The 57,671-nt window shown below is 48.9% G+C and carries 47 protein-coding genes, 1 tRNA gene and 1 pseudogene (1 of these 49 running past the window's edge); 21 read left to right on the forward strand and 28 right to left on the reverse strand.

What is annotated here, in order from left to right:
• Positions 1 to 106: 106 nt before the first annotated feature.
• Positions 107 to 688, forward strand: a complete 582-nt coding sequence (locus D515_RS19710; RefSeq protein WP_002541048.1) for a sugar O-acetyltransferase — start codon at positions 107 to 109, stop codon at positions 686 to 688.
• Here D515_RS19710 and D515_RS19715 read toward each other — a convergent pair.
• A complete protein-coding gene (locus D515_RS19715; protein WP_002541050.1) occupies positions 685 to 948 on the reverse strand; it encodes a YkgJ family cysteine cluster protein in 264 nt (87 codons plus the stop codon). The two genes, D515_RS19710 and D515_RS19715, sit on opposite strands and share 4 nt — an antisense overlap.
• Positions 949 to 1,165: 217 nt before the next feature.
• Here D515_RS19715 and D515_RS19720 point away from each other — a divergent pair, with 217 nt between their 5' ends.
• Positions 1,166 to 1,609, forward strand: coding sequence for a YcgN family cysteine cluster protein (locus tag D515_RS19720; protein ID WP_002541051.1), 444 nt, complete (start codon positions 1,166 to 1,168; stop codon positions 1,607 to 1,609).
• Between the two features lie 5 nt (positions 1,610 to 1,614).
• Complete coding sequence (dusC, locus tag D515_RS19725) at positions 1,615 to 2,589, forward strand: tRNA dihydrouridine(16) synthase DusC (protein ID WP_039850381.1); 975 nt, start codon at positions 1,615 to 1,617, stop codon at positions 2,587 to 2,589.
• A 78-nt stretch (positions 2,590 to 2,667) separates the two neighbouring features.
• Here dusC and D515_RS19730 read toward each other — a convergent pair whose 3' ends face one another.
• Positions 2,668 to 3,342, reverse strand: a complete 675-nt coding sequence (locus D515_RS19730) for a Rossmann-fold NAD(P)-binding domain-containing protein (protein ID WP_002541053.1) — start codon at positions 3,340 to 3,342, stop codon at positions 2,668 to 2,670.
• A gap of 202 nt (positions 3,343 to 3,544) precedes the next feature.
• Between D515_RS19730 and D515_RS19735 the strand changes: the two genes are divergently transcribed.
• Positions 3,545 to 4,189, forward strand: a complete 645-nt coding sequence (locus D515_RS19735; RefSeq protein ID WP_002541054.1) for a YecA family protein — start codon at positions 3,545 to 3,547, stop codon at positions 4,187 to 4,189.
• Entirely contained in the window at positions 4,189 to 4,575 is a 387-nt protein-coding gene (locus D515_RS19740) for a (deoxy)nucleoside triphosphate pyrophosphohydrolase (protein WP_002541055.1), read from the forward strand. The genes D515_RS19735 and D515_RS19740 overlap by 1 nt, the downstream gene beginning before the upstream one ends.
• A 57-nt stretch (positions 4,576 to 4,632) precedes the next feature.
• Here D515_RS19740 and dsbB read toward each other — a convergent pair whose 3' ends face one another.
• Both dsbB and nhaB read right to left on the reverse strand, forming a co-directional pair.
• Positions 4,633 to 5,169: a disulfide bond formation protein DsbB gene (gene dsbB, locus D515_RS19745; RefSeq protein ID WP_002541057.1), complete on the reverse strand. Its 537-nt coding sequence runs from the start codon at positions 5,167 to 5,169 to the stop codon at positions 4,633 to 4,635.
• 85 nt (positions 5,170 to 5,254) lie between these two features.
• Positions 5,255 to 6,841, reverse strand: a complete 1,587-nt coding sequence (nhaB, locus tag D515_RS19750) for a Na(+)/H(+) antiporter NhaB (RefSeq protein ID WP_002541059.1) — start codon at positions 6,839 to 6,841, stop codon at positions 5,255 to 5,257.
• Between the two features lie 371 nt (positions 6,842 to 7,212).
• Here nhaB and D515_RS25900 point away from each other — a divergent pair, with 371 nt between their 5' ends.
• Both D515_RS25900 and fadR read left to right on the forward strand, forming a co-directional pair.
• Complete coding sequence (locus tag D515_RS25900; protein WP_160167795.1) at positions 7,213 to 7,365, forward strand: hypothetical protein; 153 nt, start codon at positions 7,213 to 7,215, stop codon at positions 7,363 to 7,365.
• A gap of 143 nt (positions 7,366 to 7,508) precedes the next feature.
• Positions 7,509 to 8,360, forward strand: coding sequence for a fatty acid metabolism transcriptional regulator FadR (gene fadR, locus D515_RS19755; protein WP_002541060.1), 852 nt, complete (start codon positions 7,509 to 7,511; stop codon positions 8,358 to 8,360).
• A gap of 62 nt (positions 8,361 to 8,422) precedes the next feature.
• On the opposite strand, the gene D515_RS19760 is transcribed toward fadR, so the two are convergent.
• The 5 genes from D515_RS19760 to gap form a co-directional block, all read right to left on the reverse strand.
• A complete protein-coding gene (locus tag D515_RS19760; RefSeq protein WP_002541061.1) occupies positions 8,423 to 9,967 on the reverse strand; it encodes a SpoVR family protein in 1,545 nt (514 codons plus the stop codon).
• A gap of 43 nt (positions 9,968 to 10,010) precedes the next feature.
• On the reverse strand, positions 10,011 to 11,282 hold the full coding sequence (locus D515_RS19765) for a YeaH/YhbH family protein (protein ID WP_002541063.1): 1,272 nt from the start codon (positions 11,280 to 11,282) through the stop codon (positions 10,011 to 10,013).
• A 36-nt stretch (positions 11,283 to 11,318) separates the two neighbouring features.
• On the reverse strand, positions 11,319 to 13,253 hold the full coding sequence (locus D515_RS19770) for a PrkA family serine protein kinase (RefSeq protein WP_002541065.1): 1,935 nt from the start codon (positions 13,251 to 13,253) through the stop codon (positions 11,319 to 11,321).
• 439 nt (positions 13,254 to 13,692) lie between these two features.
• Positions 13,693 to 14,556, reverse strand: a complete 864-nt coding sequence (locus D515_RS19775; RefSeq protein ID WP_002541067.1) for a D-hexose-6-phosphate mutarotase — start codon at positions 14,554 to 14,556, stop codon at positions 13,693 to 13,695.
• A gap of 114 nt (positions 14,557 to 14,670) precedes the next feature.
• Positions 14,671 to 15,666, reverse strand: a complete 996-nt coding sequence (gene gap, locus D515_RS19780; protein WP_002541068.1) for a type I glyceraldehyde-3-phosphate dehydrogenase — start codon at positions 15,664 to 15,666, stop codon at positions 14,671 to 14,673.
• Positions 15,667 to 16,156: 490 nt separating this feature from the next.
• Between gap and msrB the strand changes: the two genes are divergently transcribed.
• Positions 16,157 to 16,552: a peptide-methionine (R)-S-oxide reductase MsrB gene (gene msrB / locus D515_RS19785; protein ID WP_002541069.1), complete on the forward strand. Its 396-nt coding sequence runs from the start codon at positions 16,157 to 16,159 to the stop codon at positions 16,550 to 16,552.
• 70 nt (positions 16,553 to 16,622) lie between these two features.
• On the opposite strand, the gene D515_RS19790 is transcribed toward msrB, so the two are convergent.
• Both D515_RS19790 and D515_RS26380 read right to left on the reverse strand, forming a co-directional pair.
• Positions 16,623 to 17,489, reverse strand: a complete 867-nt coding sequence (locus D515_RS19790; protein WP_002541070.1) for a DUF2989 domain-containing protein — start codon at positions 17,487 to 17,489, stop codon at positions 16,623 to 16,625.
• A gap of 155 nt (positions 17,490 to 17,644) precedes the next feature.
• Positions 17,645 to 19,411, reverse strand: coding sequence for a calcium-binding protein (locus D515_RS26380; RefSeq protein ID WP_002541071.1), 1,767 nt, complete (start codon positions 19,409 to 19,411; stop codon positions 17,645 to 17,647).
• 438 nt (positions 19,412 to 19,849) lie between these two features.
• On the opposite strand from D515_RS26380, the gene D515_RS19800 reads away from it, so the two are divergent.
• Entirely contained in the window at positions 19,850 to 20,134 is a 285-nt protein-coding gene (locus D515_RS19800) for a YeaC family protein (protein ID WP_002541075.1), read from the forward strand.
• A 62-nt stretch (positions 20,135 to 20,196) separates the two neighbouring features.
• Here the strand turns inward: D515_RS19800 and D515_RS19805 are convergent, their stop codons facing one another.
• The 3 genes from D515_RS19805 to sppA form a co-directional block, all read right to left on the reverse strand.
• A complete protein-coding gene (locus tag D515_RS19805; RefSeq protein ID WP_002541076.1) occupies positions 20,197 to 22,359 on the reverse strand; it encodes a DUF4114 domain-containing protein in 2,163 nt (720 codons plus the stop codon).
• Positions 22,360 to 22,621: 262 nt separating this feature from the next.
• Entirely contained in the window at positions 22,622 to 23,632 is a 1,011-nt protein-coding gene (ansA, locus tag D515_RS19810; protein ID WP_002541077.1) for an asparaginase, read from the reverse strand.
• 96 nt (positions 23,633 to 23,728) lie between these two features.
• Positions 23,729 to 25,585, reverse strand: a complete 1,857-nt coding sequence (sppA, locus tag D515_RS19815; RefSeq protein ID WP_002541079.1) for a signal peptide peptidase SppA — start codon at positions 25,583 to 25,585, stop codon at positions 23,729 to 23,731.
• Between the two features lie 161 nt (positions 25,586 to 25,746).
• On the opposite strand from sppA, the gene D515_RS19820 reads away from it, so the two are divergent.
• The 3 genes from D515_RS19820 to D515_RS19830 all read left to right on the forward strand — a co-directional run bounded on the left by D515_RS19820 (position 25,747) and on the right by D515_RS19830 (position 30,457).
• Entirely contained in the window at positions 25,747 to 27,756 is a 2,010-nt protein-coding gene (locus tag D515_RS19820; protein WP_002541080.1) for an NADPH-dependent 2,4-dienoyl-CoA reductase, read from the forward strand.
• Positions 27,757 to 27,853: 97 nt separating this feature from the next.
• Entirely contained in the window at positions 27,854 to 28,402 is a 549-nt protein-coding gene (locus D515_RS19825) for an NAD(P)H nitroreductase (protein ID WP_002541081.1), read from the forward strand.
• Positions 28,403 to 28,513: 111 nt separating this feature from the next.
• Entirely contained in the window at positions 28,514 to 30,457 is a 1,944-nt protein-coding gene (locus D515_RS19830) for a DNA topoisomerase III (protein ID WP_002541082.1), read from the forward strand.
• Here the strand turns inward: D515_RS19830 and D515_RS19835 are convergent.
• The 5 genes from D515_RS19835 to D515_RS19855 all read right to left on the reverse strand — a co-directional run bounded on the left by D515_RS19835 (position 30,439) and on the right by D515_RS19855 (position 35,450).
• Positions 30,439 to 32,034: a GGDEF domain-containing protein gene (locus D515_RS19835; protein WP_002541083.1), complete on the reverse strand. Its 1,596-nt coding sequence runs from the start codon at positions 32,032 to 32,034 to the stop codon at positions 30,439 to 30,441. The genes D515_RS19830 and D515_RS19835 overlap by 19 nt on opposite strands.
• 218 nt (positions 32,035 to 32,252) lie before the next feature.
• Positions 32,253 to 33,011, reverse strand: coding sequence for a sulfite exporter TauE/SafE family protein (locus D515_RS19840; protein WP_002541084.1), 759 nt, complete (start codon positions 33,009 to 33,011; stop codon positions 32,253 to 32,255).
• Between the two features lie 99 nt (positions 33,012 to 33,110).
• Positions 33,111 to 33,187, reverse strand: a tRNA-Pro gene (locus D515_RS19845).
• Between the two features lie 116 nt (positions 33,188 to 33,303).
• Entirely contained in the window at positions 33,304 to 35,178 is a 1,875-nt protein-coding gene (locus D515_RS19850; protein WP_002541086.1) for a DUF3413 domain-containing protein, read from the reverse strand.
• Positions 35,179 to 35,231: 53 nt separating this feature from the next.
• The gene (locus tag D515_RS19855; RefSeq protein WP_002541087.1) at positions 35,232 to 35,450 is read right to left on the reverse strand and encodes a YejL family protein; all 219 of its coding nucleotides are present in this window, start codon (positions 35,448 to 35,450) and stop codon (positions 35,232 to 35,234) included.
• Between the two features lie 76 nt (positions 35,451 to 35,526).
• Between D515_RS19855 and yejK the strand changes: the two genes are divergently transcribed.
• The 7 genes from yejK to D515_RS19890 all read left to right on the forward strand — a co-directional run bounded on the left by yejK (position 35,527) and on the right by D515_RS19890 (position 44,274).
• Positions 35,527 to 36,540 (forward strand): nucleoid-associated protein YejK, encoded by a 1,014-nt coding sequence (gene yejK / locus D515_RS19860; protein ID WP_002541089.1) that lies wholly within the window; start codon positions 35,527 to 35,529, stop codon positions 36,538 to 36,540.
• A 184-nt stretch (positions 36,541 to 36,724) separates the two neighbouring features.
• Positions 36,725 to 38,023, forward strand: coding sequence for an Hpt domain-containing protein (locus D515_RS19865; RefSeq protein WP_239644000.1), 1,299 nt, complete (start codon positions 36,725 to 36,727; stop codon positions 38,021 to 38,023).
• Between the two features lie 42 nt (positions 38,024 to 38,065).
• A complete protein-coding gene (locus D515_RS19870; RefSeq protein ID WP_002541092.1) occupies positions 38,066 to 40,528 on the forward strand; it encodes a hybrid sensor histidine kinase/response regulator in 2,463 nt (820 codons plus the stop codon).
• Positions 40,529 to 40,571: 43 nt separating this feature from the next.
• The gene (locus tag D515_RS19875; protein ID WP_239644001.1) at positions 40,572 to 40,985 is read left to right on the forward strand and encodes a nitrous oxide-stimulated promoter family protein; all 414 of its coding nucleotides are present in this window, start codon (positions 40,572 to 40,574) and stop codon (positions 40,983 to 40,985) included.
• A gap of 289 nt (positions 40,986 to 41,274) precedes the next feature.
• A complete protein-coding gene (locus tag D515_RS19880) occupies positions 41,275 to 42,261 on the forward strand; it encodes a TRAP transporter substrate-binding protein (RefSeq protein ID WP_002541093.1) in 987 nt (328 codons plus the stop codon).
• A gap of 55 nt (positions 42,262 to 42,316) precedes the next feature.
• On the forward strand, positions 42,317 to 42,874 hold the full coding sequence (locus D515_RS19885) for a TRAP transporter small permease (protein WP_002541094.1): 558 nt from the start codon (positions 42,317 to 42,319) through the stop codon (positions 42,872 to 42,874).
• Positions 42,871 to 44,274: a TRAP transporter large permease gene (locus tag D515_RS19890; protein WP_002541095.1), complete on the forward strand. Its 1,404-nt coding sequence runs from the start codon at positions 42,871 to 42,873 to the stop codon at positions 44,272 to 44,274. The genes D515_RS19885 and D515_RS19890 overlap by 4 nt, the downstream gene beginning before the upstream one ends.
• 74 nt (positions 44,275 to 44,348) lie before the next feature.
• On the opposite strand, the pseudogene D515_RS19895 reads toward D515_RS19890, so the two are convergent.
• From D515_RS19895 to nhaC, 5 genes and pseudogenes are all read right to left on the reverse strand, one after another.
• Positions 44,349 to 45,458, reverse strand: a pseudogene (locus tag D515_RS19895) (M4 family metallopeptidase); the annotation flags it as partial.
• 702 nt (positions 45,459 to 46,160) lie between these two features.
• Positions 46,161 to 47,285 carry a M20 family metallopeptidase gene (locus tag D515_RS19900; RefSeq protein ID WP_002541097.1) on the reverse strand — a complete coding sequence of 375 codons (1,125 nt, stop codon included), beginning with the start codon at positions 47,283 to 47,285 and terminating at the stop codon, positions 46,161 to 46,163.
• Positions 47,286 to 47,360: 75 nt separating this feature from the next.
• The gene (locus tag D515_RS19905) at positions 47,361 to 47,822 is read right to left on the reverse strand and encodes a YjiG family protein (protein ID WP_002541098.1); all 462 of its coding nucleotides are present in this window, start codon (positions 47,820 to 47,822) and stop codon (positions 47,361 to 47,363) included.
• Entirely contained in the window at positions 47,822 to 48,547 is a 726-nt protein-coding gene (locus D515_RS19910) for a nucleoside recognition domain-containing protein (protein WP_002541099.1), read from the reverse strand. The genes D515_RS19905 and D515_RS19910 overlap by 1 nt, the downstream gene beginning before the upstream one ends.
• 299 nt (positions 48,548 to 48,846) lie before the next feature.
• Complete coding sequence (gene nhaC, locus D515_RS19915) at positions 48,847 to 50,289, reverse strand: Na+/H+ antiporter NhaC (protein ID WP_002541100.1); 1,443 nt, start codon at positions 50,287 to 50,289, stop codon at positions 48,847 to 48,849.
• 577 nt (positions 50,290 to 50,866) lie between these two features.
• Here nhaC and asd point away from each other — a divergent pair.
• A complete protein-coding gene (asd, locus tag D515_RS19920) occupies positions 50,867 to 51,985 on the forward strand; it encodes an aspartate-semialdehyde dehydrogenase (RefSeq protein WP_039850385.1) in 1,119 nt (372 codons plus the stop codon).
• A 124-nt stretch (positions 51,986 to 52,109) separates the two neighbouring features.
• Here asd and sodB read toward each other — a convergent pair whose 3' ends face one another.
• Positions 52,110 to 52,694, reverse strand: coding sequence for a superoxide dismutase [Fe] (gene sodB / locus D515_RS19925; RefSeq protein ID WP_002541102.1), 585 nt, complete (start codon positions 52,692 to 52,694; stop codon positions 52,110 to 52,112).
• Between the two features lie 261 nt (positions 52,695 to 52,955).
• On the opposite strand from sodB, the gene D515_RS19930 reads away from it, so the two are divergent.
• Positions 52,956 to 53,294 (forward strand): Grx4 family monothiol glutaredoxin, encoded by a 339-nt coding sequence (locus D515_RS19930; RefSeq protein ID WP_002541103.1) that lies wholly within the window; start codon positions 52,956 to 52,958, stop codon positions 53,292 to 53,294.
• Between the two features lie 64 nt (positions 53,295 to 53,358).
• Here the strand turns inward: D515_RS19930 and D515_RS19935 are convergent, their stop codons facing one another.
• The 3 genes from D515_RS19935 to D515_RS19945 form a co-directional block, all read right to left on the reverse strand.
• Positions 53,359 to 54,681 (reverse strand): Na+/H+ antiporter family protein, encoded by a 1,323-nt coding sequence (locus tag D515_RS19935; RefSeq protein ID WP_002541104.1) that lies wholly within the window; start codon positions 54,679 to 54,681, stop codon positions 53,359 to 53,361.
• Between the two features lie 167 nt (positions 54,682 to 54,848).
• A complete protein-coding gene (locus D515_RS19940; protein ID WP_002541105.1) occupies positions 54,849 to 57,152 on the reverse strand; it encodes a VolA/Pla-1 family phospholipase in 2,304 nt (767 codons plus the stop codon).
• A 35-nt stretch (positions 57,153 to 57,187) separates the two neighbouring features.
• A protein-coding gene (locus D515_RS19945; RefSeq protein WP_039850386.1) for an outer membrane protein transport protein crosses the window boundary here: on the reverse strand, positions 57,188 to 57,671 show its 3' end. 767 nt of this gene lie beyond the right edge of the window; only the last 484 of its 1,251 coding nucleotides appear in the window; its start codon lies beyond the right edge, outside the window — the gene reads right to left on this strand; it ends in the stop codon at positions 57,188 to 57,190.

A 57,671-nucleotide genomic window follows, 5' to 3' on the forward strand; every position in this document is an offset into this window, starting at 1 on the left:
TGACTACACCTGCAAAGGAACGCCGCGATCACAACGCCAGTCAAACTCGCTGAATCCGGCATCTTCAGGTCGTTTGGGTATATAGTGTCGGTACAAAGGACAAAAAATGAAAACCGAGAAGCAAAAAATGCTAAGTGGTGAGCTTTATCGCGCGAGTGATGAAGAGCTGGTGGCAGATAAAATGCGATGCCGTGAAGCCATGCGTCGCTTTAACCAAGGTGTACCTGAGAGTGACGACTGGAAAAGGGCTAAGCGTGATTTGCTGCCAAACGCGCCCGACTCAGTGTATATCGAGCCGCCATTTTTCTGTGATTACGGTATTCATGTGACCTTTGGTGAGAATGTTTTTATCAACTTTAACTGCACCATTTTGGATGTTGCGCCTGTGACTATTGGTCATCGTGTGATGATGGCGAACAATGTGCAGCTTTTGACAGCAACACACCCATTGGATGTTCAACGCCGTGTCTATGATTTGGTTGAATACGGTTTGCCCATCAGCATCGGCGACAATGCGTGGTTAGGTGGCGGTGTGATTGTTCTGCCGGGTGTGACGATTGGTAAGAACTGTGTCATTGGCGCGGGCAGTGTGGTGACAAAAGATATTCCAGACAACACGATTGCTGTCGGTAACCCTGCCAAAGTGGTGCGTGAGCTGACTGCTGAGGAAATCGCTGAGCGCAGTTAAGTTAACGATTCCAACTCTGTGAGCACGTCAATCGCATATTGATTGGTGCTGCCACAAATATCCCGGTCAGCTTTGAATTGCCCACACACGGCAGGGCGCTCAGGCTGGCCGAAAATTTTACAAAGATTCTCTTCATTCAATTGGATACAACGGACGCCGGCCGGTTTGCCATTGGGCATACCCGGAATAGGCGAAGAAATGCTTGGCGCGATGCAGCAAGCACCACAGCCTAAACGACAGCTTACAGCGGTATCAGTCATCTCTCAGCCTCAATGAGCGGGGTATTTGGTTATAATCCAATCGTGGGCGCGCACAGTATCACTCACGCTGAGCAAACGCAAAGTGTTGATGGCTATCGCCCATAAGCCCTTGATTGACAGTCGCTGAGCGCAGGGATTTCGCCTTGCGCTTGCAGTTTCTGCTCTGGGTGGTATAACGAGCGCCTTTATCAAGATTGACTGGCAGGAACGGGTAAGCATGACAACGCCTTTCTGGGAACAAAAAACACTGACTGAAATGACTGACGCAGAGTGGGAATCGCTGTGCGACGGTTGCGGTAAGTGCTGTCTTCATAAACTGATCGATGAAGACACCGAGGAGTTGTACTACACCAACATTGCTTGCAGTCTGCTGGATGATAAAACTTGCTCGTGTAAAGACTACCCGAACCGCTTTAGCTATGACGAAGACTGCCTGAAGCTTTCCCGCGAGAAGATTGAAGAGTTCTATTGGCTGCCGGATACCTGTGCTTACCGTTTGCTGGCAGAAGATAAACCACTTCCAGCCTGGCACCCACTCCTTACCGGGTCAAAAGATGCCATGCATGCCGCGAACGAATCAGTACGCGAGAAAGTGGTTTACGAAATCGACGTGATTGATTGGGAAGACCACATCATCAATCATCCTAGCCGTCGAGGTTAACTCCTGTGAAGTTGACCCTTGGTCCAATGGAGGGCGTGCTTGACCCTCTGATGCGTCAAATGCTGACAGAGATTAACCCTTATGATCTCTGCGTGACGGAATTTGTGCGTGTCGTCGATGCGAAACTGCCTCCCCGTGTCTACTACAAGCTAAGTCCTGAATTGGAAAATGGCGGTAAAACGCCGTCGGGTACACCCGTGCGTGTGCAACTGCTAGGTCAGTCTCCGCAATACATGGGTGAAAACGCCGCACTGGTGGCTGAACTTGGCTCGTCTGGGGTGGATATCAACTTTGGGTGCCCATCCAAGACGGTAAACGGCAACAAAGGTGGGGCGGCTCTTCTGAAAGAACCTGAGCTGATGTATCAGGTGGTGAAAGCCGTTCGTGAAGCGGTGCCTTCCGACCAAGTCGTCAGCGCCAAAGTGCGTCTGGGCTTTGATGATGTCTCTGCCTATCGTGAAATTGCCGATGCGGTGCAATCTGGCGGCGCTAATGAAATTGTCGTTCATGGTCGCAGCAAAGCAGATGCTTATAAGGCGGGAACTATTCGTTGGGATTTGATTGGTGATTTGGCAAAGAGCTTATCGATTCCAGTGATTGCCAATGGTGATATTTGGTGTCGAGATGACGCGCTAAAATGTGCGGAAGTGTCGGGTTGTGAAACTTTGATGGTTTGCCGTGGCGCGCTGAATATGCCGAATCTTGCGGCACACATTAAAGCCGATAATGCACCGATGTCTTGGCATCAAGTGCTGATGCTCTTGGTTCGTTATTCAGAATTTGAAATTCGTGGTGACAAGGGTATGTACTACCCGAACCGAGTAAAACAATGGTTCCGTTATCTGCAGGCTGAATACCCAGAAGCGAAAGAGCTGTTTGTGCGTATTCGCCAGCTTAAAGACAAACAACAAATTCTGGGTGAAATCATCAGCACGCTAAACAATGTGGAGCGTCAGACTGCTGTTGAGAGCTTTGCTTAAAATTGATTTCAAGAAACATGAAAAAGGCAGACTTTGGTCTGCCTTTTCTCTTTTCTCTTTTCGTTTTTGCTACCTAGATCAGTACTGGTTTAAGACCCGACCCGGCAAAATACGGTAGTCGATGCGTCCAGGCCAATTCTGTTCGGACAGCGCTGAGATCATGGCTCGCGCAACACGCACGGCTTCTACAGGCTCAAAATCAGCCAAAGGACCCGCAAGGAATGGATTCAGCAGCGGCATGATTCGCTGCAGGAATTGTTCATCCTTTCTTGGTTCTTCACGCTCTCCAACCAACGGGCCGGGACGTGCCACTAAAAGGCGTTCATACCCCATCTCTGAAAGTGCGCGCTCCATTTTACCTTTGCAGCGCAGGTAATGGGATGGTGACCAAGGGTGAGCCAACATACTGGAAACCACGGCCAGATGCTTAACGCCGACAACGGCCATCATACGTGCAACCTTGACCACTAGGTGATAATCCACCTCTTCTAGAGCCGATTTCGAGCCTGCCTGCTTCTTGGTTGTACCTAAGGAAATATACCCTTGAAGTGGCACGGGCCACTGAGGTTGCCAGTGAGTGACTGAAAGGTCAGGACTTTGATGGACAATGATTTTTTCAGACACCACAGCGACAGGGCGTCGCGTTACAACGTGGATGTGGGAGACATCAGGGTCCCCCAGTAATTGATGTAATAACTCGTCACCTACCAAGCCGGTCGCACCGGCGATAATGACACTTCGAGACGATGGCACTGACAGAAAGTCCTCTTAAATCAATTGCGGCTAGACTACCACGGTTTGAGCAAAACTATTCAACGCCTTAGACCAATTATTCGATTTGTCGCGTAGTTCTACTGGTCAAAAAATGACCTTGCTTTCATAAGGAGAAGTCGAAAATCAGCGGTGACGGGCGTTTTGGGTTATGATCCGTTTTTTACATCTTTAGAGAACCACAATGACGTCGATGGTCGAATTACAAAGTGACTGGGAAGGTATGCCGGCCACTTTTATTGAAGGTGCGCTTTTGGCTGCGAACCTGTCTCCAGCACCTTTGGACCCTGAAAATAGCTGGTTGCCTATTCTGGTGACAGGTGGAATGGACGAAGACGATGTAGAGCCAATCACCACTGAGCAGAAAAAGGCGGTGATGCTGCGATTTGAGCAGCAGTATGTGGCACTGATGAAGCACACCTACGAACTGCCTGTAGAGTTGTCACTCGACGCATCACGAAATGAAAATCATCAGGCTTTTGCCGAAGGCTTTCTCGCTGTTTGGCCTCACATTGAACCGGCATGGCAAGAGATCATAGTGTCTGATGGTAGCCGACGCATGCTTTCGGCACTGATGACGACCATGCTTTTCCTTCATGACGAGCAAGGTACGCTGGACCAAATGAAAGAAGCAGGACTGGCGGCACTGCCATCGCCAGAAAAGTACTACCAGCAACTACCTCTGATGATTAACGAAGTGGCGCTGGCGGCTGATGAAGTGCAGCAGGGTTCCGGCGCTCGTGCAGTGAATCCGTACAAAACTGTTGGTCGTAATGACCCATGCCCTTGTGGCAGCGGAAAGAAATTCAAAAAGTGCTGCGGTAAGTGATGACGACTTCTCCAATCTTGGTTGTCGCTGGTGTACTCACTGACGGTGATAGCATTCTCATTACCCAGCGCTTTGATCATGAAGGCGGTCTTTGGGAGTTTCCTGGTGGCAAAGTAGAACACGGAGAAACTGAGCCAGAGGCTTTAGCCAGAGAACTATTGGAAGAGTTGTCTATTAAGGTAGAGGTTGGTGAGTATCTCACCGAAACGCTCCACCATTATCCGACCAAGTCGATACTACTCAAAAGCTACCGCTGTAAGCTGGTGGAAGGTGAGTTGACCCTGCATTGCCATCAGGCAAAGGCATGGGTAAGCCAATCAGAGTTGGAGGATTATATCTTCAGTGATGCAGATAAGCCCTTGGTAGCGCTACTGAAAAGCAAATAACAAAAATCCCAGCCAAGGCTGGGATTTTTTATGATTCTATCGACGCAACGGCTTCAACTAGAAGAGGCGGCGCTCGCGCTTACCGAACAGCTGAGACAACACAACAACAGCCAACACAACCAGCATGGCTGCGAAAATGACGACCAGCCATTGAGGCATAGACAGTGTCAGGAATTGCCAAACAATCTTGCTGCAATCGCCACTGGCTTCAAACATCCATGGAACCCATTGGTTCAATGGCGCCCATGAAGGGAAAGAAACAAAGATATCGCAGGTCGCACCAAACAGGTCGTTCGGATCCGGGAATTGGTAGCCGACATGTTCGATGGAAAGTTTAAGCCCCCAACCTGCCGCAACACCCCAGGCAATCAGTCCTGACCAGCGTACCAGTGCGTTTTGCGGAGCAATCATACCGATGAGACCCGCACCCACCACACCCAGCATGGCAACACGCTCGTAGATACACATGACGCAAGGCGCCAAGTCCATCACGTGTTGGAAAAACAGCGCACAACCTTCGAGGATTAAACCCGACAGCATCAGCAGAAACCAAGCGCCACGCCCACGGGATATTTCGTTGAAATACGACAACATAGAATACGAATCCGTTGTAAAAGACAAAGCCCCACCGGAGGCGGGACTTTGCTATTCAAAAAGTTACGGAGCTGGAAATCAAGCCTTAATGACCAGTACTCACGGCACCAGCCGCTTCAACGGTGCCAAGTGTGATCCAACCCGCCTCATAGAACCACTCCGTCATTGGAAGCAGCAGCAACTCGATACCTGCGAGACCTACCAGACCCATGACGACGGTGTATGGCAGCGCCATGTAAACCATCTTGCCGTACGACAAGCGCAGGAGCGGAGCCAGGGTTGATGTCAGCAGGAACAGGAACGCAGCCTGACCATTAGGTGTTGCCACCGACGGAAGGTTGGTACCGGTATTGATTGCGACAGCGAGAAGCTCGAATTGTTCACGAGTAATGATGCCATCCATCAGAGCCGCTTTAACTTCGTTGATGTAAACCGTACCAACGAATACGTTATCTGACACCATGGAGAGCAAACCGTTCGCTATGTAGAACATGGTGAGCTGCGCACCACCTTCCAGTTGCAGAACGGCACTGATCACTGGAGTAAACAGGCCTTGGTCGACGATAACCGCAACCACTGAGAAGAAAACCGCCAACAGTGCAGTAAACGGCAGCGCTTCTTCAAACGCTTTACCGATATGGTGCTCGTCAATAACGCCGGTGAAAGAGGTTGCCAGGATGATAACGCTCAAGCCAATCAAACCAACTGCGGCCAAGTGCATTGCTAGTGCGATAACCAGCCAAACTGCAATGATCGCCTGAACAACAAGCTTTGCCACGTCGTAGTTGGTGCGTTTCGCACGCTCGGCATTGTTAAACTCAACCAGGATTTGGCGAACGTTTTCAGGCAGTTTTGCACCGTAATCAAACAGGCCAAATTTTTCGACAAATGCACAGGTCGCCAAGCCACAGAACAAAACTGGCAAGGTAACAGGCAGCATTCGGACGATGAACTCACCGAATTGCCAACCTGCTTTTTCAGCGATGATCAGGTTTTGAGGCTCACCTACCATGGTCATTACACCACCCAGTGCGGTACCTACACCCGCATGCATCAGCAGGCTGCGCAGGAATGCACGGTAATTCTCAAGGTCATCGCGGCTTAGGTCATCGCGAACAGACTCGTCTGAGGTATGGTCATGGTTGGATTGGAAGTCTTTACCTGATGCAACACGGTGGTAAATAGAGTAGAAGCCAACTGCCACACTGATAACAACAGCTATCACGGTCAGCGCATCAAGGAATGCAGAAAGTAATGCGGCTGCAGAACAGAAGGCCAGAGACAACAGCGTTTTCGACTGAATACCGAGCAGGATTTTGGTAAAGATGAACAGCAATAGCTGCTTCATGAAGTAGATACCCGCCACCATAAAGATAAGCAGCAGCAGAACTTCGAAGTTCGCAACCAGCTCGTGTTTCACCGTGGCTGGGCTGGTCATCCCAATGGCTACGGCTTCGATAGCCAATAAGCCGCCAGGCTGAAGTGGGTAACATTTAAGTGCCATCGCCAGAGTGAAAATAAATTCCACCACAAGCAACCAACCCGCGATAAACGGATCGATAGCGAAAACAATTGGGTTGATAATCAAGAACGCAATAATCGCCGCTTTGTACCAGTCGGGCGCCTTACCGAGAAAGTTCTTGATGAAAGCATTCCTTAGCGTAATGGCCATGTATATGTCTCTGTTTCTTATAAAAGCAAGTTCTATGGAGGCTTGAAATGAAGATGTAAACGCTCTGTTGTGACAGGCGGCGGTAAAATTACATAATTTCAATTTTTGTTGAAATGTTTGGAATCTGACCCCTAAACGTCGATTTATCGACGAAAAGTACCGCTGAAACCCATCGCATAGGCAAACTCGGAGCACACAATACAGCGACTTTTCAAACAGTCAACAATCCGTTGCATGTTAATTAAATTACTGGAGTATGTTACGAAAAAACGCGACTCCAACCCTGGGCTTTTGAAATATCCTGTAACATTTGGGCGCCGTTATTCTATGCATGGGATTGGTTGTATACAGTGATGGGGATCAAGGATAACGTGCAGCAGAAAACAATCGCTATTCTTTTCGCCATTGATGGGCGTGAAGAGGTTGTAAAATTGGTAGCTGGTCAGTTTTTACGGTTTAAAACGCACATAAAAGTGCATGTTGTGGTTATGAAACCAGACAAGGCAGCTGTTCAAGTTAGATGAAAATTTAATTAACTGTGATGTACGCCCGTCAAATCACAGTTAAATGGGCGCAAACGATACCCTTCTTAGGTTTCTAGGTGGCGAGGATAAGTGGTATGATGAGTTATTAATCAAGATAAGAAGCAACCTGGAAACAACACTCAATGGTTATTAAGGCGGATAGCCCGGCAACTTTTGCTGAGAAATATATCATCGAGAGCATCTGGAATAATCACTTTCCACAAGGCTCTATTCTTCCCGCAGAGCGCGAGTTGTCAGAACTGATTGGTGTCACACGTACAACCCTTCGAGAGGTGCTACAGCGCCTGGCTCGTGACGGCTGGTTGACTATCCAACATGGTAAGCCGACGCGCGTGAATGACTACATGAACACATCAGGTCTCAACATTCTCGATACGCTGGTTACCCTAGAGGGTGAAGATGTTCACGGTGTGTTGGAAAACCTGCTGTCAGCACGCACCGACATCAGTGGCGTTTACATGCGTTATGCGGTGAAAAATGACCCGCAAATCTGTGCAGACCTGATAGAGAAAGTGATTGGTCGTTGTGAGGCCCTGCTGGCAAGCGACAGCTTCGCGAGCTTCATTGAAGCGGCTGAAGAGAAAGACGCCATCTTGCAGGATGTGAAGAAAATCTACGACGCGTTCGGTAAAACTGATCTGGACACCTGCGAAGCGGTTTGCCGTGGTCGTGCTTTCAACCACTTCGACTACATGCTGTTCCAAGGCATGGCGCAACGCTCAGGGAACAAAGTTTACGTATTGACCATGAACGGCATGCGTAAAATCTACTCTCGCGTTGGTGGTTACTACTTCATGGACAAGCGTGCTTGTGAACTGGCGATTCAGTTCTACCGTGATTTGCTGGTTATCACGAATGAAGGCCGTCATCTGGATGTGGCTGATCGCATCAAGCAATATGGTCGTGAAAGCGGTGCGATTTGGTTCCATAACCGCGATACCATTGCCAAGCTGATGGAGCAGGAAGAAGCTTAATCCTGTCTTTCCTGAAAAAAAAACCGCCACTTCTGGCGGTTTTTTTGTCTGTGTGCGTCTCGCTAGCTTCCCGGTATCAAATCAGGGTCAAATTGAGGACGCTTTGGGCAGGTTGAGATGATCTTACTCTTACCGTCCGGCAGTTCTTCCTCCAGTACCACTTCAAATCCCCACAAACGGTGAACGTGCTTGAGTACTTCTTCGTAGGAATCGTTCAGCGGAATGCGGTTATGCGGCACGTAACGTAAGGTCAGCGCCCGATTGCCTCGTAGGTCCACATCAAATACCTGAATATTAGGTTCGTGGTTACTGAGGTTGTATTGCGCCGATAGCCTCTCCCGGATCTGGCGGTAACCTTCCTCGTTATGAATGCTGGTCACTTCGATGAAGTTTTGTCTGTCATCGTCATTAATGGCAAAGAACTTCATGTCTCGCATCACTTTGGGTGACAGGAACTGGCTGATAAAGCTCTCGTCCTTAAAGTTCTGCATCGCAAAATGTAAGGTTTCCAACCAATCACTGCCTGCGATTTCAGGGAACCAGTATTTGTCTTCTTCAGTGGGGTCTTCACAGATACGGCGAATATCCTGAAACATCGCAAAACCCAGCGCATACGGATTGATACCACTGTAAAAACGGCTGTTATAGGGCGGTTGTGCAACCACATTGGTGTGGCTGTGCAGGAACTCCATAATGAAACGGTCTGTGACCAGTCCTTCATCGTAAAGGTGGTTAAGTATGGTGTAGTGCCAGTATGTGGCCCAGCCTTCGTTCATCACCTGCGTTTGCTTCTGCGGGTAAAAATACTGGCTGACCTTCCTGACGATACGAATCACTTCACGCTGCCAAGACTCCAGCAGAGGTGCATGCTTTTCAAAGAAATAGAGAATGTTTTCCTGTGGCTCAGAGGGGAAACGATCGACGGCTTTCTCACGCACCTTTTCACTGGTTGGAATAGTCCGCCAAAGCGCGTTGACCTGACTTTGCAGATAATCCTCGCGTGATTTCTGACGCGCCACTTCCTCGGCAATCGAAATCTTCTGTGGTCGTTTATAGCGATCCACGCCGTAGTTCATCAGGGCGTGACAAGAGTCGAGGAGTTTCTCTACTTCATCCACGCCATATTTCTCTTCGCACTCACTGATGTAGTTTTTGGCAAAAAGCAGATAATCGATGATGGAGCCTGCATCCGTCCATGTCTGGAACAGGTAGTTGCCTTTGAAGAAAGAGTTGTGACCATAACAGGCGTGCGCCATGACAAGTGCCTGCATTGTGATGGTGTTTTCTTCCATCAGATAGGCAATACAAGGGTCGGAGTTGATCACGATTTCATAGGCAAGGCCCATATGACCATGCTTGTAACCGCGCTCTGTTTCGATGAATTTTTTGCCGAAAGACCAATGGTTGTAGTTAATAGGCATGCCCACACTTGAGTAGGCATCCATCATTTGCTCGGCAGTGATGATTTCAATTTGGTTCACATAGGTGTCGAGGCGATAGTGTTCCGCCACACGTTTGATTTCCGTGTGGTAGTTCTCTAGCAGCTCAAACGTCCAGTCAGGACCATCACTGAGCGTCTTCTTTTTCTTTTTTGCTGCGACTGCCATCGCGTCCTCCTTGGATCTCAAACCCGGAAAGAGAGGTGAGGGGTTAGCTCACCTGTTTCTTAAACAACTCCCGGAAGACTGGGAAAATGTCGTCGGCAGAGCGAATGTTCTGCATGGCAAAGTTTTCGTAGCTCTCTGCCACTGATTCATACTCTCGCCACAGTGTCTGGTGTGCTCGACGGGTAATTTCAATGTATGCGTAGTAACGTGTAACCGGTAGCAGTTGCCTTTCCAACAGCTCGCGACAACCCGGTGAATCGTCCGCCCAGTTATCGCCATCTGATGCTTGTGCGGCGTAGATATTCCACTCGTTGGAAGGGTAACGCTCTTTCACAATGTCATTCATCAGCCGGAGTGCACTGGACACTATGGTGCCACCCGTTTCCTGTGAGTAGAAAAACTCATGCTCGTCTACTTCCTTCGCCTGCGTGTGGTGGCGGATAAACACCACTTCCACGTTTTTGTAGGTTCGGGTCAGGAAGAGATAGAGCAAAATGTAGAACCGCTTGGCGATGTCTTTGGTGGCCTGATCCATTGAACCGGACACATCCATCAGACAGAACATGACTGCTTGGCTACTCGGTTGTGGGCGCTTCTCGTAGTTCTTGTAACGTAGGTCGAAAGTGTCGATGAAAGGTACGGCGGCTATCTTGGCCTTGAGTTCATCAATTTCTTCCAGCAGACGCTTCTCTTCAAGCGGCTGCCCTGGTTCAGAGCTTTTCAGCGCTTCGAGTTCCGCTTCGAGTTCGCGAAGTTTGCGGCGTTTGCCCGCTGACATAGCGGTTCGACGTGCCAAAGAGTTCTGAAGCGAACGCACAATCGCAATGTTGGCCGGCACACCGGTCGCTTTGAAACCGGAGCGGTGGGTTTTCCACTCTACCAGCTTGTTCATCTGGTTCTTTTTCAGGTTCGGCAGTTCCAGATCTTCGAACAGCAAATCCAGATACTCGTCTTTCGAAATCTGGAAAACGAAATCGTCCTGACCTTCGCCATCTGGGCTTGCCTGACCTTCTCCCGCGCCACCGCCTTGTCCACCGCCAGGTGGGCGTTCAATACGGTCGCCGGGGATAAATTGGTCGTTGCCAGGGTGGACAGCATCACGCTGTCCGCCTTTGCCTTGTCGGAATACTGGCTCTCGAATGTCCCGGGAAGGGATAGTGATGCTTTCACCACTATCCACATCAGTGATAGAACGTTTGTTTACAGCATCAGCAATAGACTCTTTAATCTGTCGCTTGTGACGTCGCAAGAAACGCTGACGGTTCACCGTGCTTTTGTTTTTCCCGTTGAGCCTTCGATCTATAAAATGCGCCATAAGCCCCCCGTAATTTCAATACATCCCTAGACAGTGTTACGAGGATTTACGCACACGCAAGTACCACTCAGACAGCAAGCGTACTTGTTTGCGGGTATATCCTTTCTCCATCATACGGGCGACGAAGTCGTCGTGTTTCTTCTGCTCTTCGGTCGACGTTTTCGCATTGAAGGAAATGACCGGGAGCAGCTCTTCGGTGTTCGAGAACATTTTCTTCTCGATAACAGTGCGAAGTTTTTCGTAGCTGGTCCAAACCGGGTTCTTACCTTCATTGTTAGCGCGTGCACGAAGGACAAAGTTCACGATTTCATTACGGAAGTCTTTAGGGTTACTAATGCCCGCAGGCTTCTCGATTTTCTCCAGTTCACTGTTGAGCGCAGAGCGGTCGAACAGTTGACCGGTATCTGGATCGCGATACTCCTGATCCTGAATCCAGAAGTCTGCATAGGTCACGTAGCGGTCAAAGATGTTCTGGCCGTACTCAGAGTAGGACTCGAGATAAGCGGTCTGAATTTCCTTGCCGATAAACTCAACGTATTTCGGAATCAAGTAACCTTTCAGGTTTTCCAGGTACTTCTCAGCAATTTCTTGCGGGAACTGTTCTCGCTCAATTTGTTGCTCAAGCACGTAGAACAGGTGCACAGGGTTTGCCGCCACTTCAGAATGGTCGAAGTTAAACACGCGAGAGAGGATCTTGAACGCAAAGCGGGTAGAAAGACCATTCATGCCTTCATCAACGCCAGCATAGTCACGGTACTCCTGATAAGACTTGGCTTTAGGATCCGTGTCTTTCAGCGTTTCACCGTCATAGACGCGCATTTTCGAGAAGATGCTGGAGTTTTCCGGCTCTTTCAGGCGCGACAGCACACTGAAACGGGCGAGAATATCGAGCGTGCTTGGCGAACAAGGTGCGTTAGCCAGCTCACTGCCTTCCAGCAGTTTGTCGTAGATTTTGATCTCTTCAGAAACACGAAGACAGTAAGGCACTTTGACGATGTATACACGGTCGAGGAATGCCTCGTTGTTTTTGTTGTTACGGAAGGTTTGCCATTCCGATTCGTTCGAGTGAGCGAGGATCATGCCATCAAATGGCAGGGCTGAAAGACCTTCAGTACCGTTGTAGTTACCTTCCTGCGTCGCTGTCAGCAGTGGGTGAAGCACTTTGATGGGAGCTTTGAACATCTCAACGAATTCCATCAGACCCTGGTTTGCTTTACACAGCGCACCGGAGTAGCTGTAAGCATCTGGGTCATCTTGCGCGAAATGCTCAAGCTGACGGATGTCGACTTTACCGACCAGTGAGGAGATGTCCTGGTTGTTTTCATCACCTGGCTCTGTTTTCGCCACAGCAACCTGGTCAAGAATGGATGGACGAACTTTGACAACCTTGAACTTGGTAATATCGCCACCAAACTCATGCAGGCGTTTAGCAATCCAAGGTGACATGATGGTACGCAGGTAGCGTTGAGGAACGCCGTATTCACTTTCCAGCAATGCGCCGTCTTCCGCGGCATCAAACAGGCAGAAAGGGTGGTCGTTGGTTGGGCTGCGTTCGCCGTTTGCAGTCAGCACGTAAACCGGCACTTTCTGCATCAGGCTTTTGAGTTTTTCAGCCAGTGAAGACTTACCACCGCCCACTGGGCCAAGTAAGTAGAGGATCTGTTTGCGCTCTTCCAAACCCTGAGCAGCATGCTTGAGGTAAGAAACGATTTGCTCGATGGCATCTTCCATGCCGTAAAAGTCTTCGAAAGTCTTGTAGCGCGAGATGACGCGGTTGGAGAATAAACGGCTCAAGCGAGGATCGAGCGCAGTGTCGATCATTTCAGGTTCGCCGATGGCCATTAACAGCCTCTCAGCCGCATTTGCATAAGCGCTGCGGTCTTCCCGGCAAAGGTCCAGAAATTCTTGAAGGCTCAGCTCTTCGTCTTTTGCTTCTTCGTAGCGTTGACGATAGTGGTCGAAAATACTCATGGTCCTGCCCCCTAAATCGTGCTGTTATCAATTAGAAAGGATATCGGCGCAGTTGCTTTCATATCCTCACTCTTTTAAGACTAGTCGCAACTGATCAATTTGCTTGGTTGAATTACTTGTTTTTTCGATATTTTTCCCTTTTGTGATAAGGCTTTGTATTCAGCCTTCCAGGATTGGGTTGTGTAAATATCGCTAGTTAACCGTATATACACAGGGAATTGTTCTACCGATCCATTCCCAATAGCGAATTCTCACCAACGAGACACCACTTTCTGGGTTTCCAACGTCCGTCACAGTTAGGACTTCCCGAAACGCTCACTTTGGCACCGGTTTGATGAATGCATCTTCGTGATGACGAACTTGCATTGCACGTGCCAGAAAATAAAAAAGCCGGAACCCCAAGGTTCCGGCTTCAATAAAACCGCTGTTAGTTAACGATTTATTTACAAATAACTTCGGTTGAGAGTGTGTGTTTTTCTCCAGATTGGAGCGTCACACTTCTGTCGTAAACAGCAGATTCTGCACAAACCATGGTCAAAAATCCGTCGTCTTCCATGTCAGCCATGCCTTCGGCAAGCGCTTGCCACGGGTTCCAGACGACCACACCGTTGTTGCCCTGATTGCTGACCTCTATACGGCGCTGATTCGCTGCATCTTCAATTATCACGGTGTCAGCTGCTTGAGGGTAAATACGGTCTACTTCGCCTTCAAACGTCGCTTTGCCTGTACTTGGCTTACGCTCACCCGCTTCAATGTACTCGTTACCGAGCTCAGAAACAGTGGCTTGGTGAATGTCGCCAATGTTGAAGTAGGTGTGCAGCGCACCGCCGATTTGCATGGGGCTCGCGCCAGTATTGGTCGAGACTAAACTGACTTTGAGTGTGTCACTGATTTCCACCAGAAGTTCTGCATGGAAAGCATGAGGCCAGATAGCGCGGGTTTCGGCGGTGTCAGACAGTGTCAGGCTAACAATCACGCCTTCATCATTCTCGCGGTGCTCGTTGAGCGTCCATTCGCTGGTGCGTGCAAAACCGTGAGAAGGTTCTGCTGCTTTGCCGAACCAAGGCCAGCAAACAGGAATGCCACCGCGAATAGCTTTGTTACCGGTAAAGTCTGCTTTCCCACTCATCCAAATGGTTTCTTTTTTACCGGCTGGCGTGAAACTCAGCACGTGGCCGCCAAACAAGGAAATCGCAGCGGTGGCTTTCGGATGAATAACACGAACGACTTTTAAACCGTCCAGTTCGCAGACAGTGACATAGTCAGAGAGAACAGCAAGGGTAGGGAGCTGTTTTACGTCCATGAAGGTGCCTTTTTAAAATTTGCTACAAAAATTCAGGTACAAAAATTCAGGTACAAAAAAGGCGGCCATCAGCCGCCTTTTTGTCACTCATGCCTTAACGGCAATCCGGAATGATTACTTAGAGATGTGAGCAATCAGGTCCAGAACTTTGTTTGAGTAACCGATTTCGTTGTCGTACCAAGATACAACTTTAACGAATTTGTCAGTCAGAGCAACGCCCGCTTTTGCGTCGAATACTGAAGTTTGAACTTCACCGATGAAGTCTTGAGAAACAACTTCGTCTTCAGTGTAACCCAGAACGCCAGCCATCTCGCCTTCTGAAGCAGCTTTCATTGCCGCACAGATTTCTGCGTAAGAAGCAGCTTCTTTCAGGTTAACAGTCAGGTCAACAACAGAAACGTTTGCAGTTGGTACGCGGAAAGCCATACCAGTCAGTTTGCCGTTCAGTTCTGGAAGAACTACGCCAACTGCTTTAGCTGCACCAGTTGATGATGGGATGATGTTCTGAGAAGCACCACGACCGCCACGCCAGTCTTTCGCAGAAGGACCGTCAACAGTTTTCTGAGTTGCAGTAGTCGCGTGAACAGTAGTCATCAGGCCAGACTCGATGCCCCACTTGTCGTTCAGTACTTTCGCGATTGGCGCAAGACAGTTAGTAGTACAAGAAGCGTTAGAAACGATGTCTTGACCTGCGTAAGTCTCGTGGTTAACACCCATAACGAACATTGGAGTTGCATCTTTAGATGGACCAGTCAGAACAACTTTCTTCGCACCAGCAGTGATGTGCTGACGTGCAGTTTCGTCAGTCAGGAAGATACCAGTTGCTTCAGCAACAACGTCAACGCCTACTGCGTCCCACTGAAGTTCAGTTGGGTTACGCTCAGCTGTTACGCGAACAGTCTTACCGTTAACAACCAGGTTACCGTCTACAACTTCAACAGTACCGTTGAAACGACCGTGAGTTGAATCGTACTTCAGCATGTATGCCATGTAGTCAACGTCGATCAGGTCGTTGATTGCTACAACTTCGATGTCGTTACGCTCAACAGATGCACGGAAAACGAAACGGCCGATACGGCCAAAACCGTTAATACCTACTTTGATAGTCATTATGTTGCTCCACAACTTAATATCTAGTGAAAGGAAATTGGTAGTAAAATTACAGAATCGGTACCACCCATGCAAGCAAAAAACCCATCTAAATTGCTTAAAGTCAAAAATTAGTACGGATTATTTTTACATCGCCCAAACAATATTTGAATGTGCTACAAAATATTTGAAATTATTCCCGTAAAACACCCTAGCTTGATATTTGTACAACGCCATCTGTCATACTCTTTAAGGCGCATATCTGCTTCGCTAAACAAGTATGGTGACAATATGCCGTTCGGTAAGTGCGAAAACTGAGAATCGAAAACGAGTTTGTCGGCGCTGCGCGTAAGCCATTGTAGATGAGATAAAAGTCAGCAGACCGCTGAAGCTGTGACCTGACGGGCGAAGCTTATTATCCGGGGTGGTACTCAGAGTAATAAGCAGGTAAAAAATCTTTTGCCAAATTCCGGCTTGCCGGAAAGAGAAATTTCCCGCACAAGAGGAAGTCATGACATCAGATAATAAGTGGAAAGCGTCTCTGTCTGAAGAGGCATATAAGGTCTGTCGGTTGGGACATACAGAAGCGCCATATACTGGTGCTTTATTACACAATCATAAGAAAGGAACATATCACTGCGTCTGCTGTGATGCTCTTTTATTTGATTCGAGTACAAAATTTGACTCTGGATGCGGCTGGCCAAGCTTTGATTTAGCGGTAGAAGGTGCGGTTCGTTACCTTGAAGACCAAAGCCATGGAATGGTAAGAACCGAGATCCGTTGTGTTGCCTGTGACAGCCACCTGGGGCATGTGTTTGACGACGGCCCCACAGAAACAGGGCAACGCTACTGCGTGAATTCTGTGTCGATGACTTTTGCTGAGCAGAATGACGAAAGTAAAAGTTGAAATTCACTGAGTATCAGAAAACAAAAAGTGCGCTCTCGGCGCACTTTTCGGTTTTAAGAGGTGGCATTGATTAGGTCGGGTCACCCAATGTCGCAAGCTGCATCAGTAGTCCTTTTTCAAAATCCCCATCTTCGATTTCAGACGCAATATCTTTTGCAATGTCAGCAATAGTCGCACGTCTTGAATCTGCCATTGGGTATAGCAATTTAAGCTGTGCCTCTTTAGCGATTGGCAGCCCCAGTTCACCGCCTACGAGTGCCCAAAGGTAGGCTTCATCGAGCTTTCCAATAGAATGGTTGGCCGTTGCGAGAGATTTGACCACATCTGGAATTGCCTTTTCACGGGTTTCACCCGCGCGGCCATCATAATAGGAGAGGGCTTTCAATAGCAGTTTGATCGTGTGTTCTTTGTCTTTATCGACGTAGTAAGTCGCAAGACCAAGCTGTAACTCTGGGGTGTTGAGGTATTCGGTTTCTTCCAACTTCAAGAATTGTTCGAGTGCTTCGTTGTCACCCTGTGTCCAACGGTAGTAAATAATGGAAGGCTGGTAAGAAGATTTAAGTTGCTGTTCAAGTTTGTCGATAGCGTCATAGGCGTGGAAGAGAGCTTCCGTACGCAGTGTCTTTTTCGATTTCAGCGTGGTGGTTTCAATCTGTGCAGCCAACTCCATACACTTAGCGTACTTCTTGGTCAGTAGCAGTTCATCGAACTTATTCAGATCTGACTCTTTTTTGACGACGTCATAACGTTTCCAAATAAGGTCAGTTCGCTCATGGCGGCATTGGCCATCCTGAACGTTAAGCTTATTACAGATCTGAGGGTAGTTTTCGCAAAGCTGAGCGGTGCTGCGGTTGCTCTCAAAACAGCCCGCAAGCAAAAGTGGGGTGATAGTGGCAATCGCCAGCTTCATCGGATTATTCAACAAGCCTTTCTTCATCGTATTCGTGGCTCTTATCGTCTCTATTAATACACAAATGACTTATAACATAAACGCTACTTTTCAGTTTAAGTTCATTTCACGACTTTTGCGTGAGTCCACAGAGATAAAAAAGACCAGCACGTTGGCTGGCCCTTTGATAAAGCTGGCTGATATCAGACGATATCCGTACCAAGATAAGTGATGTTTTCAGCATCAGTCCAAATAGTCACTTGATCACCATCGCGGATATCGGTGAAGACATAAGCTTGTAAATCCGCGGCTTGGGCTGCTGTTATGCCCATTTTCTCTATCATCGCTGGCGTGATATCAGCATTAGATGTGTCTGAAGCTTCGTACTGCCAATGCACCCCAGTGAGATTCAGGGTGTCGTCACCTTCTCCCAGCCAAGCCACAAAACCCTGCCAATCGTCCCGATCGGTGGTGTCTGACTGCGCATCAGTCTCATGGATGTTAATGGTAACAGTTTGGTTGCCATTGCCACCAATAGCGGCTTCAACACCGGCGATGACGTTACCCGTCACACCGGGTGTGGTTTGGTAGGCAGCACCCGTAAAATCGGCATGCACTGAGCCTGAAATCTTCAAGACATCAAAGCCTGTTGCGGCATCATAGATGTGCTTGTTGACTTCTTTTCCGTTAGAAAGCGTGCGGATTTGTCCTTGGAAATCATTAACATCGAAAATCAAGGTGTCGGAATTGGTTCCGCCCCTCAGAATATCTTCGCCGACGCCACCATCCAGTACATTGTCGAAGCTGTTCCAGCCAGAAAACAGATAGTCGTTGCCTTCACGGCCAAGTAGGGTGTTACTGCCCAAGTTGCCGTAGAGGGTGTCATTACCGACGCCACCGTCTAGATAGTCATTCCCACCATTACCGCGCAGGAAGTCATCGCCTTCTTCGCCGTAGATGACATCATTGCCACCATTTCCTCGAAGGTCATCATTGCCTGTGGCACCATAGATTTCATCGTCACCGTTACCGCCAAAAATCTGGTCGTCACCGGTTCCGCCGTCGATGTAATCGGCACCTTCATCGGCACGAATAGTGTCGTTTCCTGCATCGCCCCAAATTTCGTCGTCACCACTGCCGCCGCGGATATAGTCGTCACCATTTTCACCAAAGACGAGGTCAGCGCCTTCACCTGCCAATAACTCGTCGTTACCCTGACCACCATACAGCGTGTCATCACCTGCACCGCCTTCCAGTTTGTCGGTGCCATTTTGTCCGCGTAACGTATCATTACCGTTGCCACCGTGAAGATGGTCATCATCATTTCCACCCCAAAGGGTGTCGTTACCATCGCCACCGGAAAGTACGTCATTACCGTCAGCGCCAACGAGAAAATCATCGCCACCTTCGCCAAACAGGCGATCATCACCTTCATAGCCATACAGGCTGTCATTGCCATGCGTACTGGTGTCGCTGCTGATTTCTTCAACTTCGATGGTGACGCTTGATGATGGGATGTTGGTGTCTACGTCATTAAGGTCGAGTGGGCGCCATTCAAAGTTGTTTAATTGACTGGCAGGCATGGTGAAGAAAACCAGTGCTGCGCCACCAGGTACGTTGATATCGAGCGCCGAGCCGCGCTCCGCCAAGCTGACATAATCTACAATGATGTCACGGCTGATGATGGTTCCGGATGCGTCCAAAATGGCGTAGCCCAAGCTTTTCTCTTCACCAGCGGGGAAGCTAAATTGTGACAAAGTCACGCTGATGAATGTCTCTTCTTGAATGGCATATGAACCATTAGCGTCTGGAGATAGGGTGGCGATATCTTCAGGCGATGAGTCGCCATAAGCCTTATCGTTACCCTCATAACCACGCAGGGTGTCGTTACCTAGTAGACCGTATATTTCGTCATCGTCGCTGGTGCCGACGAGATTGTCATTTGTATTTGTGCCAGAAATGGATGCCATGTGGCGTACCTTGCTCGAAATTAAGTATTTTCTTGCGACCACGGATACGGCTTCGTGTGTCGGTGTATTAAACGGGCGGGACAGATTTCACGACATGGTGTCTGGTTTTTTGTTCAATTGGTTTTAGTGAAACCAGTTTCTGTTGGCCGAGCGTCGTCACATAAAGTGGCAAAAGGTCTGCGATCTCTCAAGCTGCGAGGTGCGTATTCAGATTAAAATCAGTACTATTGCGGGCGTAGTAAAATAGGAATTCGCACTAAAGTGCTATAAAAAACTGAAAATCAGCATGGGAAATGACTGATTTCTTGGTTTGTTTGCCTTTTCAGTCAAGGTATCTCAGTGTGTTAGACACACGAGCATCTTTGGTCGAAAACCGGCGTTTTTACTCTCTGATTGTGTTGTGGCACCTTTGGGTGACCAAAGAAGAAAGGAAGTATCATGGATATCGAGCAGTTGCTGTCCACCATCACCCCAGACGCTTATGAACGCTTGTTGTATGCGGTAGAAACCGGTAAATGGCCTGAAGGCACGACACTGACACCGGAGCAACGCGACAATGCTATCCAGGTTGTGATGCTCTATCAATCTCGCCACAACACGGAGCCGCAACATATGACGGTTGCGGCAGGTGGTGATATTACAATGAAGTCGAAAGCGCAGTTAAAACGAGAGTTTGCGCCGAATCAGGAAACGATTGTTCAGACCAAGCTGAGCGAAGAATAAAAAAGCGCCGACGTGAAGTCGGCGTTTTTCTTTAGGTTATTTGGAAGACCGAGAGCACCTCTTTAGAAGATGTCATTACCTGCCTGAGTGATGTTTTCTGCATCTGTCCAAAGGGTGATTTGCTCACCAGAGATGTCAGACGAGAACACATAAGCCTTAAGTGTCGAGGCTTGGTCTTCCGTTAATCCCATTTGCTGGATCATTGCCGGTGTGAGTTCTGCATTCGCTGTTGCATCTGCTTCATAAGTCCAGCGAGGGCCGGCAAAGTCAAAGGTATCGTCACCACCACCTAAATAAGCAACAAATCCATCCCAATCACCACGTTCTGTATCGTCTGATTGCGCCAAGATTGAATGCTCTTTTATCGTCACCGTTTGATTGCCATCATCACCGACAATTGCCTCAACGCCTGCGATCACATTGCCGTTAACTGTGGTGTCAGATTGATAAGCCGCACCTGTGAAGTCAACATGCACATCGCCGGACACTTCCAAAACATCAAATCCCGTTGCTGCATTGTAGACTTGGTCATTTACAACGCGTCCATTAGAGAGTGTTTTGGTTTCACCAGCAAAATCTTCAATGTCGAATACCAGAATGTCGGAGCCGATGCCGCCTGTGTAGGTATCTATGCCTTCCCCGCCATCCAGTCGGTTATTTGTACCGTTACCGGCGTAAAGCTCATCGTTACCCGCTCCACCAAGAAGGGTGTTGCTACCTGCGTTGCCGAAAAGCTTGTCGTTACCCGCGCCGCCGTCAAGCGTATCGTTCCCTGCTTTGCCATAGAGCACGTCGTCGCCTTCACCACCGTGCACGGTGTCGTTGCCGTGACCACCTCGAATGTCATCGGCACCTTCATCGCCGTAAAGAGTGTCGTCACCCTTTCCGCCAAAGATTTTGTCATCACCTTCACCGCCGTGAACGATATCTGCATCATCCCCAGCATGGATCGTGTCGTTACCGGTTCCACCGTCAATCGTATCTTTGTCACTGACTTCTTTTTCTGCGGTGACTTCGACAGTGAATACCGTGTCATTGAAATCTTTATCGCCCAGACCGCGTAGGTCTTCCCAAGCTGAAATATCGCCTGAGTTTCTCTCGTGATCCAGATTCCCAGTATTTTCAGTGGCCTGCGATACAAAAACATCGCTGGTTACTGAGCCTTGTGACACTGTTGGTGTGCCATCAAGAGTGAGGATGACTTCGCCTTTATCAAATCCTGCACGATCACCATCGGGGATCAGGAAAAGGCCCATTTTCTCGCCGCCTGTGGTGTCGATGTCGATCTTCAGCGAAGACACATGCTTAACGTTGTCGGCGACGATAACAGCACGAATAACGTTTCCGTTACTGTCGAGAATGTAGTAGCCCAAGCTGTTATTGTATGCCGCACTATGGCTGAAGCTGCTCAAATCCAAACGCGCCTTTTCAGTACCAGAGATATCAAACAGTGCATCAGAGCCACGGTCAATCTGAACCGTTTCTTTGCTGATTCGACCGCCAAAAATCAGATCATCACCCGCGCCACCATTGATGGTATCGTCGCCTTCATCACCGAAAATAGTGTCGTTGTCTGGGAGTTTGGAGCGAGGTTGGGTCACGTTGATTTGGAACGTGGTGTCATTGAAATCATTGTCACCTCCGCCCCAGAGATCTTCCCACTTGCTGGTAGAGCCGCTTTCACGCTCATGGTCGATACCATCTCCGTTCTCACTTTTCTGAGAAGTGAAGACTGCCGCTGAGCTTGAACCTTGGGTAACTGTCGCAGAGTTGGTTGAAAGGTCGAGATTCACTTCGCCTTTGTCAAAACCTTTGCGATCGCCATCAGGGATAAGGAAGAGTCCTAGTTTTGCTCCTCCCTCAGTCGCTATATCGTCAAGGTTAATGGCGCTGACATTTTTCACGTTGTCTGCAACGATGACAGCTTTCAGGACACTGCCATCTTCATCAAGAATGTAGTAGCCAAGACTGTTGTTATAGGCTGCGCTATGGGTGAAGTGTGAAAAATCGAGAGAGACAGCATCACCACCACTGATGTCAAAAGTACCATCAGCCGAGCGAGACAAAGAAATATCACTAGTAAAACCAGATGAACCGCCACCATTAAGGATATCGTTACCTGCACCACCTTTTATCATGTCGTTACCTTCGTAACCGAAGATGGTGTCATTACCACTTGTGCCATTTAATTTGTCATTCGCATAGGTGCCGGTAAACGTTGCCATCGTACTACTCCCTGATCTTAAGTCTTTGCTTATTTAGCGCTTTCTACTGAGGTGTAAATTTATTTAACAGTGTCAATACACTATTCAACTAAGCACTAATCACAAGACAGTCAGTAGGTTTTCAGTTGAATATCAGGGGTGGGAATGAGTTTTTTGGGTTTGAATGGCCAGAAAAGTATGAGGGATTGTTCAGTGGAAGTATGACCAAAAACAACAAAGGCCAGCGTATGCCGGCCTTCTACATTGTCTGTTTTTCTGAATATCAGAGCGACAATTCGCCGCGGAGGTCTTGTTGAAGTTGGGTGCGAATGGCATCCATTGGCAAGTCCTGACTCAGAAGAAAGTGCAGTTTCGCCAGTGCTGCTTCCGGGGTCATGTCATAACCGCTAAGAACGCCTGCTTCTGCCAGCGCACAACCTGTAGCGTAACCGCCCATATTGACTTTACCTGCCAGACACTGGGTCAGATTCAACACCACAACGCCGCGATCAGTCGCTTCGCGAAGCAGGCCTAGCAGCTCTTGATTCTGAGGTGCGTTGCCCACACCAAAGGTCAGCAGGATCATCGCATTCACTGGTTGTTTCAGCGCATTGCGGATCACTTCCGGCGAAATCCCCGGATACATCATGATAATGGCAACAGGCTGTTCGGTAATCGTGTGAACTTTGAAAGCACCTTCCGGCTTCTTATCGATTTCTGCACCGTGGAGCTGGATGTTAATACCCGCTTCCAACAGAGGCGGCAGATTTGGCGACGTAAAAGCATTGAAACCATCTGCATGGGATTTGGTGCTACGGTTACCGCGAAGAAGCTGGTTGTTGAAGAACAAGGTCACTTCATTGATAGGGTAATTCGCAGCGATATGCAGTGCGTTCAACAGATTCGCCTGACCGTCAGAACGCAGTTCTGCCAACGGGATTTGTGATCCTGTCACGATGACGGGTTTATCCAGGTTCTCCAGCATAAAGGAGAGCGCAGAGGCGGTGTATGCCATGGTGTCTGTACCATGGAGAATCACGAAGCCATCGTACTTATCGTAGTTGTCACGAATATCGTCAGCAATGCGTTGCCACTCTGCAGGGGTCATGTCGGCGGAGTCGATCAGCGGGCTGTATTCGTGAATAGTGAATTCAGGCATCTCAGGGCGATGGAATTCCGGCATTTGTTGGAGTTGTTGTTGCATGAAGCCAGACACAGGAATGTAGCCCTGCTCTGATTTCAGCATGCCGATTGTGCCGCCAGTGTAGGCGATATAAATGTGTTTTCTTTCCATCTTCACAACTTAAATGTAGCCGAGGTAGTGCGCGCATTATACGGAGTGGATGCACGAAAAAAACCCCCGGATTTCGCCGGGGGTTGTTGAGAGGTCTCAGTTTTCGTAATAACTACAATTCGGACAGAGCGCGTATTGTCCGTTTGGATCATTGAAGTTATTCAGGTTGTTTATTTCAGTAACTGCGTGGTTAGCAAACTGTTGAACTGCATCAGGCAGTTTGACGGCTTCGTTCAATCCGAGCGTTACCATCGCCTGGTTCATGAACTCATAGATGAATTGCTGTGCTGGGGTGAGCGGCTCTTCCATCCAGTTCAATGAATAATCGGTTACTTGAGCCAGTTCTGCTGCAACGGTAATGGCATCGTCAAAGTCGCCCATTTGGTCAACCAAGCCACGTTTCATCGCATCGTAACCCGTCCATACGCGGCCTTGCGCCACTTGATCGACATCTTGGAGTGATAGGTTACGTTGGCTGGCGACTAGGCCAATAAAGCGCTGGTAACCATTTTCAATCCCAAGCTGCATGATGTTGCTGATTTCTTCTGGCAACGCTCGTGTGACCCCGACACCCGCAAATGGTGTGGTGCCGATACCGTCGTTATAAACACCGTACTTCGCCAGCACATCTTCGAAGGTGGTCAGAATACCGAAGATACCGATAGACCCTGTGATGGTAGTTGGCTGCGCGAGTATGCGGTCCGCGCTTGAGGATATCCAATAACCGCCGGACGCTGCTACGCTAGACATGGATACGACGACGGGCTTGCCCGCCTGTTTCAGCGCATCCACTTCGTTGCGGATCACTTCAGAGGCAAAGGCGCTGCCGCCTGGGCTGTCTACACGCAAAACCACCGCTTTAATTGAATCGTTCAGGCGTGCATCACGTAGTAGGCCAGCAGTGGTATCACCACCGATAGTGCCTTCTGATTCAAAGCCATCCACGATGGCACCGCTTGCAACGACCACGGCAATTTGGTCTGCCTTAGGCAATTCAAAGTTCAGCGGCGCGTAATCATAGAAGCTCACATAGTTGAAGCTGTCTTCCCCATCGCTGCCAAATACTTCTGCCAGACGGGTACGGATTTGTTGGCGGGTCATCAGTTCATCGACCAAGCCCATGTTGTAGGCTAATTTTGCGAAATCACCGTTTGCTGCCTTGAGGTTGGCAATCAGAGTGTCAGCATCCGGTGAGAGGGTTGAAACCTCGATGTTACGGTTGGTGGCAATGTCATCGACAAATGCGCCCCAAAGCTGATTCAGCCAAACAGAGTTTGCTTCGCGCGCTTCCTCAGACATGCCCGTGCGTGTGTATGGTTCAACAAATGATTTGTAAGTTCCGACGCGGAAAACGTGCGTAGTGATATCTAGGTTTTCCAGCAGGTCTTTGAAGTAGAGGTTATAGGTGCCATAGCCACGCAACAGCACTGCGCCGTCCGGTGCCATGAAAATCTCGTCGGCATAGCTGGCGAGGTAATATTGGCTCTGGTTGTAGTGCCCACCAATAGCAACCACAGGTTTGCCAGTGGCTTTGAATTCATTAATTGCTTTAGCGATGTAGCGAAGCTTGGTCAGGCTGGTTTCCGACATGTCGGACAGGCTGAGTACCATGCCGTTGATTTTGTCGTCTTTTGCGCCAGCACGGATTTGCTCGACGATATCGTAAAGCACGTTTTCAAACTGCATTTGCTGACCGAAAAGATTGCGTGTCGCGAAATCATAAGGGTCGACGCGGCGCTGCTTTTCAACGATTGGCCCAGAAATATCAACCAGAAGCGCCCGCTCTGGTTGCTCAACCGGTTTAGTCGGTGTGGCATGCTCCATCGTAAACAGAAAATAGATCCCCACCAACATGGCAATGAACAGAATATTCAGGATCAACTGACGGGTAAAACTGAGGGCTTTCCAAAACCACTTCAGTAAGGTGCCGATAAATTTAAAAAGCGTTTTCATTTGGTTATCCAGCTTCTTTTATTACCGGTAATCGTAACGAATCCTGTCCAATTAGAATAGAGGTGATTAATGTTGTAAAAATGTAAACAAACGTTTGAAACTTTTGTTTGAGTGGCTTATCTTGGTCTGACCAGAACTAATAATAACCATGGAAGCGCATCATGAATTCGCCTTACCCACACCTACTCGCGCCGTTGGATCTTGGCTTTACGCAGTTGAAAAACCGCGTACTGATGGGGTCTATGCATACTGGACTGGAAGAATCGAATGACGGGTTTAAGAAGCTCGCTGCCTTCTACGCCGAAAGGGCAAAAGGTGGTGTTGGCCTGATTGTTACAGGTGGCTTTTCTCCGAACTTCCGTGGTCGTCTCCACCCTTTAAGTGCGCAATTCAGCAGCGGTCGAGCGGCCCGCGCGCACCGTACCATCACTGATGCAGTGCATGAAAATGGCGGTAAAATTGCGCTTCAGCTTTTGCACGCAGGCCGTTATGCGATGCATCCTTTCGCTCTGAGTGCGTCTGATATGCGATCGCCTATCTCTAAATTCGCGCCTTCTGCCATGAGCGAACGCCAAATCCTGAATACCATCAAAGACTTTGGTAAGAGTGCGGAACTTGCCCGTGAAGCGGGTTATGACGGCGTGGAAATCATGGGTTCAGAAGGTTATCTGATTAATCAGTTCATCTGTGCGCGTTCCAATACCCGTTATGATCGCTGGGGCGGCAGCTACGAAAACCGTACCCGTTTGGCTGTAGAAGTGGTGAAAGCAGTGCGCGAACGTGCGGGTCAAGATTTCATCATCATTTTCCGACTGTCGATGTTGGATCTGGTGGAGCAGGGTAGCACGCATGATGAAGTGGTTGAGCTTGCGAAAGCGCTGGAACAAGCTGGTGTTACCATCATCAATACTGGTATTGGCTGGCATGAAGCCCGTATTCCGACCATCGCCACTCAGGTTCCGCGCGCAGCATTCGCGTGGGTTACCGAGCGTCTAAAAGGTGAGGTCAATGTACCTTTGGTCACCTGTAACCGCATCAATACGCCGGAAATCGCCGAGGAGATCCTGTCGTCGGGGCAGGCAGATATGGTTTCCATGGCGCGCCCATTTCTGGCAGATGCGGAATTTGTGGCGAAAGCTGAGCAAGATCGCTCTGACGACATTAACACCTGTATTGCCTGTAATCAGGCCTGTCTTGACCATGTGTTCAAAGGGAAACGCGCCAGCTGCTTGGTGAACCCTCAGGCGTGTTACGAAACAGAGTTGGTCGTCACACCGGCTTCCAACAAACGCCGTGTTGCGGTTATCGGTGGTGGTATGGCAGGCATGTCTTTCGCGACCACAGCTGCAGAGCGTGGCTTTGATGTGGTGTTGTTTGAGAAGCGCGATACCCTTGGCGGTCAATTCAATCTCGCCATGCAAATTCCCGGTAAGGAAGAATTCAAAGAATCTATCCGTTACTTCACCCGTAAGGTAGAGCAATCCGGCATTGAAGTCCGTCTGAATACGGAAGTTGATGCGGATACCCTGAAAGATTTTGATGAAGTGGTAGTGGCAACGGGTGTTAAACCTCGCATTCCATCTATTCCGGGTATCGACCATCCAAAAGCCATTGATTACCAGACGTTCATCCGTGAGCAACCTGAACTTGGTGGGCGAGTGGCCATTATTGGTGCCGGTGGTATCGGCATTGATGTCGCTACCATGATTACTGAGCCAGAAAATCACACGCTGGATGACTGGCTAAAAGACTGGGGTATCGACAAAACTATCTCGTATGAAGGCGGGTTACACCCTCAACCTCACTATGTCGCACAGCGTCAGGTATGGTTACTGCAACGTAAAGCAGGTCGCGTAGGCAAAGGACCGGGTAAAACAACGGGCTGGATCCATAAGAAAACGCTGGAAAAACGAGGTGTAGAACTCCTTGGTGGTGTGGCATACGAGAAGATCGATGACGCAGGTTTGCATATCACCCTTGAAGGTCAGCACCACATTCTGCCAGCAGATCATGTGATCGTTTGTGCCGGTCAGGAGTCAGTGAATGGTTTGGTATCTGCACTCGAAGCGCAAGGCATCAAAGCCCATGTGATTGGCGGTGCTGAGCATGCCGGCGAGTTGGATGCTAAACGCGCGATTCGCCAAGGGGTGAAGTTAGCCATATCACTTTAAGCCAGTAGTTTGAAAAACCACAAAACCCGAGTGGAGTCGCCTCTCGGGTTTTGTGTTATTTTGGAAAAGTGATTTTTAATTCTTTTCGGGACGATATATGGACGCGATAACTCTTCTTACCCAGCGCCGCTCAATTCCTCGTTTACTGGCTCCGGCCCCGACTGGTGAAGCATTGGACAACATGCTGGCAGCCGGCCTCAGGGCACCGGATCATGGCGCGTTGACGCCTTGGGAGTTTGTCGTCGCGACAGGGGAAGGACTGGATAAGCTTTCTGCCATTTTGAAAAGCGCGGCAGAAGCCGACAACGAAGAAGACGCGGTGGTTGAGAAAGCAACCAAGTCACCTTATCGCGCGCCTATGGTCATCACTGTGATTGCCCGCACCAAGCAACATGACAAAGTACCTGTGATTGAGCAGCACATCTCTGCAGGCTGCGCGGCACAGGCAATGCAGATGGCAGCAGTTGCGCAAGGTTTTCAGGGCTTCTGGCGTACCGGGAAATGGGCCTATCATTCTGTTGTTCGTGAAGCGTTTAACGTGTCAGGTGACGACGAGATCGTAGGGTTCCTCTACGTAGGCACACCGGATTGCACACCGGCTGGCGTGCCAAAGCGTGATACTGCAAAGTACGTGACGTACCTGTAAAACCTGACTTCGTTCCATTTGACAATTAACTGGATGTATATCCAGTTAATTGTTGTTAACTTCCCTGAATTTCGATAAATTGTGGGTTCATCGTCCGAGACTTCCAACGATATGACCAGACTCTTTATCGCCGAAAAACCCAGCCTAGGCCGCGCGATTGTCGCAGCACTTCCCAAGCCCCACAAAAATCATGAAGGCTATGTTGTTGCTGGAAATGGCGACACGGTGACATGGTGTATCGGCCATTTGCTCGAGCAGGCAGAGCCTGAGGCTTATGACGAAAAATATAAAACCTGGCGACTCGACGATCTTCCTATTCTTCCTCAGCAATGGATTTTAAAACCGCGTAAATCTGCCGCCAAACAGCTGGGTGTGGTGAAAAAACTGCTCAAGCAGTTTGATGAAATCGTGCATGCAGGTGACCCGGATCGCGAAGGTCAACTGCTGGTGGATGAAGTGTTCAGCCACGCCAAGCTTTCTGAAGCCAAGAAAAAACGAATCCAGCGTCTGCTGATTAATGACCTGAACACCTCGGCGGTGAAAAAGGCATTGTCAGCCCTGCGCAGCAATATGGAGTTTGTGCCGCTTTCGGTGTCAGCACTGGCGCGCTCAAGAGCGGATTGGCTCTATGGCATGAACATGTCCCGCGCTTACACTTTACTTGGAAAACAGGCGGGGTATCAGGGGGTGCTTTCCGTCGGTCGCGTGCAAACACCGGTATTGGGGCTGGTGGTTCGCCGTGATCGCGAAATCGAAGCCTTTATCCCCAAGCCTTTCTATCAATTGGATGCAGTTATCCCCTACCAAGGTAGCGATATTCTTGCCCGTTGGCAGCCGAGTGAAGCCTGCCAGCCATGGCAGGATGAAGAAGGGCGGGTATTAGCGAGGAATCTGGTCGAAAACGTCGCGCGTCGTATTGAAGGTCAGCCTGCAACGGTGACCAAATCAGAGCGCAAGACCACCAAACAGTCACCGCCGTTACCTTACAGTCTGTCTGCGCTGCAAATTGATGCGGCCAAGCGTTTTAATATGAGCGCCGCCGACGTACTGGCCTGTTGTCAGGCCTTGTACGAGAAGCATAAGGTGATCACCTATCCGCGCTCAGATTGCCGCTATCTCCCTAAAGGCCACTTCAAAGAAGCACAAAGCGTCTCCACCGCGATTGCGAAAACGACTGATGCGTTATCTACCGCGGTCAACAATGCCAATCTTTCCCTTAAATCGAAGGCTTGGAATGACAGCAAAGTCGAAGCTCACCACGCGATTATTCCTACGTCGAAAAGTAGTAGCGCCTTGAGTGGGCGCGAGCGTGATGTTTATGAGCTCATCGCCCGACAGTATCTGATGCAGTTCTATCCTGTCGCAGAGTACACCGAAGCCAAACTGGACTTTGAGATTGTGGGTGGTCTTTTCATCGCAAAAGGGAAAAAGCTAATGTCTCCGGGGTGGCGAGCACTGCTGTCCCGAGATAAATCAGCGCAAAATGAGGATATCGAAAGCCTAGTACCACCGCTGGATAAAGGCACTGTATTGACCTGCGCGCGCGGCAATATTAAAGATTGCATGACGGAGCCTCCGCGTTATTTCACAGAAGCGACGTTGCTGCAGGCGATGACAGGGATTGCCCGGTTTGTAAAAGACCCATCGCTTAAGAAAATCCTTCGAGATACAGACGGATTGGGAACAGAAGCAACCCGGGCTGGGATTCTCGATTTGCTGTTCAAACGTAGTCTTCTCTCTCGGGAAGGAAAGCAGATCCGCTCAACTGCTTCTGGAAAAGGCTTGATTGATGCGTTGCCTGAGAAAGCAGCCTATCCGGATATGACGGCGCAATGGGAACGCCAGCTTCATGACATGGCAGAAAAGAAAGGGGCTTATCAACCTTTTATGACTGCATTGGAGTCCGAGTTAAATGTGCTGATGCAAACCGTCAGACATGGCTCAGTGCCGGATAGCCTTCGCTCTCTGCCAGCACAGCCTAACCGATTCAAGAAAGGAAGAGGTGGGAAAAGTAGGGCACCTGCCAAGAAGCGCCGTTATAAAACAAAGGCCTGATTTTTCCCTGCGTTCTTCGCCTCATAGAGCGCGACATCGGCGTCAATGAACAGCTGTTGCTGATTATTGGGCTTTTCTGGAATGGTGGTTTTGCCGCCCGCGCTGATGGTAACTATCGGCGCGACGGGTGAGTCACCGTGCGGTATCTCTAGTTTGCGTACGGCTTCCAGTGCGCGGTTAGCCACAGATATTGCATTCTCTCGGTTACTGCCCGGCAACAGGAAGACGAACTCTTCACCACCGAATCTCGCCAATAATGCGCCAGCACGTCGTTCGACCTGGCTGAGCGCTTCAGCCACTTTCGTCAAACACTGGTCGCCTAAGGCATGGCCGTATTTGTCGTTGTATTGCTTAAAGTGGTCGATATCGACAATCAAAATGGTCAGTGGAGTTTGGTAGCGAAGGGCGCGACGCCATTCCTCTTCCAGTCGCTCATCCAGCATCCGGCGATTTGGTACTTGTGTCAGACTGTCTTCTCGGGAAATCTGATTCAAGCGCTTATTGGCTTCTTCCAGCTGCGCTGTGCGCTCTGCCACGCGGTGTTCCAGTGACAGATTGAGGGCTTTCAGATCATCTTGTGCACGACGTTGGATGAGGTGCTGTGACATAGTGACCCCAAGGAGCTTCAGAAGCTCGCTGTGGTAACTTTTCAGTGGTGTTCCAGATATTAGGTTGTCACAGGCAATCCAACCAATTGGATCGTCACCATCCCATAGCGAAATGGTGGCATTCCAACCCGTCCCAACGACTTTGTTGTCATGATAGAGCTCACAGCCTTCATTGATGGTGATATGGCGCTTCTTATCAAGTGTGGTTTTGGCGTGGTAGTGCTCATGAATCGCCGTGCAATACCATTGCTCATTGGTCACGGTTCCGTTGATATCTGTTCCATAGGTCCCGCGCAACAAACCAGTATGGCTATTGAGAAGGAAAATCGCCATGCGGTCAAAATCGAGAGCATGAATACACTCATAAACCGCTGTATGAAGCATGTTATCAAGCGAATGGGCGTGCCAGAGTCGCAACGAGATTTTATGTAGGATATGGAGTTGTTCTAAAAGTCCCTTTTGTGAGCAGACTTCTTGCACCAGTTTCTTTTCGGTTTTTTTATGATTGGCTTTTTCAAAAGCTAGGAACTGGCGTTGCAGGTGGCTGTCGAGTACACCTGAAAGCATCAATGCCAATAGTGTTTTAGCTTTGGCATCAACATGAATTTCTTTTTTGGTTGAAAGCAGCAAACCAGCCGATTGTGTGCCACGAATATTGAGTGGGAGTACCCAGCAATACTGCCCCTGTTGCTGCAAAGGCGCGTCAGTGTCCAATAGGTTGAAGAGAAGGGATTGATCCTCTTCGTTTAATGCCATGGCAGGTGAAGAGACTTGATGGTGATCGGCGCGAATATCTGCGATCTGGCTCCAGTTTGCGCTTTCAGTGTCTTTGAGAAGAACTTGGCAGCGGACATCGTCAGCAAGGAGGCATAAAGTCTGGCCCAGGGCTGCACAGAATGCATCCAGATTTTCTTGCGGACAAATCGCTTCGCCTGCTTTCAGGCAGAATGCGTAATCCAAAGCAATCATGCCCATGACTCCCTTATGACTGGCTACTGACGAAAAATGTGATTTTAGTTCTAATCTTTAGATGGCCAGTATGACAGTAATCGCCATTAGCAATGTCTAAATTTCCCTCATCTTCGACAGACTTCACAAGGGAGTTTAAGGGTCTGTGATGCCCGTAATGTGTTTGTTCTCTGTATGGTTATTTGTTTGATATAACGGTAAAAACTCTTGGTTTTTTGTTAGCTCGAGTACGCAAAAATAACGCCAGCAAGTGTCATCAAAAACAGGAACCACTTGAGGAGTTTAGGGTCTGCTTTAATGGCAAACTTCACGGCCAACCAAGCACCAAACATGGATCCCAACGCAAGCAGCAAGCCGGGTAACCAGAGAATTAAATCCTGCCAGATGAAGATAGCGAGCGAGACGGAAGTAAACGCTAACGTACAGACGAGCTTTAAGGCGTTACCGCGCACGAGATCATAGCGAAGCGTCCCACACAGCGCAGCGATCAGCACAAACCCGACACCCGCTTGAACAAATCCACCGTAGAAACCCGCGATGGCAAGTCCAACCCAGGCTGCTGGTGTGTCCTTCACTTTACGTGCAAGCTCTCCTTCATTGGGCATGACTGCCTGAGGTTTTACCAGCATGATAAATGCCATTAAGAGCATGGTGCCGAGAAGGAGTGGTTTGATGATTGAAGAGGGCAGCCAGGCTGCTGCTCCAGCACCCACTGCGCCACCAATCAGGGTTGGGATAAGAATAGGCAGCAGGTCATGGCCATCCAGACGCTTATGATGGCGAAATCCTGCAACGCCGGAAACACTTTGCATAAAAACGCCGACACGGTTGGTGGCATTGGCCACTTCCGCTGGCATGCCCAGCACGATTAACGCAGGAATGGTGAGGTTTGAGCCACCGCCAGCCAGTGTATTGATAATGCCTGCAACAAAGCCAAGCACAACCAGCAAAGCGCCAAACTCGATAGAGACGTCCATTTCGCTATCCAGATAATTTCAATAGGGAAATGAATACTAACCAAGAACATGGCTACGAAAAAGCCCGCAGCTAAAAAGCTGCGGGCTCATATCGATAGATGGTCGGTCTGAGAGGATTTGAACCTCCGACCCCTGACACCCCATGACAGTGCGCTACCAAGCTGCGCTACAGACCGACACTATGGATTCATGGTACGAACACAGTATTTAGCTGTCAATCGCCTTTCTTTATTAAATCCGCGAATTTCAATCGTTTGGCTAAAAAGAAGCCAGCTTATCGCTGGCTGCTCTGTTAGTTTTCTTCGGGATGATAGAAGCGCTTCAACTCGTGCATCACCTGCATCAGTACAGAAAGCTGAGGTTTGCCTTCCGGTTGCAGCTTGTAGTTGCTGTCATACACGCGATAGTTTCCGAACTTGTCCACCACCGTGGTTTTGTCAGGCTGAACCACGACGATGTCACGACTGTCACCAGCGATTACCCATTTTCTTGGCTTATCGGAAAGCTCGAATAGGTTCATGCCACTGGTATAGTTGGTCGAAGGGCTGTCAACCGCCAGCATGGACTCCATCAATGTTGGAACGATATCCAAATGCGAGCTGTAAACATCGACTTGGCGGGGTTCCTGATTTGGCCAGTGCATGATCAGAGGAACCTGCAGCTGATACTTACTGTAGTTGGTGTTTGCGCCCCAGCTGTTGGATCCGGTTTCGTTAAATTCAGTGCCGTGGTTAGATGTAATGATCACCACGGTGTTATCGAGCTGGCCGTTTGCTTCTAAAGTGTCGAGCATTTCACCCAACAAGGTATCCACGTAATATGCGGCATTGTTATAGCTGTTTTTCAGCACCAGCGAGGTTTGTTCGCCTACGCTTGCCATATCGTTGTCGAGTGATGGCTGGAACGGACGCTCATAGTCACCACCTTGTTCGTAATCAGTGACACTTTTGAGTTCCAGATAAGCGAACCAAGGTTGTTTCACATCACCGGCTTTGATCCACTCGTCGAGATTGTCTGCGGCAATATGGTCAGCCACCCAGGTTTCCGACGCTTTGACATTTGACGCTTGCTCAAGGTGCTTACCAAAAATGCTCTGATAATAGATCGGGTTGTCGAAGTTATCAGCGCTGAAAAGACCGAAACGGTAGTTGCGCTTATCCATCGTATCAATCAGCAATGGACTTAAACCTTCCGTTCGCGCGCTTTGTGCATAGCTGCCAGGCAAGCCGTAAAACAGGCCAAAAATTCCTGCCATCGCATCATTGCTGGAACTGTAATGATGGGTATATTTCAGATTGCTGTTAGCAAACTGATTCAGGTTTGGCATTACAACCGGGTCAAGCATGTCTGCTCGCAAGCTTTCCACCATCACCACAAGCAGGTTAGGGCTAAAGCTTTGTGCGTTGGCGGAAAACGAGAGTTTCTCCAACGGATAGCGAATCACTTCGCTTTCCTGATCGCCAATGGCATCTTTGCGGCGTTGATATTCTTGACGGTCAAGTAGCCCGTACTTCTCCATGAAGGTTTTCGCCGTCATTGGATAGGAAACCGGGAAATTGGAGCGTTGCGCAGTCACCGGGCTGTAAATGAAAGCATCTGCCCAGATATGGATGAGATGGCTTCCGATAAAGCAGATCGCGAACACGCTGGCGATAGGCACACCGACGCGTTTGCGGGAAAGCTTACGGAGTTTTCGCCAGACCCATTCCGAAATGATGAGTTCCAGCAGGAAGATAGCGGGCACGACCACAAACAAGTATTGCCAGTGGGCGTTCATGTCCGTTTTTTCGCCACTGAGCAGCAATTCCCACACCAAAGGATTCAGGTGGAGATGCATGGTCTCATAGGCGTAGATGTCCAACAGCAGGATGGTCATACCTGCCGTGGCAACCAGAACAGCAAATAGCCTCATCAACCGCTGGGAAGGGATAATGAAGCTAGCTGGGAAGATAACCAGTATGTAGAGGGCGAAAACCAGAAAACCGAAGTGACCGATCCATGTCAGCAATTGATAGGTTTGACCTAGTAAAGTCTCTGGCCAGCCTGACTGAGCGATATAGCGAGTGCCCAGCAACATGGCTGCGATAATGTTGAAAAAGCTGAACCAGTGCCCCCAGCTCACGAGCTGGGAGACTTTATCCCTGTAGGTGTTTCCGCTGTCTACCATATATGGTTAATTCTTCTCTTTATTCTACTGCACGTCATTTTTGACGCGGCTTATTACTCTGTATCGATTGAAGACAGCAGAGCTTGAGCAAATTTTTCAGCGATCAGTTGACGCTGAGCCGCTGGCAAGTTGTTGTTAATGATGTTGGTAGCAATATTACCAACAACCATCAGCGACAGATCAGTAGATACTTTGTGCTTTTCAAGAACATTGACCACATCGTTCAGGATCTGTTCAACGTTTTTATCTTGATATTTAGAAGTAACAGGCATAGAAACTCTTGTCTTGTGTCAGGAGAAGCCGCGTATAATACCCCACACTCTAGTCCGACGAAAAATGTTTTCAATTATGAGCCTCACGCTTTCAAACGTTATTCTTCATCAAATCAAAAAAGAGGGTGAAGACACGCTGGTTGTTCAACTGAGAGATCAACTGTTAACTCATTCACCTTCCACGGAAAATCTTATCAGCGAAATCCATCGCGTGTACAACGCGAAGGCAGGAAAAGGTTTCGGTCAGTTTGCTGAAGAAAGTGAGTTTTGTGGCTGGTTGAAGGCCAGTCGCAAGCAAGAAATGGACTTTCTGACGTTTTCTTCCCAGTCTGCCGAGCGTCTGAAAACCGAATTGTCGAAGTATCCTTTTGCCGAAGAAGGGGTTCTGGTGATCGCTGAGTACCGCTCTCTGGCGACAGAATATCTCTTTATCGGATTGTTAGAATCAAAATCCAGTATGAAAGTCACGGATGATTTGGAAATCAGCAGCACAGATTATCTGGATGTCGCCAAGATGGATATCGCCGCACGTATTGACCTCTCTACCTGGGAGAGTGACGCAGAATCTAATCGCTACCTGACCTATGTAAAAGGACGAGTTGGCCGCAAGGTTGCCGACTTTTTCCTTGATTTTATGCAGGCCGAAGTCGGCATGGATACCAAGCAGCAAAATCTGGTACTGATGCAGGCGGTGGAAGATTATTGTGCGGATTCTCGTCTGGATAAAGAAGAGAAGCAGCAATATCGTAAGCAGGTTTATGACTACTGTAACGGCCAGCTGCAATCTGGCGATGAAGTGGTGGTAAAAGAGTTGGCGGGTGAACTGCCACAAAACGATCAAGGCGTGGATTTCTACCAGTTTGCCTCTGAACAAGGCTATGAACTGGAAGAGAGTTTTCCAGCAGACCGTACGTCGATGCGTAAACTGACCAAGTTTGTGGGCGGCGGCGGCGGCTTGTCGATCAACTTTGACAGCATGCTTTTAGGCGAACGTGTTTTCTACGACCAAGAAACCGACACGCTGACGATCAAAGGAACGCCACCGAATCTGCGTGATCAGTTAACCCGCCGGCTGAACGTCGACGAGTAAGCCAGATGAGCGTCATGGTGCAATGGAATTTGCGCCATGGTGTTCTTGGCACTGCAAGTTTGCAAGTCTTTGTTTGCAAACCAAGACAAATTGCCTAACTTATAAGAAACTGCAGTAAATACTTAAAATGACATGACTTTCGTTCCTGCTGTTGGGAAACGCATTGCAAGACAAAGGATTGATTGTGACATCACTGCCCGAAAGACTTCTGCAAACTAAATCTTCTCTATTTTCAGGCAACCTTTTCGCTGGTCATAAATGGCTGTCGATCCTACTTTGGATTGGTTTCGGAGTGTCATTGGCCTATGCCTTGATCTCTTATTCAGACATGAACCACACCCGGGACCACGCAGGACATGTGGTTAAGCTTAATAATGCGGCCCAGCAACTGAGACAAACCGTTTCTGCCTCAATGATCAACCAAAGCGATGAGTTGGTTCAGTTGGAAAAAGAGGTTCAGCACTTTCGTTATCTGTTGCTTCGTACTAAATCCCACACCATTGAAGACAGCTGGGAAGATATTCAAAACACCTTGCTTGAAGCCGATGCGTTTGTTGAAGACGTTGATAACCTGCTCGCCTCGATTTACTCGATTTCTTCTGTCACCAAACAACTTAAACAACTTCACGATGGAACCAGAACGCCAGAGTTAAAGCGCCTTCTCCAAAGGATAAGTAGCTACTTATTGTTTGAACTCCATGGCCTGAATGATTCACTGGAGCGCAATAGAATCGCCCGTTTCAACGGGTACATCAGACAGTTGGAGTCAGAGTTTTCGAAAATGCCCGAAGGGATGACGCGTAGCGAACTGTTCACGCTGTACACGGGTCTTGAGCGACTGAACCGTCAGCTAGAGAGTGTGGATGCGGTGATCAATCACAAGTTTGTGCGCTCCATTACCCAGCTGCAAAGTTACTGGACGACCCGCACGCTCTTGCTTCTGGACAACACAATGACGGCGATGTTCGTTGGATTTGGTTTTCTCGTCGGACTCATTTTGCTCAGTGCCCGGAAAGAAGAGAGCAGCGTCGCGAATGGAGCGGTGAATCCATCTAAATCCCAAAAAGTGAAGGCCGAGAAGAAACCATCTGAAGGCGCTGGCGTATTCACCTTTGTTGAGCCCGATGAGCCACTTTTCGAACCTACGGTGTTGAAAGAACAACTGGATGAAGACGAAGACGCCATTGAAGCCGTACTCACCATGTTTGTTGCTGAGCACCAAAACGACGGAAAAACCTTGCGTAAGCACTTTGAAGCCAAAGAACTGGCCCGAGCCCGTAGTCTTATTCATAACGTGAAAGGGGTGTCAGGTAATATTGGTGCGTTAGCGCTGCAGGCGCTCTGTACTCATGCTGATTCCCGTCTGCGCAAGGGCGAGTGGATTGATGAGAACGAAGTGAAGCATTTTGAAAAGCTCCTGAGTGTCACCATTCAATCGGTTCTCAAAGAGATGGAAAACGCTCACCGAACCACGGCATCTTGAGGAAGCAGCGTGTTTAAAAAGGACGTTCCCTGGTACAAAACTATGAGCTTCAAAGCCCTGGGCATTTTGGGCATGATGCTGACCGTCGTGGTCATTACTATCGTATATGTGCTCGATACCACAGGTAACAGCATGGTGCGCGACAGTGCTAACCAGCGTGTAGAGGCACAGGTTGAAACCGTCGCGCAAAGTCTGGGGCAACTTTCAAACAGCGTCGGCACTGTCGCCCTCTCTCTGGCAAATACGCTCTCGCTGCAAGATTCAGATACCGTCATCGAGCAGAAGCTCGCCAATATGTTCAGAAACCCACACATCCGCGATATGGTCGCCAGTGGTGGCTTTTGGCCTGAGCCTTATCTCTATGATCCGGATAAGGTGAAATCGTCAGTGTTCATCGTGATCGATGATGATGGTTCTTTCCGCCGAATCAACGACTACAACGAAGAAGACGCGACGCCTTACCAACTCTCGGAATGGTACGCGCCAGCGAGATACGCCAAAGAAAAGGCGTATTGGTCAAGAGCGTATATCGATCCCTACACCAATGAGCCCATGGTGACCTGTACGGTACCGATTTTTAGCCAAAATTTGTTCGTTGGTGTTGTGACGATTGATGTCAGATTGGAGCGGCTGCAAGCATTTCTGACCCGAAGTGGTGAGAAACTCGGGGGTTATATGCTGATGTTTGACCGTGGTGGTGCCATGATGTCATTCCCGGATGCAAAGTACTCGCATGATCCGTCGCTGACACCTTTGCCCAGTGTGAAAGAGATTGCCAGCCATGAACCCAACTTTGCGGAACTGGCTTTGGTGATTAGTCAAGCAACACAAGGTGAGCGTTTACTTCGCCAGAGCAATCCAAATGTTATGGATTTGGCCAAAGCGATTGTTGCCTCATCACCAGAAGTTGATTTGGGTTACGCAGTCTCTGTCGCTTCAGACCTGATGCCGGATCTTTCTCTGTTCAGCAGCACTGAGCGCTTATTCATCCACTATCTTGAGACTGACCCGATTCTGGATGAGACAACGTTAGTATTTGGCCGGACCTTGCCTGATACCAACTGGACCTTGGTCGGTGCATTACCGGAACGGCTGCTGCTGGTGGAAGCCACTCAACTGAAAAACGACCTTTTCTTCGCGATGGCGTTGGTGTCTATTTTGTTGGTGTGTATCACCTATGTCGCGATTCACCTGCAGATTGTTCGCCCGATGGCGAAAGTCAGGAATGCGCTGGTTCAGCAAAAAGGCGATGCACCATTTGCTCCGATTGATTATCCAGAAAAAGACGAGCTCGGTATGTTGGTCTCTGAGTTTAATCAGCTGAGCTCAAATCTGGTGGAAACCCGTGAGCGTGCAATTGAAGCCGCTCGGACGAAACAGCTTTTCCTTGCCAATATCAGCCATGAAATCCGAACGCCAATGAACGGGATATTGGGTGCTGCTTCTTTGATGCAGGATGAACCTATGTCTGGCAAGCAGGCTGAATACTTGTCAGTGATAGCTCACTCTTCCCGTGGCTTGATGTCTTTGATCAACAATATTCTTGATTTCAGCAAGATGGAATCCAATCACCTGAAACTGGAAGAAGCGCCGTTCGACTTGGAAAAACTCGGGCGATACGTGCGAGATCTCATGCTGCCAACCATTAAGAATAAACCGCAGTTAGCGTTTGAATTCAGTTATCAGGAAGCTTGCCCAAGACGGTTTGTGGGTGATGCCCACCGTATTGAGCAGGTGATGTTGAATTTGGTTTCCAATGCGTTGAAGTTTACCGAAAACGGGCTCGTCCGCCTCAGTGTATCGATGAACACAGAGAAGGGTGGCTACACAGGCGTATACGTCAGGGTTAAAGACACTGGCGTCGGTATCCCAGCAGAAAAACACAAAGTTATCTTTGATGAATTCCAACAGGCCGATACCTCGACGACCAGAAAGTTTGGTGGCTCGGGATTGGGGCTGGCTATCACCAAACAGTTGATAGATTTGATGGGCGGTTCTATTTCTGTCTTCAGTGAGCCAGGACATGGCGCGGAGTTTGAAGTCTTCCTTCCCCTTCAAATTGAAAAAGATGGCAGTGATATGAAGGGAAGGGAGCTTCTCAGACAAAACAATGGTGCATTTAGAGGCAAGCATTGCCTATTGGTGGAAGACAATGCCATCAATTTGATGATTGCGGAGAAGATGCTGGCAAAGTTTGGTTTCACGGTGGATAAGGCAACAGACGGCATTTCCGCGGTCGATAAAGCCACAATTCGGGGCTACGACATCATCTTTATGGATATTCAGATGCCGATGATGGATGGGCTTGAAGCCACACGTCAGATTCGAGGGTCCAACAACTTCAATCAGCAGACCCCAATTGTTGCGATGACAGCGAATGTGTTGAAAGACGATATCTGGCGCTGTATCAGCAATGGCATGCAAGGTCACATTGGTAAACCATTACGAGAAAACGATATTTACACTGCATGTGTGAAGGCGTTGTCTGCAGAAATCGAAGCGTGAGTGTTTGATCCAAACGTGCTGAAACTGGATATCAGCGATTTGTTTGAATGAAAATGTAACAGTGGTTGGTTCTTCATCAAAGCTTGATCTTGGTCAAGGGATTTTAGATCTGGCTGAGGAAAATAGCGCGGCTATGAAAACTCAACCCACACAGTCTGCGCCAACACGACAGCCGTTATGGCTTGTTCGCGCCATGACAACGCTTTATTGCAAACACATTCATCGCGGCAGCCAACTCTGCACGCAATGTTCAGACTTAATTGCGTTCGAAACACAACGCGCACAGCAGTGTTGTCGTGACAGTGGTACCTTGTCATGCCGCGAGTGCCACCGACAGTGTTATCCGGATGCCAAGCGTTTGGAGATCAATCATATTGTCCGCTGGGCAGAGCCTAAAATGCGCTGGCGCAAGCCTATCTTGATTGCGCGCTATTATGTCCAATCTCTATTAAATTGAATCGTGTAGCGACCTCTCTCTACATCAATACAAACGCTTCTCCCGCTTCTCCCCGCACTTGAGTGTGGGGAATTACATTTCTTCTGGGTTACCGCATCATCACACTTTTTTGAACCATGGGTGGATTCATACCCATTTGCTTCTCTACAACTCTCACTTTTGTTGGATAGTTGTTAAATAATTGTTTTCTCTCCGCGGCTTTTCTTTTTCCTCAACTAGACCTTAAAAGGCAAATGTTCCCAATGATGTGTTTGGGACATAACGACACAAGGAATGAAGAGGAAAAGCTATGAAAAAGCTAACGACGATGTTTTCAGTGTTGGCGCTATGCGCAGGTATGAGCGCAGGTGTGCAGGCAGCACCGGATACCATCAAGTTTTCACATGTGGTGGCTGAAAATACGCCAAAAGGCCAAATGGCGCTGAAGTTCCGCGATCTGGTTGCAGAGCGCATCGGCGACAAGTATGTGGTTGAGGTTTACCCAAACTCTCAGCTTTTTGGCGACGGTAAAGAAATGGAAGCGCTGCTGCTTGGAGATGTTCAGTTTATTGCCCCTTCTCTCTCCAAGTTCTCGAAATACACTAAAAAACTGCAGGTTTACGATCTGCCATTCCTGTTTAAGGACATGGAAGCGGTGGACCGTTTCCAACAAAGCCCAGCCGGTCAGGCACTGCTTTCTTCGGTGAACAGCAAGGGTCTGATTGGTCTTGGCTATCTGCACAACGGTTTGAAGCAACTGTCTGCTAACGATCCTCTGCGTGTGCCTGCGGATGCAGACGGTAAGAAATTCCGCATCATGAGTTCAGATGTGCTGGCAGCCCAGTTTGAGGCAGTTGAAGCTGTGCCGCTGAAGAAACCTTTCTCAGAAGTCTTTACCCTGCTGCAAACCCGCGCGATTGATGGACAGGAAAATACCTGGTCAAACATCTACTCCAAGAAGTTCTTCGAAGTGCAACCATACATCACCGAATCTAATCACGGCGTGTTGGATTACATGGTGACGACTTCGATGGAGTTCTGGAATGATTTGCCAGATGGCGACCGAGCGGTACTGAAAAAAGCACTGGACGAAGCAGTTGCACACGGTAACGCCATTGCCAACGATAAAGCCATGAAAGACCGTCAGAATATTCTGGATTCAGGCCGCAGCGAAATCATTACCCTGACAGATGCTGAACGTCAGCAGTGGGTTGAAGTCATGAAGCCTGTATGGACCGAATTCCAGGATGAAATTGGTCCAGAGGTGATTGAAGCCGCTGTTGCTTCAAACCAGTAAATTGCAGTAGCCCGGTCGTTTAAGCGTTCCGGGCTTTTTTATTCGGGAGTTCCAAATGGTTAAGTTGTTACACCGTTTCGAAGAAGGAGCGATTGGCCTGCTTCTGGTGACAATGACACTGCTGGTGTTTTTTGAAGTGATTCTTCGCTTCTTTTTCAACGAGGGTTTGCTCTGGGCTCAAGAGCTGACGCTTTATCTGTCAGCTTGGCTGGTTTTGATGGGCGCATCCTGGGGGTTGCGTGAAGGCGCACATATTGGTGTGGATGCTGCCATCAAACACCTTTCACCCAGCATGCAAAAAATGGTCACGCTGGTGGCACTTGCGTTTTGCTTGGTTTACTGCGGACTGTTTATTTATGGGTCGTGGGTTTATCTCAGCAAAATGAAAATGATTGGCATTGAAATGGAAGACTTGCCGATTGAGAAATGGAAAGCCATGTCTTGCTTGATGTTGGGCTTTGGACTGTTGACGTTACGTGTCCTGACCATTGGCTATGAAGTGATGACGGGTACTCGTGCGGGATTTGGTTTGGTCGACGAAGCCAAAGAGAGCATGCACCTCGCTGAAGAGGTGACGAGGGAAATGGAAAGCCGGGAGGAGCAAAACAAATGACCATCGCCGTATTATTTGGGTTGCTATTCCTCTGTATGTTCATGGGCATGCCCATCGCGATTGCGCTGGGTTTGTCGAGCGTCGCAACCATTCTGATGTTTTCCAATGACTCGCTGGCTTCAATTGCGCTCAAGCTGTTTGAAGCAACCAGCGAACACTACACCCTGTTGGCTATTCCGTTTTTCATCCTTTCCTCCGCGTTCCTGTCGACAGGTGGTGTCGCACGCAGGCTTATCAATTTCGCGATTGATTCCGTCGGTCATATCCGTGGCGGTCTGGCTATGGCGTCTGTGATGGCCTGTATGCTGTTTGCGGCGGTATCCGGCAGCTCTCCTGCCACGGTGGCAGCGATCGGTTCGATCGTTATCGTGGGTATGGTGAAAGCGGGCTATCCAAAAGCGTTCGCAGCAGGTGTTATTGCCAATGCGGGGACGCTAGGTATTTTGATCCCGCCTTCCATCGTGATGCTGGTTTATGCGGCTGCGACTGAGGTGTCGGCGTCTCGCATGTTTATGGCAGGTTTCATTCCTGGCCTGATGATGGGCGGCATTTTGATGATTGCGATTTACATCGTTGCGCGCATCAAAGGGTTGCCAGCACAACCATTCCCCGGCGTGTTTGCACTCTCACGCTCTTTCCTGCATGCACTGGGCGGACTGATGCTGATCATCATCGTGCTGGGGTCAATATACGGCGGTGTCGCGAGTCCGACCGAAGCGGCATCTGTGGCTGCGGTATACGCCTGGTTGGTGAGTGTTTGGGGCTATCGTGACATTGGTCCGCTGAAAAACACGCCTTGGCGTAAGGAAGGTGAAAGCACCGTTTCCATGTTGCTGCGTAACTTTGCTGCATTGCCTTTGGTGATGGTGAAATCATTCACTGACAAGGAAGTGAACCAAGTGGTGCGCGATGCGGCGAAAGTCAGCATTATGCTGCTGTTTATCATCGCCAATGCCATGCTGTTTGCCCATGTGCTGACGACGGAGCGTATTCCACACACGATTGCAGAAACCATCGTGGCGTGGGGGTTACCGGCATGGGGCTTCCTGATTGTGGTGAATATCCTGCTGCTGATTGCGGGCAACTTTATGGAGCCATCCGCTATCTTGCTGATCATGGCGCCTATTCTGTTTCCGATTGCTATGCAGTTGGGTATCGACCCCATTCACCTTGGCATCATCATGGTGGTTAACATGGAGATTGGGATGCTAACGCCACCGGTAGGACTCAACCTGTTTGTGACAGCGGGAATAACAGGAGAGAGTATGGGATGGGCGATCAAAGCTGCACTGCCTTGGTTAGGTCTGCTTCTGTTCTTCTTGATTTTGATCACCTACATTCCGCAGATCTCGCTGTTCCTGCCAGATTATCTCGATTCTTTAAGGGGTTATAAATCTTAGCCAATGAGTACTAAAACAAAGGGGCGTTTATACGCCCCTTTGTATTATCCGAAATTTCTTCAGTTAACGCATTGAACGCCGACTTGGTTAAACACAGCGGTCACTTCTGCTACGTTGTAACCGTAATCAGCGGCTGCACTTTCGACGCCACAGGCGGCCTGATTGTAGTTAGACGTGGGTGTCCAGTAGGTCTGATTGGCACGTACGAAGATATCGAACGCCTTTCTCGTGTCCCAACCTGCTGTGCTTGCCAGTAAGTAGAAAGCGCGGTTGTAGACGCCGGATGAGGAGTGCACATCCATGCCCGCCTGGAAATTAGAGGCGTGGCCAATAGATTTGCCATCCTGAGTGGGATCAATCATGTAGCGCAGTGCGCCATCACCCTTGAGAATGTCATAGCCTACCAACCAGTCATTGCGTCCTCGCATGTAAAACTCAGCCGCTTCCCCCGCGATATCTGAGAAAGCTTCATTGATACCGCCTGACTGCTCGCGATATTCCAGACCAGAGTTCTGTTCTGTGAAACCGTGGCTCACTTCATGGGAGGAAACATCAAGGCTTACCAGTGGATAGAAGAATGACTGACCGTCACCAAACGACATGGCGCGGCCATCCCAGAATGCATTTTCGTAGTTTCGGCCATAGTGAACGCGCATGGTCAGCTGGAAGCTTAACGGCGCGGTGTTATACCAGTCTTTGTACATATTGAAGACAACACCACCAAAGAAGTGTGCATCGTTCGCGGGTGAATACGCACCATTCGCGTATTTGTAGGTGTTTTCCGGGCAACTGAACGAATGGGTGCTTCCACCCCGGGTCTTGTTGTTCATGTTGATCGTGCGGACGTTGTCATTCTCCATCACACAAACACCGGATGACTCCTGAACATCGAGATTGCCGAAATCTGAGCCGTAATAGTATTGACCGATTTTTTCATTACCGCCGGGGCCTGTAGCGCTATATGGTACAGGTGTACCACCTCCGCCACCACCACCTCCGGGCTTGCCGGGTTTACCGCCTTTCGCTGTCATCAGCTCGTCCCAGTGTCGGATGACTTCGCCTGTATGGGCGTCGACCAAGCCAGCAGGGCGATAAAGAGCACCATTGTGACCCAGCATAAAGGACACGCGATATGCCAGACGAGAGTTCTCCCCCTCATCTAGAATGATTAATTCAACATCTTTATGTCCCGCTGGCGCGCCTTGGTAAGCCTTGGCAACGGCTGCAATAGCCTGCCCTTCAGTGAGAGAGGGTCGTACATCAAAGCCTGTTGGCAGAGTGGGTAGGTTGCCTGAGATAGTTTGGCTTTCACCAGAGGATTCGACGATGAGGTGGCTGTTATAGAAACGAACGCCTTTAAAAGAGGGGGTTGCCTTCACTTTCTCTGACTTTTTCGCGGTAAGGAATGATTTCCCTTTTTTGAACTGGTAGTCGCCGCTAGCACCCACTGCTTTCCCTAGTGCTAAACCTTTCGGTGCTTTTACCGATATTTCTGCTGCTTGGGCATAACCATTCATCATGATTAGCGCAGCACTGATTAGGGTTAGTTTGTACATCTTAAAATTCACTCCATTGATGCGATATAGATCTCCTTAACCGTGGCTCACTTTTCACTGTTTGCACCTGTGGTTTCGGAATTAATCTCAAGAAAATTAATCAATATCTGGTGTTCTGGGCGGGAGTCGCGGCGTGGTGATGATGAAGTTAGGCAAATCGTTGCACGATGATTTTCAACTGACCCTAAAATGAAAAGTGAGCAGGGTAAGCATGCAGAAAGGAAAAATAGGCTGGAGAAGTGTTTTAGCTATGCAAGAAAAGCGCAAAAAAATTTAAACAAAAAGGCGAGTATAGGTTCGCCTTTTCAATCAATAACTTAGAGTGGTTAATCAGGCTGAAAGCTTTGTGATCACGCGTTTGAGAAGTTCGATACGTGGTTCGATAGACTCCAGTAACAGATATTCTTCGTCGCTGTGAAAACCTGCGCCAATAGGACCTAGACCATCCAGTGTAGGAACACCCAGCACTGCCGTCAGGTTGGCATCTGATCCGCCACCCACCGCTTGCCAGGTAATGTCCATGCCCAGTTCACGGCCAGTTTCCTCAACCATTGCCATCAGGCTTTCTGTTTCTTCGCTTGGCACCATAGAAGGCTTGTAAGCTTGGCGATCAAGCTCAACTGATACACCTTCGATGAAAGGGCTCTCGGTCAGAACGCGGATTTTTTGGTCGATATCGGCGTATTCGTCGTTATCCCAGAAACGGACGTCGACAATCGCTTCTGCGTGTTCTGGAACGATGTTTGCACCAGCGCCGCCGTTAACCACGCCCACGTTCAATGTGGTGCCAGATTCAAAATTGGTCATCGCATTGATAGCCAGAATCCAGTGCGCCATTTCTGAAATTGCGCTGCGGCCGTTTTGCGGTTCGTTACCAGCGTGTGCCGCTTTGCCTTTGAAAGTTATTTTGTAGCGCGCCATGCCTTTGCGTGCTTTTACCAACGAGCCGTCAGCGCGGGCAGCTTCTGCAACCAGCACGGTACGCGCATCTTTCGCGACCGACTTGAGCCAGGTTTCAGAGTGCAGTGAGCCGATTTCCTCATCAGGGTTCATGCAAACGCAAATCGACATTTTGTCGAGAACGGCTTTATCGAGCGAGCGCAGGGCATAAACCACATTGAGCAAACCGGATTTCATGTCAGACACGCCCGGACCGTATGCGCGTTGTTCATCAACACTCATTGGTCGGGCAGCGGCGGTGCCGACTGGAAATACCGTGTCCATGTGACCAATCAGCATCAGATCAATCACGTCGTTTTCAGGCTTGTTGCGGATTTCCAGGCCAGAACCCGCCTTGCCACAATCAACACGTTTAATGTGCCAGCCACCCATTTCTTCATACTTTGCGGCCATCATGTCTGCCACTTTTTCGATGCCTTCGACCGTTAAAGTGCCACAATCCAGATTGATCAGTGGGCGCAGCTCTTCCAGATACGCATTCAAATCAAAACTCATAAAATCTCCCGCTTTCCTGGGGGCAAAAGACCCAAATGAAGAAGGCACAGCGAATGCTGTGCCTTAAAAAAGTCGTTAAACCAGAATGTTCATCACGAACATTGCGCCGAATGCGTTGATCACAGAGATGAAAATCATCACTGGAATGTAGCGGCCTTCAGTACCGATTGGGCCAAGGATACGGCCGAGGTACTGAACCTGTGAACCCATCAGATAGATAGCCGGTGCCAGTATTGCGATGTGTTCGCCGTTCAAGATGCCTTGGTCGAACAGGGTGATAACTACGCCCACAGCGCCGCCCATTGACATCCATGCACCAATCAGGACCGCGGCGGCTTCACCCGGCAGACCAAAGATTGCCATGATGGGTGAAAACAGGGTGCCCATGGCATCCAGCGCACCGGTAATTTGCAGTGCCTTGATGATCACGAAGGCCATCAGAACGTTTGGCACGGTGGACATGGTCGCGATGGTCCAGCCTTTCTTTGCGCCTTCAACGAAAATGTCAGTTACCATCGGCTTCTTTGCAACGCTCATTATGCTTTCTCCTCGGTCATCGCTTGTTCTGCTTTATCTTCTTTGCCTTCAGTGATGTTCAGGTAAACGCGGAACAGGTTTGCGCCTACGATTTTGAAAATGAACATCACGCCGACAGCGAGGCCAATTGAAGAGGTGACGGCCATAGAGCCATCAGCCAGCGTTAAGGTGAAGAGCACGGCACCGGAAGAGAAAAAGTTAACGATGGTGGCACCCGCGGAGAACTGGAACATGGTGAAGATATCGGTTTCGCGTTTGGTGAGCTGGCCTTCATCTTTGAGCTGACGGGTCATGGCTGCACCCGCGTCAGTACTTTGCAGGGAAGCAATTAGTGCCAGACCAGTATTGCCTGGAATATTCATGAGTGGGCGGAGAAGTGGGGTTAGGAGCTTGCGTGCAGCATCCAGTGCACCGTAGTGCTCCAGCACGTTAATCATGCCCAGTGCGAACATCACAGTTGGGATAAGCGTCAACGCGAACAGGAAACCATCACGTGCACCGCTACCGCCTTTACCACGCAGAGACGTGGTCGCTGCTTCCACGCCTTCAGCAGTTTCATTCACATCATAAACCACGCTACCGAATGAGCCATTCAGCGTGGTGAAGTCAAAGATGCCATACCATTGGTTGGACTGAAGCAGACCCGAAAAGAATACGACGGCAAAGGCGAGGGCAATGTAGCTGCCGATGGTGACTTTGCGCGCCTGTTGCGCAGGAGTGGACATGAAGTTTCCCCAAAAAATTTGAAATAAAAGAACGCATTGATTGTGCTTGCGCGGGGGAGGGGAAACTTGATTGGAATCAATCCGTGCTACAGAAAATATAGGACGCTGGTAGTTTTGCAGTGATATGAGATCTGAGTCGGGTTTTGGTGTTGCGAACCTGTTTTACTGCCGTTATCGGTAGATTTCTATTTTGGGAAAACATTTATCGCCACTATGAAATGCGGTGGTAAATCCGTCTTACAACCGCACTTATGGACAAATAAGGTGCCTCGAGAGGCACCTTATAAAATCATTCAGAGTCAGGCTTTCTGCGCAACAGCGTCACGACTGTCTTCGCTTGCTGGTTCTGATGCTTGGGTGGTTGGTGGGCAGCGGTCAACGAACCACCCCATATAAGAAGTCAGAATAGTGACGATAATGCACACGAAGCTCAGCCACATGAACGGCGCGTAGGAAAGCGTCGCAACACCCAGAATGCTTGCCATATAGATACCGTTGTCGCTCCAAGGCACCATGCCCGAAGTCAGTGTGCCGCCGAACTCGGCGTTACGTGACAGATTCTTGCGTTGGTAACCGAGGCGATCGTAGTTCTTGGCGCAAATTTTAGGAGTCAGGATCAGTGACACATACATGGCAGAGCCAAACACGTTACCCAGGAAGGCAGTACCGATTGTGGATGTTGCCAAGCTGCCTGCAGATTCTACCTTCCGCTCGAATAGCTTGGCGATGGTTTCCAGCACGCCTACTTTATCTAGAAGACCACCGAAACCTAAACCAAACACAATCACCGCTACAGAACCCAGCATGGATTCCATACCACCGCGGTTCAAAATCGCATCAATGAAAGAGACGCCAGACTCAATCGAGAAAGGTGCCCAAGCGGTGTTCATCGCTGTCAGTGGGTTCATGTCCTGAACCACGATGGCCCAGACAATACCAAGCACAGAGCCCAGAGAAATCACCGGGAATGAGGGTAAGCGCATCGCCAGCAATACCAGTACGATCGCCACAGGCACAAAACTCAACGGGGTGATCACGAACTGCTGTTCCATCGCCAGAATCACATCGTTCACCTGAGCCATATCGACATTACCCGCATAGTGCAGACCCAGCGTAGTAAAGAGAATGCCAGTAATGATGTAGCTGATAAGCGCGATAGGCAGCATGCCTTTGATGTGCTCGACGATTTCAACGCCTGACATGGAAGACGCGAGGATCACGGAATCAGAAAGTGGTGACAGCTTGTCACCAAAGTAACAGCCTGAAAGCACAGCGCCTGCAGTCACGGGGGCGGGAACGCCCAAGCCCTGTCCAATCCCCATCATCGCAATGCCTGCAGTACCTGCAGCGCCCCAGGACGTGCCGGTTGCCAATGCAGTCAGCGAACAGATAATCATGGTCGCGGCGAGGAAAATAGAAGGGTGAATCGCCTTTAAACCGTAGTAAATAATAGTTGGAACGATACCGCCAGCTATCCAGGTGCCGACCAGAGCGCCAACTGCCAACAAGATCAAAACAGCGCCGAGACCATTAGCGATGCCTTGGGTGGCAGCTTGTTCTAACTCTTTGTAGCTGTGTCCCAGCTTGATGCCGAGTCCGATGATCACGAACCAGCCAATGTAGAGAGCAAGCTGGATAGGCAGGTCTAGTTGGGCGGTAAAAGAAAACGCCATTAACAGGAACAGACCTAACGCTGCGAATACTTGGAATACAGAAGGAAGTCGCACCGGGTGTCTTTGCATAGTTCAAACCTTTTTTGAGTTTGGCCCTGTGGCTCCTGCCTGAGATACCTATTGCCTGTTGGCAGAGGGTAGTGAAGTGAACACTGGCTATGGGCTTGAAAGCTACCTTCCTGGCGGCGGCGGGTACTTTATCGAAAGAGGGTGAGTACGGGGAACAAGTATTTTAGTTTCTGTGACCTTTGCGCACGGGATGTTATCGCACGTGACGGGACGTTATTTTGGTGTGATGTTTCTGTTGGCGGGATTGGCGTGCTACTGTTTGGTTCTCGTTTTACTGATGTTTGTATATTTGTTACATTGATCACCTTGGCATGACGCGATAGCGTTAATATTCCGTCACGGCGAGATGCCCTCACTGAAGACACATTGTTTTGATCCATCCGCTGTCTAAAAACGCCTTAAGGATCTCTCTGTACCCTTGCAGTGCGTCGCATTATTGTGGCCCGTTGTGCCCTTTGTCCGTTACGATTTATTTTTAGTTCTTTGCCGATACAAATAAGCGCAGTTTTTGCTTGTTATTTGTGTTGTGACTTTTCAATATAGGCGGAGAATTTTATTACAAGGAGTGTGAGTGCGAATGAAAAGAGTAGGTTTAGTCGGCTGGCGCGGTATGGTTGGATCCGTACTGATGCAACGCATGGTAGAAGAAGGTGATTTCGACGTTATCGAGCCAGTATTCTACAGTACCTCTCAAGTAGGCATCCCAGCGCCAAATTACGGCAAAGATGCGGGAATGCTGCAAGATGCATTCGATATCGAAAGCCTGAAAACGCTGGATATCGTCATTACCTGTCAGGGTGGCAGCTACACCGAAGCGGTATATCCAAAACTGCTAGCGGCCGGCTGGAAAGGTTTCTGGATTGATGCGGCCTCTACGCTGCGTATGAAAGATGACGCGATCATCACACTGGATCCAGTGAACTTCAAACAAATTCAAGAAGGCATTCACAAAGGCACCAAAGCCTATGTGGGTGGTAACTGTACTGTCAGCCTGATGCTGATGGCAGTAGGTGGTCTGTACCAAGAAGGCTTGGTTGAGTGGATGACTGCGCAAACGTATCAAGCGGCATCGGGTGCAGGCGCGAAAAACATGCGTGAGCTTATCTCCCAGATGGGCACCATCAACGACGCTGTCAGCATGGATCTGGCAAACCCTGCGACATCTATTCTGGATATCGACCGCAAGGTTGCTGAAACCATGCGTTCTGGTGATTTCCCAACGTCTGAGTTCGGCGCTCCGCTGGCAGGTTCACTGATTCCTTGGATTGACGTGAAACGTGAAAACGGTCAGAGCAAAGAAGAGTGGAAAGGGACGGTTGAGACCAACAAGATCCTTGGTATTCAAGATAGCCCAGTACCTATCGACGGTACTTGTGTGCGTATCGGCGCGATGCGCTGTCACAGCCAGGCACTGACACTGAAGCTGAAGAAAGATGTACCAATGGATGAAATTGAAAGCATCATCGCATCACACAACGATTGGGTAAAAGTGATCCCGAACGAGCGTGATATCACGGTGCAAGAGCTTTCTCCAACCAAAGTGACCGGTACACTGTCTGTTCCTGTTGGCCGACTGCGTAAGATGGCGATGGGTAACGACTTCCTCAACGCATTCACCGTGGGTGACCAATTGCTTTGGGGTGCAGCTGAGCCGCTGCGTCGTACACTACGCATCATCCTTTCTGAAGTGGCGTAAAGACTAGTTTCAGATTGAACAAAAGCCGCTGACTACAGCGGCTTTTTTGTGCCCCTAGTAAACACGCAAAAAAATACCCCGCCGAGGCGAGGTATCTATCAATGCTTAAGCGTTTAACTTGGAATTAAGCAGCCAGGTTCTGTGCTACGAATTCCCAGTTAACCAGTGCCCAGAACGCATTCATGTAGTCTGGACGCAGGTTGCGGTAATCGATGTAGTAAGCGTGTTCCCACAGGTCAACAGTCAGCAGTGGGGTTACACCGTCTTCAGTCAGCGGAGTTGCTGCGTTTGAAGTGTTAACGATATCCAGAGAACCGTCAGCTTTTTTCACCAGCCAAGTCCAAGAAGAACCGAAGTTGTTGATTGCTGAATCAGTGAATTTCGCTTTGAATTCTTCGAAAGAACCGAAAGATTTAGCGATTGCATCTGCAACATCACCAGTAGGCTCGCCGCCACCATTTGGGCTCAGGCAGTGCCAGTAGAAAGTGTGGTTCCAGATTTGCGCTGCGTTGTTGAAAACACCGCCAGTAGAAGTCTTAACGATCTCTTCCAGAGATTTGTTCTCAAGCTCTGTACCTTCGATCAGGCCGTTCAGCTTAACAACGTAAGTGTTGTGGTGTTTACCGTGGTGGAATTCCAGAGTCTCTTGAGAGATGTGTGGCTCAAGCGCGTTTTTCTCGTAAGGAAGAGCTGGTAGTTGAAATGCCATTACTCGATTCTCCATGATAGGCGGGGTCGCCCCCTGACATTATTGCTTCCTGTAGATTTGTCGTACACTCTAGGTAGTACCCATAAGTGAACGAATCTACTTATAGACCGACTGCGAAACAGTTTAGCAAGTTTTTACTTTATTAAAAGAATAATTTTAAAAAAAGCGGCGGATTTTGACCCTAGAGATTTTAGGCGTTTTTTTCCATCGCTAACACAGTTAGAATCGTTGTCATCATCACACTTGGTGTTCGAGGAAGTAATGGAAACTATTGATAAAATCAAACAGCAGATTGAAGAGAACGCAATCCTGCTTTACATGAAAGGCTCGCCGAAGCTGCCTAGCTGTGGCTTTTCTTCTCAGGCTAGCCAAGCGCTGATGGCGTGTGGTGAGAAATTTGCGTACGTTGATATCCTGCAAAACCCGGATATCCGTGCTGAGCTGCCAATCTACGCGCAGTGGCCAACTTTCCCACAACTGTGGATTGATGGTGAGCTGATCGGCGGTTGTGACATCATCCTGGAAATGTTCCAGAAGGGTGAGCTTCAGCCATTAATCAAAAACGCAGCAGCACGCCGCGACGCGGAAGAAAACAGCTAAGCGTTTTTCTTCTCATAAAAAAGCCGCTGACAAAACAGCGGCTTTTTTGTATCTGTCACTCTGGTTACAGCGTCATCGCTGCAATCCAACCGAACGCAATCAGCGGCAGGTTGTAGTGGATAAATGTTGGCACCACGGTATCCCAGATGTGCTCGTGCTGACCATCGGCGTTCAGACCTGAAGTTGGGCCCAAGGTTGAATCCGAAGCGGGAGAGCCCGCATCACCCAAGGCCGCCGCAGTGCCTACCAAGGCAATGGTTGCCATCGGTGAGAAGCCAAACGCCAAAGCCAGTGGCACGTAAATGGTGGCAATAATTGGAATCGTTGAGAACGAAGAACCGATGCCCATAGTGACCAGAAGGCCAACAACCAACATCAACAGCGCCGCCAGCGGTTTGTTGTCACCAATGGTGGATGCCAGCGATGCAACCAGTGTTTCTACACCGCCAGTCGCTTTCATTACCGCTGCAAAACCTGCTGCAGAGATCATGATAAAACCAATCATCGCCATCATGTGAACGCCACGGGTGAACACATCTTGCGTGTCTTTCCACTTAATCACACCGCCAAAGGTAAACACCATAAAGCCAGCCAGTGCACCGACAATCATAGATCCAGTGGTGAGCTGAACACCCAGTGCGGCGGCGATAGCAATCACAGCAACCAAAATATTCTGCGGTTTGAACTCTGCTTTTTCAGGCTCTGCAGCCAGAATTTTCTCCTCAGAATACTGACGAGGCTTACGATAGCTGATAAAGGCTGCAACCAACACACCAAACAACATACCAGCCGCTGGCAACAACATGGCTTGAGGTACCTGGCTTCCAACGACATCCAAACCGTTATCGTGCAAATTCTTAAGCAGAATATTGTTCAGAAAAATGCCGCCGAAACCGACAGGCAACACCATATAAGGGGTGATCAAGCCAAAGGTCAGCACACAAGCCACCAATCGACGGTCAAGATTCAGCTTGGCAAACACATGCAGCAAAGGAGGGATCACTATAGGGATAAACGCAATGTGTACAGGAATCACGTTTTGAGACGAGATTGCCAACAGGCCAAGAGCCACAAGCACCATGTATTTCAGCGCCGCGGAGGCATTTTGGTTCTCATTGCCGTTCAGCTTTTTAACAACGGATTGCGCCAAAAGATCCGTGATGCCGGAGCGGCTAATCGCTACTGCAAAGGTTCCCAACATGGCATAACTCAGCGCGATGGTTGCTCCACCACCTAAGCCACCTTCAAACGCAGAAATGGTTTCGGGCAGTGTTAGACCACTGACCATACCGCCCAAGACGGCACTAAATGTTAGCGCAACCACCACGTTGACTCTTAATAGTGCCAACGCCAGCATCACGCAAACAGCAATAACAACTGGATTCATTACTTCCTATCCCTACAGACACCCAACGGGGCAAAATCTATCCCAAAAAGACGAAGATCACAGTTTGCTGATATTTTTTACATTGTCGAGGGGAATTTGAAAGGAATTGGATTGGAGAGGGAAAAGGCCAGCGAGTGCTGGCCTTTTAGGAGAATCACGAAGTAGTGTTATTCGAGCACACTAGCGTCATTCACACTAAAGTTCACGTCAGCACCACTCAAGAATTGAATTAATTCAGATTGCATTTCCTGAGTGTATGTTATGTCACTGAAGTCCTCATTCTGAGGAGCGATGACAGAGCTGTGTTGGCCCACGCTGCCAAATTTGGTGAAGTTACGGCCATCTTTAGTTGTTTGCGATTGGCTGTTAACAACGTTTAAACCAATCAGTGAAGCAAGAGGAATTGTGCCTGCCAATGGGCGATCTTCAACAGAGTTTGGGACTGTGGCGTCATTTTTCACTTGTTGCATGTAGATTGGTAGTCCAGCAAGGACGTTTGTCCCATTAAGGTCAGACTCGTAGACTAAGTTGATTGGATCTGTCGGGTCGATAACAGTTTGTGCCGCAGATGCAAAAAGAGCGAGTACACCTGCCTGTTCTGACTCAGGAATACCAGCTGTTACAAGCGAAGTCACTAGAGGGCCAAATGCTTCCGACCCGATGAGTAAATCCACTATTTGGCCACCGGTATTCGCAGCGGCAATGCGCGAGAATTTAAACAAGCTATCGCCAGCCGCATCATTCAACGTGCTATTTGCGGTGGTTACCGTTCCAAAACCTGTAATTCCGCCAAGGGAATGCCCGAAAAGTGAAGGTGGAGTGGTAGCTGTGTTATCAAGTGTTGCCAAAGGTGTGCCCGTGAATAGACCCGCAGCTTGCGACACAGTTAGCGCTGCACGAAGACCCACATTATCCAATATGCTTTGACGCAGGTTGTCTCTTCCCACTGGCAGATAGGCCAAGTTTAGGTAATTTGTAGGATCTGCGTTTGCAGAGCGCGTCGCATCCAAGCTGCGTTCACCATGAATTGGCTGGTCAATGGCGAGTATAGCAATGTCTTTCCCTAGCAGCTTTGCTCCATTTATTAAGTTTGCTGCAAAAACATAAGCACTTTCTTTCGCAGATGTAATGCCATGTTGATAGATGACTAATTCCATTGCACCAGATGTGGTTGTTGGTGTGAACAAAAGGAACGGTACATCGTCTAACGACTTAACCTGGGGGATTGGACTGTAACGAGTTATAACTCTCTCCGCATCCAATTGATTTCCATTTGCATCATTTAGTGTCACACCGACGAGTTTCAACTGCTCAGACGCGTCTGAAGCAAGTTTGGTGACATCAATTGCCTGTCCTACAAGTTGTTGTGCGACTACGGATGCATTTTCAGTACTGTTCAATGCGTTTGAAATGATAGCCAGGCTTGGCATACCAGATTCAAATGGGGTTTTGTTCCATGTGCTTGAGTCTTTCTCCAGAAAGTATGGAAGCTTAACGGTACCTCTGGTTACTGTAACGCTATTAGCAGCGTAAGAGTTTAGTAGTGCTGGTTCAACAGTACCATCGGGATCTATGTATGTGTCAAAGCTAGTGTCTGACTGAATAGCTGTCGCGAAGTCCTGCCCTGACGCTGGAACGGTCATTATATAGGCCTGTGACATATCAACACTATTTGGATTTGCTGAACCTTTCCAGATTGCATTGAAATTGTTACCCAGTCCAACCGCAGTCGCAATTGCGCCTTTTGTAGCGTAAAGCGTGTCACCAACAGATTGTGTTGCAAACCAAGTAGAGAAGACAATCTTACGAGAATCTATTCCTTCTTTACTAAACTCGGCTTCAACTTGTTGGGTGATGTCTTTTGCCGGTAAAAGTGCTTCCGAGCCAGCGGGAATAGGTATAGAGCCTTTTAAAACCGAGTATGTTGTGGAGGAATCTACGCCACTTCCATTTACATCTTTCAAGTCGTTGGTAATTGCAAACATATAGTTGCTAGCCGACTTTAATGGCTTAATAAACCGAACGACCAATGTTGTGCCTTCAGCAGTAACTGTGTAGTCCTGATCGACCGTCAGTTTCTTTCTGGTAGAAGTGGAAAAATCCGCAGAGGTAGGGTCACCGCTTTCTATGATGTGGAAGCCTTGGGGAGCTGATGATGCATCAAGTGCGTTACCTTGGAAGTTTATTAAGAAAGGTGCGGTGGTTCCCCAGCCATCACTTTTACCTAGAGCAACAGCAGGATCAGAAATATCAGTTGAATAACTGGATGAACCTAAAAAACCGTCAGAGGCTAGCGTACCATCAGTGCTATCCATTGACAGGAAGCTTGGAGATACAGGTGCTAAGTTATCTGGGTCTAGATTGAAATCGACTGTTGTTTGTGCTTTTGTCGGCTCGCCAGAAATACCTGAGTCATTACATGCTGACAGGAGCGCGGCTGACACCAAGATTGTTAGTAGTTTTGTTTTCATAAAATCCCTCGTTACTGCTTTGTCATCCGCTGAGATTAAAATTGGTAGTTTGCTTGCAGGGCATAGATGAGAGCGTTACCAGTGCTACTAAAGTTTTCGTTATCTTCAACGAATGAATTCGATTTACTATTAATGAAAGTAAATCCAGCATCGAATGTAAGATCACTCGTGTACTTGTAGGTGGCTCCAGCTGAATACCAATAGCGATCGGTATCAGGAATACTCAAGGTTGGTTCTCCTGCTTGTTCATCAAATGCTAATCCGGCTCGAACCAGCCATTGGTCATTGAGTGTGTGAGTCGCTCCTATTGACCAACGAATAGCATCTTCATAATGCTCCTCTTTTAAGAAACATACCCCAGCCCCATCTGCAGAATTACATTGGCTATTAGTTGCTCGAAGTTCTTTGAATTTACTCCACTCTGTCCACAGAATACTGTAATGAACTGCCCATGTGTCATCTAGCTGATGGAAACCCGAAGCTTCAATTGTGGCTGGAAGAATTGCCTCTAAATCTCCC

This window comes from Grimontia indica (assembly GCF_000333895.2).
Lineage (GTDB): Bacteria > Pseudomonadota > Gammaproteobacteria > Enterobacterales > Vibrionaceae > Enterovibrio > Enterovibrio indicus.

Excerpts from the sequence above, each read along its gene's own strand:
- D515_RS19710 (WP_002541048.1), top strand. The coding sequence starts at position 107 with ATGAAAACCGAGAAGCAAAAAATGCTAAGTGGTGAGCTTTATCGCGCG.
- D515_RS19715 (WP_002541050.1), bottom strand. The coding sequence starts at position 948 with ATGACTGATACCGCTGTAAGCTGTCGTTTAGGCTGTGGTGCTTGCTGC.
- D515_RS19720 (WP_002541051.1), top strand. The coding sequence starts at position 1,166 with ATGACAACGCCTTTCTGGGAACAAAAAACACTGACTGAAATGACTGAC.
- D515_RS19735 (WP_002541054.1), top strand. The coding sequence starts at position 3,545 with ATGACGTCGATGGTCGAATTACAAAGTGACTGGGAAGGTATGCCGGCC.
- D515_RS19740 (WP_002541055.1), top strand. The coding sequence starts at position 4,189 with ATGACGACTTCTCCAATCTTGGTTGTCGCTGGTGTACTCACTGACGGT.
- dsbB (WP_002541057.1), bottom strand. The coding sequence starts at position 5,169 with ATGTTGTCGTATTTCAACGAAATATCCCGTGGGCGTGGCGCTTGGTTT.
- nhaB (WP_002541059.1), bottom strand. The coding sequence starts at position 6,841 with ATGGCCATTACGCTAAGGAATGCTTTCATCAAGAACTTTCTCGGTAAG.
- fadR (WP_002541060.1), top strand. The coding sequence starts at position 7,509 with ATGGTTATTAAGGCGGATAGCCCGGCAACTTTTGCTGAGAAATATATC.
- D515_RS19760 (WP_002541061.1), bottom strand. The coding sequence starts at position 9,967 with ATGGCAGTCGCAGCAAAAAAGAAAAAGAAGACGCTCAGTGATGGTCCT.
- D515_RS19765 (WP_002541063.1), bottom strand. The coding sequence starts at position 11,282 with ATGGCGCATTTTATAGATCGAAGGCTCAACGGGAAAAACAAAAGCACG.
- D515_RS19770 (WP_002541065.1), bottom strand. The coding sequence starts at position 13,253 with ATGAGTATTTTCGACCACTATCGTCAACGCTACGAAGAAGCAAAAGAC.
- D515_RS19775 (WP_002541067.1), bottom strand. The coding sequence starts at position 14,556 with ATGGACGTAAAACAGCTCCCTACCCTTGCTGTTCTCTCTGACTATGTC.
- gap (WP_002541068.1), bottom strand. The coding sequence starts at position 15,666 with ATGACTATCAAAGTAGGTATTAACGGTTTTGGCCGTATCGGCCGTTTC.
- msrB (WP_002541069.1), top strand. The coding sequence starts at position 16,157 with ATGACATCAGATAATAAGTGGAAAGCGTCTCTGTCTGAAGAGGCATAT.
- D515_RS19790 (WP_002541070.1), bottom strand. The coding sequence starts at position 17,489 with ATGAAGAAAGGCTTGTTGAATAATCCGATGAAGCTGGCGATTGCCACT.
- D515_RS26380 (WP_002541071.1), bottom strand. The coding sequence starts at position 19,411 with ATGGCATCCATTTCTGGCACAAATACAAATGACAATCTCGTCGGCACC.
- D515_RS19800 (WP_002541075.1), top strand. The coding sequence starts at position 19,850 with ATGGATATCGAGCAGTTGCTGTCCACCATCACCCCAGACGCTTATGAA.
- D515_RS19805 (WP_002541076.1), bottom strand. The coding sequence starts at position 22,359 with ATGGCAACGTTTACCGGCACCTATGCGAATGACAAATTAAATGGCACA.
- ansA (WP_002541077.1), bottom strand. The coding sequence starts at position 23,632 with ATGGAAAGAAAACACATTTATATCGCCTACACTGGCGGCACAATCGGC.
- sppA (WP_002541079.1), bottom strand. The coding sequence starts at position 25,585 with ATGAAAACGCTTTTTAAATTTATCGGCACCTTACTGAAGTGGTTTTGG.
- D515_RS19820 (WP_002541080.1), top strand. The coding sequence starts at position 25,747 with ATGAATTCGCCTTACCCACACCTACTCGCGCCGTTGGATCTTGGCTTT.
- D515_RS19825 (WP_002541081.1), top strand. The coding sequence starts at position 27,854 with ATGGACGCGATAACTCTTCTTACCCAGCGCCGCTCAATTCCTCGTTTA.
- D515_RS19830 (WP_002541082.1), top strand. The coding sequence starts at position 28,514 with ATGACCAGACTCTTTATCGCCGAAAAACCCAGCCTAGGCCGCGCGATT.
- D515_RS19835 (WP_002541083.1), bottom strand. The coding sequence starts at position 32,034 with ATGATTGCTTTGGATTACGCATTCTGCCTGAAAGCAGGCGAAGCGATT.
- D515_RS19840 (WP_002541084.1), bottom strand. The coding sequence starts at position 33,011 with ATGGACGTCTCTATCGAGTTTGGCGCTTTGCTGGTTGTGCTTGGCTTT.
- D515_RS19850 (WP_002541086.1), bottom strand. The coding sequence starts at position 35,178 with ATGGTAGACAGCGGAAACACCTACAGGGATAAAGTCTCCCAGCTCGTG.
- D515_RS19855 (WP_002541087.1), bottom strand. The coding sequence starts at position 35,450 with ATGCCTGTTACTTCTAAATATCAAGATAAAAACGTTGAACAGATCCTG.
- yejK (WP_002541089.1), top strand. The coding sequence starts at position 35,527 with ATGAGCCTCACGCTTTCAAACGTTATTCTTCATCAAATCAAAAAAGAG.
- D515_RS19870 (WP_002541092.1), top strand. The coding sequence starts at position 38,066 with ATGAGCTTCAAAGCCCTGGGCATTTTGGGCATGATGCTGACCGTCGTG.
- D515_RS19880 (WP_002541093.1), top strand. The coding sequence starts at position 41,275 with ATGAAAAAGCTAACGACGATGTTTTCAGTGTTGGCGCTATGCGCAGGT.
- D515_RS19885 (WP_002541094.1), top strand. The coding sequence starts at position 42,317 with ATGGTTAAGTTGTTACACCGTTTCGAAGAAGGAGCGATTGGCCTGCTT.
- D515_RS19890 (WP_002541095.1), top strand. The coding sequence starts at position 42,871 with ATGACCATCGCCGTATTATTTGGGTTGCTATTCCTCTGTATGTTCATG.
- D515_RS19900 (WP_002541097.1), bottom strand. The coding sequence starts at position 47,285 with ATGAGTTTTGATTTGAATGCGTATCTGGAAGAGCTGCGCCCACTGATC.
- D515_RS19905 (WP_002541098.1), bottom strand. The coding sequence starts at position 47,822 with ATGAGCGTTGCAAAGAAGCCGATGGTAACTGACATTTTCGTTGAAGGC.
- D515_RS19910 (WP_002541099.1), bottom strand. The coding sequence starts at position 48,547 with ATGTCCACTCCTGCGCAACAGGCGCGCAAAGTCACCATCGGCAGCTAC.
- nhaC (WP_002541100.1), bottom strand. The coding sequence starts at position 50,289 with ATGCAAAGACACCCGGTGCGACTTCCTTCTGTATTCCAAGTATTCGCA.
- asd (WP_039850385.1), top strand. The coding sequence starts at position 50,867 with ATGAAAAGAGTAGGTTTAGTCGGCTGGCGCGGTATGGTTGGATCCGTA.
- sodB (WP_002541102.1), bottom strand. The coding sequence starts at position 52,694 with ATGGCATTTCAACTACCAGCTCTTCCTTACGAGAAAAACGCGCTTGAG.
- D515_RS19930 (WP_002541103.1), top strand. The coding sequence starts at position 52,956 with ATGGAAACTATTGATAAAATCAAACAGCAGATTGAAGAGAACGCAATC.
- D515_RS19935 (WP_002541104.1), bottom strand. The coding sequence starts at position 54,681 with ATGAATCCAGTTGTTATTGCTGTTTGCGTGATGCTGGCGTTGGCACTA.
- D515_RS19940 (WP_002541105.1), bottom strand. The coding sequence starts at position 57,152 with ATGAAAACAAAACTACTAACAATCTTGGTGTCAGCCGCGCTCCTGTCA.